We start from the raw sequence: 41545 nt of genomic DNA, 5'->3' as shown, positions 1-41545 counted from the left end.
CATTGAAAAAGGATTGATGCAGGGAATTATGAGGAATTCATTTTCTTCCGAAAGCATGCCGTCGGCTTCCAGTTCCCGAAATCTTTTGATGAGCAACGCCGCAATGTACATCTGCTGAATTTCATTTCCACGAAGACCTGCGACAAAACATGCCGTCTTTTTGCCATGTCCGAATCTATAGCCCTTTACGGCAATCTCCTGCCTGTATGGTGTCTTGAATTTGAATATTGTTTCTTCACGCATTTTGTTTTCCTTTTTTAGTCGCCAAGAATTCTTGCAATGAGGGAGCCTTCATAGACAACCGGATATTCCCTGATCGTAAAAAGAAGTCCATCGACGGAACTTACAACTTCCTCAAGAATGTCACCCGTCAAAGGATTTATGATCTTTCCGATTTCATCACCCTTCCTAATTTTTTCGCTGTGCTTTGCAACCGGAAGGAATACTCCGCTTTCGTTGGCATTGAGGAATGAAACCCTGTCATCCTTGCTTATGATAGGCTCGCGAACTGACGGAGCATCTCCTTTCCATATTCCCATTTCGTGCATCAAGTTCAATATTCCGTCCGTAAGCTGCTGGCCATAGCTTTCCGTAATCCTCATGCCGACTCCCATTTCAACTACGAGGCAGGGAGTTCCTGTTGTATTGAGTGAGTAGGCAAGGGTTCCTTCAAGGACCGTCGCGTTGGAATGAACCCAGATGAAATCAGCATTCACATGTTTTGCAAGAGGCACAAGCATGTCCTGCGAAATTTCATTTATCCTCACCTGTGGAATTTCACGAAGAAAAATGTTTGATGCGTGGATGTCGATCACAACATCAGCGCCAGAAATGTCATCGATGATTTTTGCGGCCGTGTATTCGGCAAAGGTCCCGTTTTCATTGCCCGGGAAAATTCTGTTCATGTCCAGATCAAACTGGGGAATTCCGCGTGTCATGGAATTTACGCCCAGAGGATTCAATGCAGGATACACTTCAAGAATTCCATCAAGCATATCCATGTTTTCCTTTACGCGGCGAATGAGTTCCCAGCAGACATACTGGCCCTCAAGCTCGTCGCCGTGGGTTCCGGAAACTATGCAGATCCTTTTTTTGTTCCTGCCGTTTTTTATCACCTGTTTTTGAATCATGAATTTTTCATTGACAGGCATCTGTGCCGAAGTAACTGTCTTTATCATTTTGACCCCTTTATTTTCTATCACATCTGCTGCTGCTGATTGTTCAGCTTAAGCATCTTTATCTGCTCTTCTAGATTCTCGCTGTTTAAAAGCGTTTTTCTTTTTTCAGTTCCGTCCTGATTTTTTCTGATTTCTTTTTCATTGGTTTTTACAAAAACCGTCATCCTCTGATCTGTCATGCCACGGAAAATTCCGCCGTCTACCTTGCAGTCAAGATAATCCCTGCCGCATGCAAGTGAAACATAGGAATCATCAACTTTCCTGTTCCTCGTACAGTCGATTCCAAACCAGCGCCCTTCCATTGCAGCACCGTCATTGCTCACATATTCTTCATCCGGAACAAAATATTCCGCCCACGCGTGGGTTGATCCTTCGCCCCTGCTTGTACCCGCAACATAGCGTGCAGGAATTCCGGCTTCACGGCACAGGGAACAGAATATGTGCGAGTAATCCTGACACACGCCTCTGCCTGCCCCAAAAGCTTCTGCTGCGGTAGTAGTCACGCAAGTCGAACCCGGAACATATTCCACCCGTTCATGAATGGCACTCATCAAAAGTTCTGCCACAAGCGGCATGTTGCAATTGCGAACCATTTTGTTTTTTACGGATACTTCAAGGATGTTGTCCCTGAAAACTGAATGCAGAAACTTCTTCATCAACTCGCTGCAACGTGTAAGTGGCGTATTATACTTGTACAAGGGCAGACATGATTCCCTGCATCCTTTTTCACGGTCGACTATTACCGTTGCCGTTGAATGAAATGAAAATGAAGCATGGGGAAAATCTATGCGCCCCTGATAGGACGTGTTTCCAAAAATGTCCTTTGAAGTCACAAGCTGGGTTTCTGGCGCAACGACAAGATTTCTGGAGACGACTGTCTGACCGTCCCTTGAAACAGGAACACAACGCAAAAGAAAATAGTGGTCCGTAACAGGACTGTCAAATTCAAGAGTAGTCGTGTAGTCAATTTCCAGAATAATCATCGGGTCATCCTATGCAGCATCATTTTAAGCAGCCATGTCGATTTTCATGAAAAGTCCATCTATCAGCTGAAGCAAGATCATTTTATCCGCATTGTCCATGAAATCGCTTTTCTCGCAAAGTTCTCCGCATACCTTCTGCAGGGCAAGCCTGTCGCAGTTTATGTCTGTGCGTTCAATGGAATGAGTAAGCCTTCTGCATTCAAATGCGATTTTGTCTTCATTCATGTTCAGGCGGAGATACATATCAAGTCTTTCCAATGTAAGCCCCGCAAGAAGAATGTGCCTTACATTGTGGTCTGCGATTGAATCAAAAACCTGACCCTTGAATGCCATGATGTTGTCGATCACCTTCTGAAAAACCAGAGCCGGAGTCTGGCTGTACTGGGCGTCTTCCATCCTGCGAAGGGCCAGCTCGATGTAGCTCAGGGAATCACTTCCGATGGTCTCGCGCAGCATGATGGCATTGTCATAGGAACGGTTCATGCTTGAGATGATGGAGCTTGCATAAGTTCTGTCAAAGGCATAGCGCTGGCAGAAATCCGAAAGAGATGAAAAACCATTGTAGATGTCCAGATCGCTGCAATACTTTGCATAGTCAAAATGTGAATCAAGCTGCGAATCGTAGACGTCCATGAAAACCTTCAATGTCGTCAGTACTCGTTCTGTGTAACGTCCCAGCCAGTAAATGGAATCCACCTGCTTAAGTGTAAGTGGAACCTCCCCTTTTCTTGTTGCTTTTACTTCTCTAAAATCCATGTATCTTTAAATCCTCCGCCTTGAGATGAATTGACTACAAAACTTGCAGGGTTTCTTGAAAAACGGGTAAGACCGCTTGGCCACACCTGGCATGTCTTTCCGTCAAGGACAAAAGCCCTCAGGTCTGCCTTGCGTTCAACTTTCTTTCCTTCATCTATTATTTCAAGATCCTTGAAATCGATTACTTCCTGAGCAATCCAGCGACGAGGCTGTTCCTTTATGAGTGTTTCCATCTCGGCAAGTTTTTCTGCACTAAGATCCCTTCCAAAAACAACACCATAACCTCCCGCTTCCGCGACATCCTTGATTACAAGAGTCTTAAGGTTTGCAAGAACATATTTCCTGTCTTCCTCATAGAAAGGAAGATAAGTCGGCGCATTGTTGAGAACAGGTTCTTCATTAAGGTAGTATTTGACCATCTTTGGAACGAAGTAATAGATTCCCTTGTCGTCGGCAACACCATTGCCTGGAGCATTGAGAAGGGCAACGTTTCCTGCACGGTATGCACTCATGACTCCAGGAATTCCGATGAGGGATCCCGGTTCAAAAGTGAGGGGATCAAGATACTCATCGGAAATTCTCCGGTAGATGGCACCGACCCTTTCTTTTCCGTTGAGGGTCTTGCAATAGACCACATTGTTTTCCACAAAAAGATCTTCAGGCTGGCAAAGAACGCTGCCCGTCTGTTCCGCAAGATATGCATGTTCAAAATATGCTGCATTGTAACGGCCTGGTGTAAAGACAACATTTATTCCACCGCAGTTCATGTCATCCATTACATCCTTCAGAAGGGTTCCGTAGTTTCTGTTGTCAACGACATGGTTGTTCACAAAAGTCTGAGGGGAACATTTTCTTTCAAGACCTCGGGCAATCAAAGGATATGACGCGCCGCTTGGAATTCTTAGGTTGTCTTCAAGAATGAACCAGCTGTCATCCTTTGCCTGAACAAGGTCGATGCCTGAAATGTGGGAATAGATTCCATGTGGAGGCATGATTCCTTCAACCTGGGCAAGATAGCCGGAAGAAGAAAAAACAAAATCCTCGGGAACGACACCGTCGGCAATGATCTGCTTTTTTGAATAGATGTCGGCAAGGAAAAGATTCAATGCAGTCACGCGCTGAACAAGACCATAGCTCAATTTTTTCCAGTCGTCCGCCTCTATTACACGGGGAATAGGATCATATGGGAAAAGACGCTCGTTGAATGTACCGTTCTTGTAGATTCCGAATTTGACGCCGTAACGCGCCAGCTGCTCATTTATCAAATCAGAATTTGAAATCAGGTTATCCATAATGCCTCCTGTAAGATTCCCAAAAAACAAAAAAGCGCAGAAAGACAAAAATCCTTCTGCGCCTTTGCAAAGAGAAAAAAAATAGACGCACTGTTTTCCAACAATGCGTCTTTGCAATCTATGTTTATACCATAATATTTTTTTTAATAAATTACAATAGAAATGGAAATAAATTTTACAACATTCTACCTTCAATTGTTTTATCCTTCCATAAATTGTATACTGTGTAAAAGTTTTATTCAGGAAGTAAAAAATGACACCACAGGAAACTTTCAACAGCGCACGCAAAATCGTCATCAAGATCGGCAGCAATACCCTTGCAAAGAAAGACGGAACAATAAATGTAGAATTCATGGAAAGCTTTGCAATGGAATGTGCAGCCCTTGCAAAACAGGGCAAGCAGCTGATACTCGTTTCATCAGGTGCACAGGTTGCAGGACTTTCTACAATCGAAGGATGGGCACACAAAGGTGACATCCACTATCGTCAGGCTCTTGCTGCCATCGGTCAGGTTGAACTCATGCACAAGTGGCGCGATGCATTTAAGAAGGCCCAGATTCATGTTGCACAGCTCCTCCTTACAAAGGACGACTTTGAGGACAAGCACAGAACCCTTAACATCCGCAACACAATGTTCACACTTGTAGATGAAAACGTAATTCCTATCATCAACGAAAACGACAGCATTGCGACGGACGAATTCTTCATCGGCGATAACGACAACCTTAGTGCCCTTACAGCAAACCTCTGGAGCGCAGACCTTCTGATCCTCTTTAGCGACATTGACGGAATCTATACCGACAACCCAAAAACAAATCCTAACGCAAAGCTTGTTGAAGTTGTAGACAACATTGACGAACTTAAGAAATCAATCAAGATCGGTTCGACAAATGCATTCGGCACAGGCGGAATCGCAACAAAGATCGAGGCTGCAGAAAAAACAACAAAGTGCGGCATTCCAATGATTCTTGCCAACGGCGGAAAGGAAAATGCCCTCACCCACCTTGCAGACGGAACACAGAAGGCAACGGTTTTCACCGCCGACGACAAGGCCCTGTTCCACGCAATCATGGGCGCATAAACAATTCATAAAAAAAAGCGGAAACACATGCACAATGTATTTCCGCTTTTTTTATTGTCTTTCCATGCAGCTAGAATGATTTGACTTTCCAGCTGCCGCTTTTTTCCTTGATCACGCACATTGGTTTTGCAACGCCTGCATCCGCACCGTTAACGCGGATCTGGTACATGAAGAATTTTTCATTTGCACTTCCTCGGCTTTCGTCAGCACGAACAAAGTAGTATTCACGGTCTGCCTTGCTAAGGTTACGCCACCAGCTTTCTCCCTTTGCAAGCAATGTTCCATCTGCCTTTACGGCGTCTTCTTCCGAAGAACAAAGCTGCTTCCAGACGGCCTGATCTTTTTTTACTGATCCGTAATACAGGAACCATTTTGCAACATCTTCCGCATTCAAATTTGCAGGAACCTTTGTTGCATTTTCAGGAATTCCCTTTGTCCATGATGAGGCCTGCTTTCCCATGGCAGCATCAAGCAGCTTTTCACCAACCAGAACTGGCTTATTGTTTTCAATCTTGATTGTTGCCCTGCCCTTAACGCGAACAGCAACAACTTCCATCTCAACTACATCGCCCCACCAGCTGTATGCATCCGTAATGCGGCCAAGCACTTCGTATGAACCCTTATAATTTCCAAGGGCATTGTTCAGCTTGTAAAGGTAATCCTGAATTCCATCATTGTACTTGATTACAAAAATGTTCCAGTTGCTTTTTTCTCCGCACCAGTAATATTTCTTGCCGTACTTGTCGGTAACAAAATCTGAAAAATCAATGGCAGGAAATGGCATGATTTTTTTGTAGTAACCCCTGAAGTCATCCACAACAACGCTGGCACTCACCACATCCTTCCATTCACCGGAAGCCTTATACGACGACACCATTTTATCCCATTCAGCGTCACCAGCTTTTGCAATGTCCTTTGCTACATCGGCAAAAACAGCATTCATGGCAATAAAAGCACCCATTACCAAGGCAATAATTTTTTTCATAGAAATCTCCTTATTAAATCATATACTTTTAATATTCCCTTTTATTTCCTATAAGGTCAAGCTATATACTTTACAGCTTGTTTTCCTGAATTTTGGTGTTATATTTTAATTATCTATTTAGAGGAGTTTCAATTTATGAAGAAAATTATTGCAGTTTTTGCTGGTGTCCTGATTGCAGTTGCTGCATCTGCAAAGACATGGGAAAATTTCGTAAATGTAGGTGTAAGATTTCCATGCAACCCCCTTAACCTGGAAGCAGAAAATGACGGAGGTAAGGTAAAGATCAGTCCTATAGCCGGTATTGACATGGGATATACCGGAGTACATGAAAATGGATTTTCGGTTAGGGCTATTCTTGATTATGGTTATGCTGGTTCTGACATCAAGTTTGGCAGCGATTACTTTGACGGAATGAATCTTGAATTTCTTGCAGGTTGTGGTTATGCCCCGATCCATGATAAAAACATGTTCCTTGGTGTTTACGGAATCTTTGGAATCAACTATTCCATGTTTGAAGGATCTACTGAAATCTTAATTGGAAACAGAACAAAGAATGAATACAAGTATACTTTCCTGCTTCCTGTCATGGGCGTTAACGGAACTTTTATCTACACATTCTCAAAGAGTTTTTCTGTCTACGGAACAATGACGGCAGAAATTGTCCTTCCAGGAAAAATAGAGCGCAAAGTAAATTCATCTTCCACCAAAGCAGATTTGAAGAGTTCATTCCTTGTTGTTCCTGCCATCGGTGTTTCATGGAAATTCTAATAGACAACGTACTGCACCAAATATAGACTCAGAAAAAAAAGGCTGTCCTTTGTGAAGTTTTGAACAACTTCTAGGGCAGCCACTTTGTTTTACCTAGGGTCAGTCATAGATTTTTTTAAGGTAACCGTCAAAAACCCATCCTGAGGTTCCTGGTTCAAGCAGTTTACCATCCTTATCAAAAGCATCTTTGTAAGCTGCAACCTTGATCCAGTGTCCATTGATTCCGTCTATTTCTATTTCTTCATCCTTTCCTTCAATCTGATACAGAATGCTTCCGTTGTTGACTACGCATTCGATTTCAGAATCCAGATCCGAAGATTTTCTCATCCTGATGTTTTCATTTACAGAATAAACAGCACGCTTTTCTCCACCGATTTTGGAAAACCTATGCCAGTTGTAGTAATTGAGGCCCCTTCCATATTTGTCACCCCATGAATCAGGTCTGCCATAAAAGACACTGTCATTTTCACATCTAGTTGACATTGATACAATGCTATCCGGAATAAAAACATTCTTTTCCGGCATATCCAGGTCTATACTCTTTACACCATCAGGAACAATCAGGAATTCCTTTGCTTCCGTGGATTCATCTATGGCGCAAACACTCATACTGTTTTTGTTTATGATAAATCCATCTTCATACATGAAATTCCTGCTTCTTGGCGAAATTTCAAAACTAAGAACATCGTCATAATAAGTTTCGGAAACCTTTTCCAGAGTATCAGGCAGAATAACTTTTTTTAGTTTAACATGTTTGTATTTCTTCTTGTCCTTCAAGTCATAGTACAAAGTTGTAATATGCCAATTAATTTTTTTTACATTTTCTGAAACATTCAGCACTCCATCTTCCGGCGCCTCAAGAAGATATTCAATTTCTCCGTTTTTCTTTTCATAGATATATCCGTTTTCATATCCCAGCTTATTTGAAATCACCACGCCATTTACGACAAAACTGTCAGGGATTGGATTGAAGCCTGGATCTGGAAGAACTGCATACCCTCTTGCCTTGTAGTCATCGACAAAGTCAGGATCTTTTGGTTCTTCTGAATTTTCTTCATCCTGGCTTCTGATTTTTCTGTACTCAGGAAAGAATTCAGCGTTCTTCCCTCCTTCAATTTTAAATCCTTCACAACTGTCGTCAAAATAATTGAATTCAACTTTTCTGACACTTTCAGGAAGAATCAATGTGCTCACTGTACAAGGGTCAATGCTGTGCCTTCCAATGATTCTTGTTCCTTTTTTTACATAATAATATTTATCTGAAGAACATTTATCGTGTATCGAACATTCTGGAACCAATCCAACAAGTTTTTTCTGGGTCTTGTCATATATTCCATAGTAATGCCAGCTTTCTGATGAAGGATCTTCCGGATCAACCCGCTGTTTATCAATTTCATAAACAGGATTTTCAGGATCGATTTCTATTGAATCAATATAATCTGCGTCTTCACTAGTCCAGATAAAAAGTCCTTCTTGAATTAAAGTAACGGTTTTAGGTATATAAAATTTTTCTATGTGATGGGTAGGATGTATGGGCGCCCAAGAAAACCCCTTGCGTGAAATATAGGTGACGGGAAGATCCTCTATGTATTCAGGAAAGACAACAGTGTCTACCGATTCATGATATCTGTTTTCCTTTGGGATGTAATCTGCAATGCAGATGTGGTCAGATGCCTTTACGTAAACAAATTCTCCGAATCTTCTATGGAGTGTATAGTCCTTGCAAAGTTCTTCGTCTTCCGTATCAAAATCATTATTGTTTTCATCGGAATCATCTGAACTTTCGTAGGGCTTGTATTGAACGGTGGAAAAATCATAGTCTCCAAAAAGTTTCCTGTAGGAACTTTTTCCACCATTGCATCCAGAAAAACACATACAGACTGTCCAAAGGCAAGTCATAACAAAAATACTTTTTTCTCTAATTTTCATCATGGCTTGATTATATCACAGATGCAGCGGTCAAGGAATTACATGGCAGTGCAACTATTGTTCTTGCAGTTATGGCAGTACTCTCCTACCTACACGATAGAAAAGAGTAAAAAAAATGACCGCCCAGACACACTGAAGCGGTCTTGCATCCTTATAGGATTCAAAAGCTAAACGTGGAGATGACCAAATGTTTGGGCATTTCCTTTCCTTTAATATACCACAACAGCTTTTTTCCATCAAACAATCAATCTATTTCTCTGACTTTTCCCTAAGGTTATCAATTGCCGCTGGAGTTTCAGTAAAATCTCCTATTTTTGCTTCAAAAATCATTTTACTTCATTTCGATCATATCTCCAGATTCTTTTTGAATTTTTCAATCAATTTTTTTCTTGTCAGGAAATAAGGAATATAACACATCAATGTAAATACTGTTCCCAAAACAATAACATATATGCGAAAAAAATCTGAATCAAATTCACGGTGTTTGATGATCTCATAAGTTGGAATTCCTATTAGGACCAGCACGTGCAGAAAAACGTCATAAAATCGAGGACGGACATGAATATGTATATCAGTTCCTCCTGAAGAAGATTCATTCATTTTACCGATTATGACAGGCTCAAACGGAAGTCTTCTGGTCAACAATGCAAAATCAGTTTTATTTGCTGCCAATCCAATTTTGAACTCCTTCTCTGTCACCCATCCTTCATATATTGGATCAAAAAAAGTCTTTGATATGTTCTGCGTTCTTGACGCAAGCCTTAAATATATTTCATTGCTCGAAAGTGAACTGTGATATGTCTTCATGATTCCAAGATACAACAATAATTCAATGACATAAAGGGAATATTCCATAATTCCATAATAGCTAAAAACTACTATCCTTGAATGAAGATTAGTTATAAACTGATTCCATTATGACTAACATCGGATTTATCGGAATGGGCAACATGGCCCAGGCAATTGCAAAAGGATTTATATCAACAGGAAAGGTGAAGGCAGAAAATGTTTTTGCCTTTGCTCCTAACCAGGAAAAACTCAAAAAGAATGCGGAAGCAATCGGATTTACTCCATGCGCTTCCCTTGCAGAACTTGCATCAAAGTGCGACACATTGATTGCAGCCTGCAAACCATACCAGCTTCAGTCGGTAATTTCTGAACTTGGAACAGCCCTCAAGGAAAAGGTTTTGCTTTCCGTTGCTGCAGGTTGGGTATTCGATACCTTCAACAATATGCTGAACCCTGCCATCGATCCTTACAACACAAGAATCCAGTGCATCATGCCAAACACTCCTGCAATGGTCGGAGAAGGCGTTATGCTTTTTGAAAAGAAAAATTCCCTTAAGCCAGAAGAACTTGAACAGGCTGTGGAACTTTTCAAGAGCCTTGGCGTTGTGGAATTCCTTGATACATCTTTGATGGGAATCGGCGGTGCAATCAGTGGCTGCGGTCCGGCCTTCATGGACATGATTATGGAAGCCTATGCAGATGCCGCAGTCAAATACGGAATCAGTCGCGACACAGCATACCGCCTTGTAAGCCAGACAATGGTAGGCAGCGCTGTCCTCCAGCAGAAAACTGGAAACCATCCTGGAGTACTTAAGGATGCAGTCTGTTCTCCAAACGGAACGACAATCTGCGGCGTAGATGCTCTTGAGAAAGCAGGTCTTCGCGGTGCACTCATTTCAAGCATCGATGCCATCATGAACAAAAAGAAGAACTAGAATAAACACAGCTTATATCCATAAAAAATAAGACCTCCACCAGACTATGGTCCAGTGGGGGTCTTATTTTTTATAGAGTCTCTAAAAATTGCAATTTTTGGAGATGCCCTATAATCAACTATTACTGCAAGCTTTCATATGTCAAAGTCACATTCTCTGTAATTCCGCATTCTGAAAGTTTTGAAGTATCAGGATTTTGCATATTAATTGTCATTAACGCAGCACCATCCTTATTAAGTTTAAAACCGCTCATCATCTTCGTAAGAGCATTCATATCGGTCTGAGGAACGGAGCCCATAATCATGTATGTGAAAGCCTGAACCGTTGTAGATTTTGTCGCATCAACTACCAAAATTCCAGATGTAAGCCCAGTAATTGAAACGCTGATCCTGTCTGTCTTGAATTCCGCAGGAAGTTTAAAAGCTCCCATTGGAATAGGCTTTACAGTAATCGTATTTGCACCTTCAGCCAGTCCAAGCTCACCCAGTTTTGTATTTCCTGTAATGCCGCAGTCCCATACGTCTGGTTTTGAACAGTAAATTACCTTATTGTCATATACCCAGTAGTAGTCCTGTCCTGCCCCAACCATATAAAGAAGGCTTTCGCTAGGATCATTGCCTCCAATTGTGTTTATGCTTGTTCTGTTTACATTTATAGGAGATGTTGAGCCATTGAAGGTCAATCCTGAAGGAACAAACTTAATTGAATAATCAACTATATCTACAGTTGGAACGATGTTGATTGTACAGTCACCTGAAATGGAAAGTTCAGTGAATGTCTTGTCCTTAAATACTTCATTCTCGCCATTCATGAATTTGTATTCAATGTCTTGGTATGTGTAATCCTTTTTTGAAATATAATAGGTATTAGACATTTTATCAGAAGGCAATACAAGAATCCTGTTTTCAGTTCCTTCAGTATTGATCGTGTTGTCAAAACCACTAATTGTGTAAAGCTTGTATGTCTTTGCAAGCCTTGAACCCAGCTTATAGGTAACATAGAATGCAGAAGAAACAGGTTTTACATCAATAAAGAGGCTTGTGTTCGAAGCAACTGTACTGCTTCCGTCGATTTCACTTCCTGATTCAGAACCAGATCTTATTTTCAGCTCATAACCGTGTGGAATTTTACCGACCTTAGGATAATCTCCTGATGTAAGGCCATTGATTGCAGTTGTTTTTAAAAGCTTTACCTTGAGAGCATTGTTTTCCTCTGCAGTATCATAGTTGAGGAATGACTGTTTAATGCTTTCGTAGTTTTCTTTCTTGTTTGTCCTGAAGGTTACTTCCACATAATTTGAATCTTCATAGCCTGCGCGTTTGCTGTATGAGAGAGTCTTTACATTTCCGTCACCATCGGTAATCTCAATAGATCTTCCCTTATCCGTAAGGAGGAATGATTTCTTTGAAGCGGTATCAATCAGCAGGCATTTCTGATTATACAGCTCTCCAAATTCCGTAAATGTATAAGTTGTACCACCAAACTTTGCATCATACTTTGAAGCACCTGAATACTTTAAATATTCCTCGCTATTGTCTTCAGCAACCCATTCTGCATTCTGCTCACACCATCGAACTAATGCTGTGCTATCTACATATTCCTTTTTATGCTGATACATATTTTCATTAATTAGATATGAATCAACATAATCTGAAAATTTACCTGCGACTGGCTTATAGCCTGCCGTTGTGTTTTCAGCATTTTTGTAAAGAACGCCGTCACTTCCAAGATAGAAAAGCTTGTAAGTCCAGTTTGTACCTGATCCTTCCGAGAAGATGATTGCATCCTTATCCTGGGCATTCTTTAAGTGAGACCAATACTTCTGTGTGGCACTCGATGAAGATGGAATATAGAAGTAATCCATACCCTTGTAAGTTGCGGACTCGCTTTTGTAATTCTTTTCGTCAACAAAACTGATGTAGTCATATGAACTGTTGAAAACAGGTCCAGACTCTCCATTGATAAAGAAAAGGTCCTTTCCCCTGAGCTTTGGCAATACTGAAGCAGGGTCATGTCTAGGTCCCTTTAGGCTTTCATCGTAAAGAAGCTTTTCCCACTTGGTAAAATAGGTAGTGGAAATAAGCTTAAGGCATTTTTCATCATTTATGGAGTTTTGATAGTTCTGGCACTCGACCCAACTTGTGTAGTAATCAATCCTAAGTTCAGAAGCCGAAATCTTTGCGACATTGTCATAACTGCTGTTATTTGATGACTGTAAGAGTTTACAGACCTTAATAGCATCGTCCCCAGTTGTTGTCAGACCATAAGCAAAGAAATTTACATCTGAAAGTCCTGCATAGCCATATGGGAATTCAAAATTCAATTTACCATTTCTAATGATGGTGCGGCCCTTTGCAAGTGGACTAAAGACATAGTTGCTCTTTGTCGTTTCATACCTGATGTTTTTTTTGGTATATCGAGGCTCTCCCATTTCAGTTTCATGGGAAGCGATATGCTGGGAACAGACATACTTGCCAACTTGCCTTTCATAATCGTAATACATTGTACCTGTTTCAAAAAAAGAAACCTTTCCGAAATATGCTATATTGTTGGAATCAACATGCAGATAATATCCAGTCCTAGGTTCATTGACAGGATCCTGTTTTTTCTCCTCTGTCGTAACTATCTTAGGAGTATCCGTACAGCTTGAACCAGGTCCTGAAGGAGTAGTAGGATCATCAACAGGTTTTCCAGTTCCATGTGGTCCAGAACAAACCGAAGTTTCCGAACCTGATGTAACAAAGAGCCATGTTGTATTTGTCAAAGTTTCCGTAGTACCGCTTGGACTACCGCCGCTGCCTCCAGCAGAACCATCGCCGCTTCCGCTACCTCCTCCACCACCGCCTCCACATGCGGTTATCGATAAGGCAATAAGTGAACTTAAGAAAATAGATACCACAGCAGCTCTATGGCTTTTTGTAAAAAACATTTTCATATGATACTCCCTGATATAATTTTCTATTATTCTAGAACATCAATATTTTTTGTCTTGAGCAATATTTCCCATTGTTTTCGGGAAATTTTTCCCTAAAATTTTGTTATATTTGTGATACAATGAAATAATGCCTAAAAAAGTTCTTTTATCAAAGTTTTTTAGAATAGAATTCATTCTCATCTATATTTCCACACTTTCTCTTGCTTCCACCCTGTTCTTCAAATACAAGGAATCTGAGAATTTTGAAAATCTGTTGATCAGGGCTGAACGATGCATTCAAATCCGTAATTCTGATTCTTTCCTATTGAATGACGAAATCAATGACTTAAAAAAATCATTTACGACATTTACCTATTACAATGAAGGAATCGGCATCACCTTAGACAGACTGGTCAGTTTGATCATTGACAAGGACGACAGCCATTTCAATGAAGAAATCAACACCACTCTCATGGCTCTTCAAAAGGAAATGTACCTCAACCAAAAGGATCTGGAGTTTGGATATGGATTCCTATTGTTCATTTCGTTTTTCATAATTCTTGTTTCCATTTGCGTGATAATCCATAATTCCTTAATTCAAAAAAATGAACTGAATCTTACCAAAGCATTGACTGAAAGCCAGTTGAAATTCTCAAGAGAAATCCATGATGGAGTTGCTCAGGATCTTGCTGCCCTTAAAATGTGCCTTGAAAACGACAACAGCACCAAGGCAAAATATTTTGCTGAACAGGCATTCAACGAAGTCCGCTTTATAATTGAAACTACCCATCAGAATCTTTCAGAAAATTTTGAATCAATTCTCAATGAATCCGCAAAAGCCTTCGAAACTAACTTCAACATAGAGACTGAATTATTGGTGGCTTCCTCAAATATACATCTGATTTCAGATACCAAGAAACTGAATCTGCTCAGGATCTTAAACGAAGCCCTGAGCAATACGGCACGCCATTCCAAAGCAACTTATGTCACAATAAAAATTACAGATTTTAAGAATGGATTCAGATTCATAATCAGCGATAACGGAATAGGATTTTCAGAAAACAAAATGCCCGAAAAAGTTCGAAAGCATTATGGAATTGAAAACATAAAGACCAGGGTTTCAGATCTTGGAGGAACAGTAGATTTTATTTTTGAAGGAGGGACAACCATTGCTATCACAATTGAAGATATTATTCCTTGACGATCATGCTGGATTACGAGACAGCCTAGGCTCTTTTTTAAGCAACAGGAATTCCTCTTTCAATTTTCTTTATGCTGGAACATCAGAAGAAGCAAAGTACATACTTGAAAATAATCCTGACATAGGAATTGCCATTGTTGACATAAATTTAGATGGAATAAACGGACTTGATAAAATAGATTCATTCAGACAGATCATTTATGAGCTAAGAATAATCGTCTACTCCATGTTCAATGACGTTCTGCATATTGAACAAGCCTTGCAAAAACACATCCAGGGATTCATTACAAAAGAAGCATCTATCGAAGAAATAGAAAAAGCGATTCTTCTAGTATCTCAGGGCTATGTGTATTACAACAAAAGTGTTCAACAGGTGCTCCCTGTTCTGTTGAATTCTAAAAATACAAATTCCGAGAAGGAAGAAAAATCTTCATCAAAAATATTTGAAAACTACAAGATGCTCACAAAAAAAGAAAAAGAAGTATTTGAACTGCTGGCCCAGCAGATGGATTCTCAGGAAGTTGCTAAAATTCTTGGAAAATCAGAAAAAACCATAAATAACCAGACTTCCATAATTTACCAGAAGATTGGGATCCACAACAGAATGGAACTTTTAAAAGTTGCTAAATTTTTGGGCGTAATACTTTAAGTCAGGAAATGAACATGAATACAACAAGAACAATCATAAATAAAACAATATCATTCATAATTTTGACAAGTGGCATACTCTTAAATTTTTTCTGTTCTACTCTTTCCGATACAATTGTATTGCCTTTATACCTCGATTCCCTATTTACCATTGGCATTGTAGCTTTGCTCGGATGTATTCCCGGGATATTCTGTGCATTGTGTACAAACTTGCTCATGTCCATCTTCATGCATTCACCATTTCTTTTCTGCCTTTGTCATATATGTACTGTATTTTTTTCCATGCTTGTCTTTCAGAAATTCAAAAAAAACAATGCTGGGGTAAGCTATTCCATAGAGTGTTTTTTATGGGCTGGATTATGGTCCGCCATTTCCAATGGAATTCTAGGAAATATGATTGCCTCTGCTGTCTATGCTTCAAATACAGGTCGTTCTTCCGCAACCATAGTAGTTCAAGGTATTTTCTGTGCAATTCCAAATCTGGAATTCGCAAACAACTTTGGGGGCATCATTGAAAACATTGCGGACAAAACGCTTAGTTCGACCGTGAGTTTTATTTTCTATAAAATAGTAAGCAGAATTAAATTTTTCATTGAAAAATAGTATACAAAAACCGTTGTCATCTAACGTTTAAAAACAGAGGGGACAGACCCCTTTGAACACAAGCATCGATGCCATCATGAACAAAAAGAAGAACTAAATTAAGGCAAAAAAATGGGATGTCCAATAAGTATGATTTATGGTGGTTGAGCCTGTCGAAACCACCACTAATAACGTAGCAGTCATTTCGACAAGCTCAATGAGCGCTACGCACAATACTTTTGGGACATCCCCTTTTTATTTTGTTCTCTGCTGAATGTAGTTGTAAACCAACTCTGTTGTTCCTTCAATTCCAAGCTTTGAAGAATTTACGCAAAGATCGTAAGCACTTCTGTCACCCCACTTTCCGCTCTTCTTGCAGAAGTAGTCGTGGTAGGCCGCACGCTTCTTGTTGTGCTGTTCAATCTTCTTGATGGCACCCTTTCTGTCCAAGCCTTCGTGGCGTTCAATTACACGCTTGATTTTTGCTTCCATGTCAGCATAGATGAAGATGGAAATGAAGTTTTCCATTCCGTGGAAAATGTCATCTGCACATCTACCTACGATTACAAAGGAATCTCCGTCTGCAGCCTTTGACTTCAAAAGTGCAAACTGAAGTTCAGCAATGTTTTCTTCAGGAGAACTTGAATGTCCGCGAACAGTCCTTGAAAACAACTTGAGCTTTGGCTTTTCGTCGTATTTCTTAAGGTTGTTTGTATCTACATTCTTGATGCCTGCAACTTCGTCAAGAAGGTTTCTATCGAAAACTTCAATGCCCAGCTTATCTGCAAGCTGCTTTGCTACAATATGACCTGCACTTCCGTATTCACGGCCAATAGAAATGATAATCTGCTTTTCCATAAGAATAACCCCCGATTTTCTACAGTTATCCGACACCTTACAGGTATCTCACGAAGATAACCAAGGTAGAAATGATCATTACGATTACAGTTGCAGGAACTGCAGTCTTACAGTAGGTACCCCAGCTTACAGGATGTCCTGCCTTAGCTGCTACGGATGTTCCGACAACGTTTGCACTTGCACCGATTGGAGTTGCACTACCACCAATGTCCGTTCCCATAGAAAGGGCCCAAGTCATTGTTGTAAGGGCTACACCCTGCGATGCTGCAAGACTCTGGATGACAGGAATCATTGTTGCGGCAAACGGAATGTTGTCTACGAATGCCGAGGCAATTGCTGAAACCCAGATGATGATTGCTATCATTAAGTATACATTGCCTCCGGAAATTTTACCAATAAATCCTGCAACAATTTCAAGAATGCCTGTCTGTTCAAGTCCACCTACAACCATGAAAAGTCCAAGGAAGAAAAGAACTGTCTTGTAGTCAACCTTGCTCATGATTTCTGGAATGTACTTAGGTGCCGTAACAAGAGTGATGATTGCAATTCCAAGACCGATTGTTGCAACGCTCAAATGTGTCTGTGCGTGAGTTACAAGAAGAACAACTGCAAGACCGAAAATTCCGCAGCTGATTCCGAATCCTTTCTTATCAAGGATTGCGCTTTCAGGTGTAGGGAAAGTTGATGTGTCTACAGATTCAACATTTTTGAATTCCTTCTTATATACAAAGAAGAAATAGATTACTGTAAATACAAGCGAGATTGCAGCGATCAAACCTGTGTTCATTACGAAGTCAGCAAATGAATAGCCGAAAGATGTACCGATGATGATGTTTGGAGGATCACCGCACATTGTTGCACTACCGCCTAAGTTGGCACAGAAAACCTCAGAAAGAATCATAGGAACCGGATTGAACTTGAGGAGCTGGCTCAATTCAACAGTAACTGCTGCAAGGAACAGAATGACTGTAATTGAATCGATGAACATTGCAAGGATTGACGACATGAGCATGAAGGTCACGAAAATAGGAACGACCTTGTACTTAACTGCCTTTGCAAGGAGCATGCAGAGCCATCTGAAAAAGCCTACGCGGGCCATACCTTCAACCATGATCATCATGCCGGCGATAAAGATGATTGTCGCCCAGTTGATTCCGCTTGAAGATTCTTCAGCTTCCTTTGCATACCAGAAGCCGACCGTGAAAATGTTTTTTACATTGAGGGTTTCCATTACGGCTTCCCACGAATGCATTCCCAAACCAAATACCAAAAGCAGTGTCAAAGCACCACAGACCAAAGTAATCCACTGGCGTTCGAAAATTTCCAGGATGATCATTACGAACATCACGCAGAAAATCGAAACGGCTAAAATTTGAGCTAACATGGGAATATCTTAACGTTTTGTTGAATATTCCGCAATTAGTTGCAGATTTTTACAGAAGCAAAGTAATACGAAGAAGCACTAAGAAACAGGTCTGTCCCCGTTTTAGCGTTTTAGTAGCCACCACTTTGATTCGAATAGTTGCTATAAGTATTGCTTTTTTGTAAAATCATGAAATCTTATAAATGAGAGGAAAATAAAAGTATTATGAAAAAGATTGAGCTTTCAATTATTTTTGCCGTGGCTTTAATTTCAGCAAATGTATTTGCTGAGAAACCAAACAAATCTGCTTATGATGAAGTAAGTGGAGGGCTTTATTCAAGAAACGTTTCTGAAGGAATGATTGAAAATCCTACTCCAGAAAATTCTGTACTCGTTTACGGTGCTACTGGTGAAGATGGATCAAAATTGTGGTTTGCTGACAAGAACAGCAACTGGCAGACAACTGTTGAAACAACATTCATGACTTTAATTTTACCACCAGTTCCAAAAGGAGCAGATGTAAAACTTAAACAGGGTGGCTTCTTCAAGCATGAAACAACAGGTGGTATGGTCGGTATCGTTCCAGGAAAGCTTGTGTACAATACAACTGATACATGGTATGAAATCACAAACACAGAATGGAATTTTAAGGTTCCAAAGGATAAGTCACTTTACTTTATCGGTTACCACTCAATTTTACTCCCAGGTTCAAATACTTACGAAGGAATGAAAGCTGCTTGGGAAAAATATACAAGTGAAAACAATGTAATCGGTGGAATTCCAAATTCACAGGAAAAGTATGACAAGTATATGCTTAAAATGGAAATCAAGGTTCTCAAGAAACTTCAGAAACAGTACAAGGGAACTGATTGGGAACCATTGATCAAAGACCGTATTGCTGAAGCATCAGCTGAATTGAAGAAATAAGAATCGATCTTCCGATAGATTTTAAATGCACCCCTAAAGTTAGACAGATAAAATTCAATTTTAGGAGGTGCTTTTTTTATAATTTCCAAAGTGCAACACTTTTTCCGATTCTTTCTATATAATCATATTATGTTTAATTATATCTGGCCCGTAGCCATAATTGTATTTTCAAACATCCTCTACCAGATCTGCGCAAAAGGCATCCCTGAACAGATGAACACATATGCCTCAATGGCAGTAACTTACGCTGTTGCAACAATCTTCTCTGCAACCATGTATTTTGTCACAAATAAAGGCGGAAATATTTTTCAGGAATTCAAGCTGTCAAACTGGGCAACCATCATCCTTGGAATTGTCATCACTGGTCTTGAAGTTGGGTTCATTTATGCATACAAAGCAGGATGGAAAGTCAGCACCCTTGCAACAGTAACAAATGCCTTCCTTGCCATCGCCCTGATCTTTCTTGGATTTTTCCTTTACAGTGAATCCATTACATGGAGCAAGGTTCTTGGAGTTGCAATCTGCCTGGCAGGACTTTGGTTCATTAAAAAATAGATTTCTTATGTGGTATTTATTCAAACCTTAATTTTGCATTTCAACAGTTACTATGGTCATCATATTTTTTCCTTTGCCTATAGTAAAATGATTCTAAAGCCTAAATGTTTTCCACATATTCATGAAACATCCTCCTTATGCTAAACTACCATTATGAATGTCCTTATCATCACTCCTCCATTGGTTCAGCTGAATGCGCCATATCCAAGCGGAGCTTACCTTTCATCTTTTTTCAAATCTCTTGGACACAAGGCAACCTGGCTTGATCTAAGCATTGAACTGGTTCACGAAATCTTTTCTCGCAGAGGCCTTGAACATCTTTTTGCGCTCACAGAAAAGAAAGCCATGGAAAAAGCTAAGGCTGCCGAAAGTCAGGGTGATGAGGAAACTGCACGCAATCTCCGCCGCTATGTCCTTCAAAGTGAACTTTGGATCAATTGGATCGATGACATGATGAACATCCTTACAGATGGAAACGGAACAAGCTCCCGAGAAATCTGCCACAAGTTTATGTTCAGCCCTAATGTTCCCCGCGGTGCAAGAATGGAAAACTACATCGAAAACCTTGACCGCGAGCCTAATGCCGACGACTGCCGCAACCTTGCGACCATGGCACTTGCCGATCTTGCAGACTACATCACCGTTGTGTTCGACAGTGAATTCAGCCTGGTGCGCTATGCAGAATCAATAACTGTAAACGAAACGAGTTTTTCCGAAATTGAAAAAAGCATCGATTCCCCTGTGCTTAAGGAATTCTACAGCCGTGTTCTTGAACGCACCGTTGGTTCATTGAACATCGAGGAGAACACCCTTGTCTGCATTTCTGTTCCTTTTGCCGGAACCTTTACTTCCGCACTTTTTACGGGAAGATGGCTTAAGGAAAAATTCGGGAACCGTTTTTTCATTTCCTTTGGCGGCGGTTTCATCAACACTGAACTTCGCGAAATCAAGGACAAAGCCTTTGGAAAGTATGCGGATGCCATAAGCTATGACAGGGGATACGGAAGCTACAAAAACCTTCTGGACCTTGGGGTTTTTGACGGCAATTTTTCCAATCCACTTTATAAGATGACTTTGCTCAACCCGGAAATCAAATGTGCCGAGCACAAAAATTCCGTTTACGAAAAATTTGAAAACCAGATGACGGAATCAATTGTTCCTGATTATTCCAATATAGATTTTTCAAAGTATCCCCGCGTTGCAGATGACATAAATCCAATGCAGCGGTTGTGGTCTGACGGCGCCTGGATGAAGGCTTACCTTGCCCACGGCTGCTACTGGCACCGCTGTGCTTTCTGCGACACCACTTTGGATTACGTTTCATCCTACAAAATGACCTCCATTGAAAACCTTTATAAAGGTCTTTCTTCCCAGCTTGATGAACATAAGGTCCGTGGAATCCATTTTGTTGACGAAGCCATGCCTCCAAAGGCAATGGTAAAATATGCAGACCTTGCATTGTCTGAAAAGAAAAACTATTCCTGGTGGGGCAACATCCGTTTTGAAAAAGTCTACACCCGCGACATGGCGGACTTTATGGCTGCCGGCGGTCTCATTGGCGTTTCAGGCGGAATCGAAATTGCGACGGGATCTGGCCTTGACAGCATCAGCAAGGGAACAGACATAAACTCAATCGTAAAGGCCTGCTGTGCATTCAAGGAAGCTGGCATTCTTGTCCACGCCTACATGATCTACGGTTATTTTGGCGAGACGGAACAGGACACCATCAACTCTATGGAAACCTTAAGGCAGCTTTATGAGGCAGGCTTACTCGACAGCTGCTTCTGGCACAAGTTTGTTCTTACACGACACTCAAGGATTTATTCTGAATGGAAGGAAGGCAAATATCCAGACTTAAAACCTGTTGAGCCAAAGAACGCCGGTATCTTTGCAAAGAACGGACTTCACTTTGAAGGCGAAAACCGCCTTGCAAAATTTGGTGACGGTCTCAATGCCTCGCTTCAGGCATGGATGCACGGAGAAAAACTTTCCATGAGCGTAAACAAGTGGTTTGATTTCAAGACACCGGCTCCTACAATTCCAAAGGACTTCATTGAAAATGCCATCGCCCTTTATGAGGCAGAAAGAAATTCCGCCTGGGGAAAATTTCCTTCAGTTGAAAAATGCCGCTGGCTTGGCGGAAAAATAATGCAGGACGGCCGCCACATTTTGTGGAGCTACATGCAGGAAGAATACCGTTCAAAGCTTCCGGAAGGAAAGGATGGCATCCAGAAAGAATTCCTTGATGCCCTTGACTGCCTTAAGTGCGAAAACTTCAACCCGGAACCCATGAAAAATTTTCTTGCAAAAAATCCGGAGTACGAAAAAATCTTCCGTAAACTTCGCGGTTCAGGTCTTGTTGAAATTTAATTTCAGAGAAGGAAATGATTTTTAAATTGATTTTACTGGAAGCCAAATTGCACTGTCCTGATCTTTCCCATACCATTCGACATTGATGTTCCCGTCAAGTTCGTATTCGGAGTTTCCAGGCAGCCATTCCTTCCAGATTTTTTCATCGAGGGACTGTATTGCCTCTGGATTTTCCCCGTGGCATTCAAAGACAGCCCAATCCTGTTCAGGCAGAACATAAATTTCCATTCCTTCGGGAATTTTTTCGTCATCGATTTTTTTTCCAATGAGGTAATGGAATTTTTCTTTTCCCATGTCGTCAATGCAGAGAGCATATTCTCCAGCAGAATTATCCTTTGCAAGAACTTCATCCCAGAAGCCAGGAATTTTTTCACGGGCATCCTCAGAAGCAAATTCCCTTACATAACCTGCAATCTTGATTTGTTCCATGTGCCTTACGGTGCACTTCAACTGGTCGCCGCCATAAACTGAAAGATTTATTTTCAGCGGAAGAAAGACATGCAGGTCCGCACCCTGCCTTACCTGTGTTGGATTGGAACCATGGAACCGTGTGAATGCCTTTGTAAAGCTTTCGGCTGTTTCAAAGCCATAGTCCAGGGCAATATCCAGTATCTTTCTGTCCGTCTCTTTTATTTCCTTTCCTGCAAGATACAGCCTTCTGTTTCTGACATAGGTTGAAGGAGAATATCCTGTAAGAATCTGAAAGCCCTTGTTGAAAAGCATGGGCGACATGTAGATTTCTCGCAGGGCTTTTTCTGCACAGTTTTCCTCAAGGAGATTTTCTTCAATATATTTTATGGTCTTATGTATGCAGCTTATCCATTCCATGATTTTATTTTATCTCCTATTTGCTTTTAAATCAGTTGAATCCACCTGCAAGGTCGCGGAACTTTGGAACTGTGTCCCATATCTTTTTAAGTTCATGAAAATTCTTTTCAGGCTCAAGCATCAGTTCCGCAAGATCATCAAGTTCTTTGTACTGCTGTTCCGAAAGATCATAATTGCATTCTTCAAGATAACGGGGTTTATGCCAGAAGAAAATTTCATCATTCATCAGGGAATGAAAGTCAAAGAACATTCCCCAGAGAGCTGCCTTGATTCCGTAGGTAGGAGGGTTTGAGGCATGGCGGATCTGTTCGGTTTTAAAATTTCCTTTCCTGAGCCCAAGGTAGGCCTGTGCACCAAAGATGAATCTATCACGGGAAAAATCAAATGGATCAAAGTCAATTTTTTCCTCGCAGCAATCGGCATCAGTCAAAATCCAGCGTCCTGATTTTTCATCAAACCATTCTGTAATCCAGTGGTCAAAGGCTGTCGTTCCGTCGGAAATGTATGGGGCAAATCCACTTCTTGCACGGGCAGGAATTCCCTTTACCTTTAATATCGAAGCAAGAAGGATTGCCTGTTCACGGCAGCAGAGGTGCAGCTTGTCTTTTGTTTTTCTTTCAAGGCTGTAGTTTTTATCGCGGCGAAGAAGCTCATGCATGATTGATCCTGCCGTATGAAACCTTTCGTTTTCAAAAAGCAATGCATCGAATGGAATCTCCGAAAGTTCAACCTCATCTGCACGGATTCCCTTCCTTGCATTTATTATTGCCACGGGATGAATTATCTGCCTGCGCTGAAGCAAGGCAAGCTCCTTTACATCGTCGGTCAGATTTTTTGCAAAATTTTCATAAGGCCCAAGATAGGTAAAGGCACTTGTCTGTCTGTAAAAATAAAGAACGTCACTCATATGTTTCTCCTGCAGCTGGAATTTGATCTCATTCTAGTGCTTGAGAAAACATTCTTCCTGTCATTTTTAAACTTGTTTTGTCAGGTTGATTTTATGAGGGTAGTATATTGAAATACCGCTTCTGATTTGTTACTCACAACCGTGGCGAATTGACGTGCTTTCCCTGGTAGTACATTCAAAACTTTTTATTCATTTTCGATAGTTGAGCAGCATTTTATAAAGCTAGGCCAGGCATCTCATGCTGTTGAGGATGATGCTTGCGGCAACGGTTGCTGCGGTCTCAGTGCGCATGACACGGCTGCCCATTCCAAGCAAGGTAAATCCGTTTTCCTTCATCAGCTGACGTTCCTTTGCAGTCCATCCACGCTCACTTCCGATGGCGGCACAGGCACCTTCCCCACTGTTGAATTCAAGGGAACCAAGAGTTGCTGTCGGTTCAATGTTATCGAGGGCGCAAAGCTTGATGCCAGGATTGGAATTTTCCTTTATGTAGTCAAGGCATTCCTTTAATGATTTGTGTATGAAAAGTTCTGGCACATGAGTGCTTGCAGCCTGAACAGTTCCGTCCAAGAGCATTTTTGTTCCTGCATCTGTAGTTGCAAGATCGCTGTTAAGGTAAGATTTTTCTGTAAGCTCGGTTTTTGTAAGGTGAACTTCCGAAACGCCCAGGGCAGCCATGTCGCGCAGAAGGCGCTTAAGCTGAATGGGGCGTGGAAATCCGATTATCATTTTTAAAGGGAAAAGATTTTTTCCATCTGTCTCTTCTGCAAAAGAAAAGAAAATTTTTCCATCTTCGATTTTTTCAATCGTTGCTTTCCCAGCCTTGCCTCCGATTACGCCAGCAGAAAAAGATTCCCCTTCTTTTTTATGGAGAACCTTTACAAGATGCTGACCGCGTTCATCGGCAGTGCTCAGTGGATTATTTATTTCTTCACTTGTAAAAAGACAGATGTTCATTTCTATTCCTGCAAGATTAAATGTACTTTCTAAGTTCCTGGTGGTGAACGGTCTTTGTCTTTACTGCAACGATGTAGGAACCGAAAATTGCCGTAAGGGCATCGATACCTGCTGCAAAGGCACAGATTACAGGCGCCGCATTTTTCAAAAGAAGATATCCTGATTCAAAGTTGCGTCCATAAATCAAACACATTGCCGTTACTGCAATGAAAGGTCCACCACATGGAATTCCTGCAAGTGCAAAAGAAAGAAGGAAAGAAATTCCGCCGATCCAGAAAACATCTGTTACAGGAATGCCAAGACTTGAGTAAGAGCGTAAAATCAAAACAAAGCTGATTGTCTGAACAAGGGCTGCTCCACCGCGACCAAAAATCGAGAACAGTGGGAAAGCAAAGGCATTTACCCTTCTCTTGATTCCCAGAGATTCCTTACCGTGACGAAGATGAAGGGTAAGTGCAAGGTTTGTGTCTCCGCTGAAGAAAGCCGTGATAAAAGGACAGACTCCTGCATAAAGCACCTTGAATGGATGAAGTTCATGGCAGAAGAATCTTAAAATCAACGGATAGATAACAAAAGCAACCAAAAGCAAAAGCACAAAAAGCATCAGGATAAGGCTATTGAAAACGCCAGTCTTCATGGTTGCAATGAATTCAAGTGTCCAGCGGAACATTACAGCGATCATTCCAATTGCAAGTATTTCCGTAAAGAATGACATCACGATATAGAATACCTTGCTCAAAGAATCAAAAAGACCAACTGCAGATTTAGATGCGTTCAAGTCGCTTGCCGAACCTGCCCCTGCAAGGAATGCAAATACAAAACAAGGGAAAAGATATACACCATCAATCAATGCCTCAAATCCTGAATGAGGGAAAATCTTTGTAACAAGGGTACGCCATGTAAATGGAACAACTTCGCTGATTTTTTCAGTTGTAATTGGAATTCTTGGAAGCTTGATAATAAGTGCCGAAATAAGACCGATAATCATAAGTCCCAGTGAAGAAGCAACTATTACTCCCAAAGTCCATCCTGCCGTCCTGTAAAGCTGTTTTTCATCACGAAGCTTGAAAGCAGAAACTGCAACGGAAAAGAAAAGGACAGGAACGAGAGTGTAACGTCCTACGCGAATTACAAGGTCTACGATAAAATCAAGAGTAGCCTGAGACTGAACGCTTGATGGAGGAAGAATCAAAGCAAGAACAAGACCTACCCCAATTCCGATAAGATACTTTAACCACAATTTCATGTTTTTGATTATCTTATTTTTAGGACTTTTCCGCAACAATGATGACAATCGAAGGTCTATTTTAGGGGCACCCATTACAGTTTTTTTCATTTCAACTATATGTTACAATGGCTCCCATGGGTAGCATTTTAATCAAAGACACAACTAAAGAAGAAAGAGCAAAGATTGTTGCCGAAGCACTTGGCGATGATTACGAACTGGGCTGCGGTTTTGAGTCCACAGGAATCGACTATCAGCTTTACATCGACGGAAAGAAAGAACTCCGTGAACTGAACATGGAAGCCAACTGCGGTTTTGAAGTTGCCTTTCCTGATGATGTTTCACGCCCAGGCTGCGGGATGTAATTATTTTTCTCGGAGAAAATCATGAAAAAAATTTTTACCACAATACTATCATTCATCTGCTGTCTTGGTGCATTTGCAGAAAAAAGTGTTCCACACGTAGAAGTTACCATGCCCTTTCACAAAGGTGTAAACCTTTCCAATTGGCTTGAACCATGGTATGGACTTTCCGTAAGCAGCAATTTTTTTGGAAGACAGGATTTTGAAGACATGAAGAGCATAGGCGTTGAAATCGTCCGCGTGCCTATTCATTTCGAAGCCTTTTCTTCAAAGGATCCCGATTTTATTATCGATGAAAAATTATGGAAGATAATTGACGAGACAGTCGCCTGGTGTACAGAACTTAAACTCTACATGATCATCGACATGCACAACGACTGCAACGGAAATACAAAAACCCGACCTGATGTTGAAAAGATGCTCAATAAAATCTGGCCTCAGATTGCAGAGCGCTACAAGAATTCATCAGAATATGTTCTTTATGAAGTACACAATGAACCCCATTTTAAAAGCGGCAATTTGAATGCAGACATCGACAAGTGGGGAAAAATTCAGGGCAGGATTTTAAATCTCATCAGAACCATCGATACAAAGCATACAGTTATCGTAGGTGCGGAAAACTGGAATAATATTGAAGCCCTCCTTAAACTTCCTGATTACAAGGATGACAACATCATCTACAACTTCCATGATTACTCTCCATTCTTCTTTACCCATCAGGGAGCAGCTTGGACCGATTTGAAAAACATCAAGAATATTCCTTTCCCTTATGACAAGGACAAGATGCCTCCATTCCCAAACAATGAATCACCATCAGTAAAGCAGTCCTATAAAAATTATGAACATGATTCAAGCGAAGAAGTTCTCTGCAAGCCTTTGAATGATGCCGTAAATTTTGCAAACAAAAGAAAGGTAGCCCTCATGTGCAATGAATTCGGCGTAGACATGACACATCCTGACAATCAGGAAAGAATCAACTGGTACAGGCTTAAGAACAAGTGGATGGATGAAAGAAACATCATCCGCATCAGCTGGGATTACAAGGCTTCTTTTGGAATTTTCAACACAGGAAGTTTGTCACAGCAGTTTCCTCAGGATGTAAATGTTGATCTGATTGAAGCAATGGGCTACAAAATGCCAAAGAATATTCAGCCTAGAACTGCAGGCTGGCTTAACAATTCCTTTGAAAACGGCGAATACAAAATATTCAGAAATACTCTTGCAAAGAACATCCTGCCGATTTCATATCTCAACGGCGGAAAATCAACAGCAGCCTTTGATGCAGTTTCTGAAAACAATGAACTGTGCATTTCCATTCCGGAAGCAAAACCTTATGAAGCTCTCAGACTAGATTTCCTTGGAGCGGAAGACTTTACTTCCCTTGTAAACAGCGGTCTTTCCCTTGAATTTGAAATTAAGACAGCACAAAAAGATTTCAAGCTTGACGTTTACTTTATGGATAAGGAAGATTCTTCAAAAGGTAAGGACGGGCTTGAATGGAGATGCAAAATTTCCCTTGGACCAAAAGACAAGGTAAACGACGGCAAATGGCACAAGATAAAAGTTCCATTAAAGGATTTTGAAGACTGTGGCGCATGGAGCAATTCCATGAACAGATGGTTCCCTGGCGAAGGTCTTTTCAAATGGAACAAAGTCTGCCAGCTTGTCATTGATTTTTCCGACAACGGACAGAACAAGGAAGTCTGCTTCAAGAACATTGTAATAAAGTAATTTTTTTAATCTTTTAAAGAATCATAAATGCAGTTTCCCAAAGGAAGCTGCATTTTTTTTCAAATAAAAAACCTCCAGAACCCGTCCTCCTTAACGGATCCTGAAGGCCAACCCTCCGATTATATTTTCATATGCAATTTTTTAGTTTGCTGCTGCCGCAATTGTCAATCCGATAATGCCTCCAATGATTGCACCTGCTGCAAGGGATGCTCCGTCAATTTCTGCATGAACAGGTTTTACCTCAACTTCCTTTACTACAGTAACAGTTGCAGGCCTTGTTGTGGTCTTAACGACTGTTGCGGGCTTGCAGGATGTCTGTCCAGGATGCTTGATCACCTCCACCTTCTTTACAACTGGAGCAGGTGCTGGTTTGCAGGCTGTCTTTGGAGCCTTTGGAGCTTCGTGCTTTGTCACATGGCGTCTTTTGTTTTCATTTTCTCTCTTATGACCGATTTCCTTCTTTGGTGCAGGTTTTGCGTGATTCTTTGAAGCTACCTTTTTAGGTTCTTCCTTAACAGTCTTTGTTGTAGTAGTTGTTGTTACTGTTTTAGTTGTCACAGTCTTGCTCTGTGTTGTCTTGTTACTATTTGCAGGCTTTGCAAATGCCGATGCTGTTCCAAGTGTAATGATAGAAATAATAGCGAATGTCTTTACTGTTGTTTTCATAATTAAACTCCTTGAAGGGCAGGCCGTTGGGATTTGTTTTGTTTTCCCTGCTCTTCATCTTATGGTTTAACTATACATCAACAACCTTCTGGCGTATTTAGAAGGCACTTAGAATAAAATTAAAGGTTTTTAAGAATTGAAAATACTTTTTATAGTCCAAGAGCGCGAATTTTTTCATCGGGCAATTCAAAATGCTGATAGTCCTTGCATGAATCCCAGTCACCACCCCATTCAAATCCGTGCTCTGCAAAAAGTCTGCAGCATAAATCATCTTCCGTAAGCTTGTGTGGAAATTCCTTTTCACGGTTTACATATTCAGTTGCAGTAGCAGGTTCAACATTCATCCTGCCGTTCACTTCCTTGATGTAGGGATTGTAAAGAGGATTGATGTCCACAGCCACTCCAAGCCCATGCTTTGAGACCTTTGTAGTAAAAGATATGAACCTGAAGTTGAAGCTTGAAGAATTGTTGTCCCTCATGGAACTTTCATCGTCAGCATCGTATTCATCTATGAGACGCATTTTTTCAATCTGATACTTATTGCTGTAGAGGACTCGGAAAATTTCAAGGAGGTCTTCTGCTATAACTTTGTTGCAGACCAGTTCCCCTTCATGAACCTTGCCGTCAAATCCAACATGAAGAACGTGAAGGTAACGAAGGTCTTCCCTTTCAATGGTGCAATCTGCCTTGTAGGATTTTCCCTGCATGAATTCAAAAATGTCATCGGGAATTTCCATTGAGTAAAAGGAATCTTTGAATTCCATTCGTTCACCTCTTGTATTAAAGCCATAACAAAAAACAAAGGTTGCGCAGAATGCCATTAAGACAGCCGCCACAACCTTATGTTTGTTTTTTAAAATTTTTCTGCAGTCCAATTATATCGTGCTCTTCTTGAGAACTGGTTCGCAGGTAACGTCAACGCCAAGCTTCTTGAAAATCTTTCTGTCGATTTCACTGAGCATTACAGTTGTATGCACCTGGCATCCCTTGAACTTTGGAAGGACTTCAATTGCTTTCCTGCAGTTTTCATCGCTCTTTGAAAGCATTGCAAGGGCAACAAGAACTTCATCGGTATGAAGCCTTGGATTTTTTCCGCGGAGGTATTCCACCTTCATGTTCTGGATAGGTTCAATCATTTCTGCAGGGATGAGCTTTACGCTGTGGTCGATTCCTGCAAGATGCTTTGTTGCATTGAGGATAAGGGCTGCGCTTGTTCCAAGGAGACTTGAAGTTTCTGAAGTAATGATTGTTCCGTCTGCAAGTTCAATTGCAGCACAAGGAGTATCATTTCCAGTCTTTGCCGAACGTTCCTTTGCTGCAACAGTAACTTTTCTTTCGTCTGTGGTTACATTTGCCTGCTGCATCAAAAGTTCAAGCTTATCCACTTCTGTTTCCGAAGCCTTTCCTTCTGCAAGCTGATTAAGTCCTGTGTAATAGCGGCGGATGATTTCCTGTTTTGAAGCTTCGCAGCATGCATCGTCATCAAAGATACAGTTGCCTGCCATGTTTACACCCATGTCTGTTGGACTCTTGTATGGATTGCTTCCGTAGATTCCCTTGAAGATTGCATCGAGAACTGGATAGATTTCAATGTCACGGTTGTAGTTTACGGTTGTAACTCCATAAGCTTCAAGGTGCCATGGGTCGATCATGTTAACATCGTTCAAGTCTGCAGTAGCAGCTTCGTAGGCAATGTTTACAGGATGCTTCAATGGAATGTTCCAGATAGGGAATGTCTCAAACTTTGCGTAGCCTGCCTTAACGCCGCGCTTGTTTTCCTGATAGAGCTGGCTCAAGCAGGTTGCCATTTTTCCAGATCCTGGTCCTGGTGCCGTAATGACAACAAGTGGACGGGAAGTTTCAATGTATTCGTTCTTGCCGTAGCCTTCGTCGCTGCAGATGAGGTTTACATTTGAAGGATATCCAGGGATTACATAGTGAACATAAGTTTTGATGTTCATCTTTTCAAGCTTAGCACGGAAAATATCTGCCGCTGTCTGTCCAGAATAATGAGTGATGCAGACACTGCCGACCATAAGACCGCGGTTCTGGAATTCATTTCTAAGGCGGATTACATCCATGTCATAAGTAATTCCAAGGTCGCCGCGGATCTTGTTCTTTTCAATATCAACTGCGCTGATTACGATTACGATTTCAGCAACGTCAGAAAGCTGCATGAGCATCTTGAGTTTGCTGTCTGGCTGGAATCCCGGAAGAACGCGGGATGCATGGAAGTCATCGAAAAGCTTGCCACCGAATTCAAGGTAAAGCTTGTCGCCAAATTTAGAAATTCTTTCCTTAATGTGTTCTGACTGAATCTTCAGATACTTGTCGTTGTCAAATCCGTTTTTCATACGGGATTAAATATTATCACCATGAGGTTTTTTTTTCAATTTGTCGATACATTGAAAAGAAAAAAAGCCAGCACATTCCTGCACTGGCCTTTCTCAGTAATGGTCTATCTGAAATTAGAATACTGTCACAACTTCACCGTTGGCATATTTTCCAGAAACATAGTCCTTAATCTTCTGGCTCTGAAGTGCCTTTACGAGTGCCTTGATTGCAGCATCGTTCTGGCGTCCATCCTTTACTGCAACGATGTTTACATAAGGTGATTCAGCACCTTCAACAAAAAGTCCGTCCTTTGTTGCAGAAAGACCTGCTGGGATTGCATAGTTTCCGTTGATTACTGCTGCATCAACATCTGCAAGAACACGTGGAAGAGAAGCTGCTTCAATTTCCTTGAACTTAAGCTTCTTTGGGTTCTTCTTGATGTCAAGAACTGTTGCTGTGATTCCAGCTGACTTATCAAGTTCGATGAGTCCTGCAGCCTGAAGAAGAAGAAGTGCACGACCTTCGTTTGTTGGATCGTTAGGAATTGCAACTGTTGCCTTCTTCTTGAGGTCATTAAGCGACTTTACCTTCTTTGAGTAAACTGCGATTGGTTCAACATGGATGCCGCCTGCATTTACAAGGTGGAATCCTCTTTCCTTGTTGAATGAATCAAGATATGGAAGGTGCTGGAAGAAGTTTGCGTCGATTTCCCCAGATTCAAGTGCTTCGTTTGGAATTACATAGTCTGTAAAATCTACAACAACAAGATCTACTCCTTCTGCCTTAAGGTCTTCCTTGATGAGGTTAAGGAATGCTGCGTGTGGCTCTGGAGTTGCTCCTACCTTGAGTTTTGTCTGTGCAAAAAGCGATGTTGCAGCGATAAGGGCTGCTGCCAAAGTAATAATTTTCTTCATTGTTTTTTCCTCTCTGTTACAAAAGATGTCTAGATATTAGCGAATTTCAAAACCTTTGTAAAATATTATATTGATATGCTTTGTTATAGATTTTATCTATATCTATTCTTGCTGGAACTAATCGAATCATCAGGTGCAACTCAAAATTGTGTGATATAATAACCTTAGGTGTAATATCATGATTAATTATTCAACTGATGAAATTTTTAAAGTACTCATTGACAATGTTGATTCGATATTGATTGTAAGTTCCAAAGACGACCGCTATCGTGCAATAAAAAGAACGGAAGGCTTTGCCAGATTCATTGATGCAGAAGGCTCCTACAAAGACCTGATTGAAAAGCTGCTGTTCCATCTGAGCGACAGCAACGACAGAATCACCGACACCTATCAGGTTTTCCTTCCAAAGATGGGAGAATTCAAAAGAAAGTTTTCCAGACAAATTCCTATCGAAATCAATAATGTCAAACATGTCATTCAGATGCTGGTATATCCAATCAAGAATAATGAAGGTGATTACATCATCCTTCTTTTTGAAATGGGAAGATCAGAAGTTGATCGCGACAACAAAAAGAATAGCAAAGTAAAGACTATTGAAGAAACCTATCTTTTTTCCATGTTCGTCGACCTGAATAAAGATGCTGTCGCCAGCATGAACGTAAAGGAAATCTCCAATGATGACCTTCACTATGATGTAAAATATTCCGAATGGCGAATGATGATCGTCAATGCAATCTGGCCTGAAGATCAGGAAATATTCCTTACCATGACAGATCCAGGATACATAAGGACACACCTTAAGCCTTCAAAAACAATGTCCTTCGACTGCCAGATGAAAAATCTTGAAGGTAATTACATCTGGGTAAAACTTATTTTTGGACGAACGGATACAATCCATGAAAATGATTTCCGCTTTGTTTTCATGGTTCAGAACATCCATGAAGATTCCCTTAAGCTGTTCAACGAATTGAAGAGATTCGAAAACCTTGCTTCACATGATGCCCTCACTGGTGTATTCAATCATGGACGAATTGAAACAGAATTAGGCAACGCAATCGAAATCCTTAATAAAGAAAACACTCCTGTTTCCCTCATGATGTTTGACATCGATTACTTTAAGAAAATAAATGATACATATGGACATGCGGTTGGAGATGAGGTCCTGAAAACTTTCGTAGGCAGGATCAGAGAAAAGCTTGAAAACTGCAACATAAAAATAGGCAGATGGGGCGGAGAGGAATTCGTCTGCGTCTGCTATGACTATGACCTTGAAACTCTAAGGCCCCTTGCAGAAGAAATAAGGCAGCACATAGCAGACAATCCATTCATCACCATAGGTTCCATGACATGCAGCGTAGGACTTGCCTCAGTAAACAAGAATGATACCGTCAAGGACGCCTTCATCCGTCTGGACAAGGCCCTCTACAATGCCAAGAACAGCGGAAGAAACTGCGTAAGCTTTTAATTGCAAACCCACCGTCACCCTGAACTAGTTTCAGGGTCTTTTTTTGCATGCCGGCAAACAGATTTTCGTTGTTGAACTTAATTCCCTTTTAAAAGATGAATTTACAATCTAAGTGCAACAAATGAAAAGACCCATAAAATCAACTATAATGGTGTTTGTTCAAGACATTATTACAGGAGATAAAATGGGTCACTACAAACATCTTAGCACAATAGAGCGAGAAATCATACTGTGTGGAATCACAAAAGGACTTTCTGTCAGTAAAATTTCAAAGGAACTTGGAAGAAACAAATCGACAATTAGTCGTGAGCTGAAACGGAACACATGTACGGGGTCATACAGTCCCAGCAAAGCACAAAAACTCTATTCAAACAGAAGACGGATCTGCTGTCCTCGAAAAAAACTTTCCAACCAGGTTATATACAATCTTGTGAAAGATAAATTTCTGCAGCAGCAATGGTCTCCTCAGCAGATTTCAGAAAGAATTAGGGTTGAAAAGCCAGAATATTTTGTAAGTTTTAACACAATCTATCGTGGAATATATTCAGGAATGTTTGATTACAAGCCTCTTTCACACGGGGAGAAAGGGGCAAAAAGACATTTAAGGCACAAGGGCAAGCCCAGACGCTGGAAAGGCAATGATGAAAAAAGGGGAAAGATTCCGATAACCAACAATATTGCAGACAGACCAAAAGAAGCCAATGAACGTACAAGGATTGGAGATTGGGAAGCAGATACTGTATTAGGCAAGCATGGGAAAGCCTGCCTCGTAACCCTGGATGACAGGAAAAGCCGCTTTCTTATCTGTAAAAAGGCAGCCGGGAAAAAAGCACCGATTATAAAGGATGTTATGATCCATGCATTGGAGAATGAACGTGTCGAGACAATAACCCCTGACAGAGGCAAGGAGTTCGCAGAGCATGGAGCCGTCACCAAACATCTTGGCGGAAAGCAGTTTTACTTTCCTCTTCCGCATCATCCATGGCAAAGAGGAACAAATGAAAATACAAACGGGCTATTGAGAGAGTATTTTCCAAAACGAAAAGATATTACGAACTACAGTGATGAGTATATAGCAGCCGTCACTGATAAAATAAACAAAAGACCAAGAAAATGTCTTGGTTACAAAACACCTTTCGAGGTCTATTATTCAAAAACGTTGCATTTAATTTGACAATTCAAGAATAAAAAAATCTGCGTAGCCAGAGTTCCTGACAAACTGCGACTTGAAATCGAAGATTTCACCGGAGCAGGCTTGGCAGGGTTTCTGGCGGAAGCATATTTTTTATATTTCTATACGAGCTTTAAGTTTACTAACCGAGATTTCTATCTGTTTGCCAGCATTCTGTTGGCGATTCTTGTTCCTACAAACTGAATCAATTCAACCATGACGATGATTACGACAACAGAAGCTGCCATGACATCAGGACGGAACCTCTGGTATCCATAGCGGATTGCAAGGTCTCCAAGTCCACCGCCACCGATTGTTCCAGCCATTGCAGAATATCCGATGAGGTTGATGATTGTAAGTGTAATTCCAGAAACAAGGGAAGGCATGCTTTCTGGAATCAAAACCTTGTAAATGATCTGCCAGTTTGTCGATCCCATGGCACGGGCCGCCTGAATCATTCCTGGATCAACTTCAAGAAGAGCTGTTTCAACAAGGCGGGCAACGAATGGTGCTGCGGCAATTGAAAGAGGAATGATTGTTGCCGTTGTTCCGATTGATGTACCAAGAATAAGTCGTGACAATGGGAAGAGCAAAATCATGAGGATGATGAACGGGAACGAACGCAAAACGTTTACGATGCGGCTGAGCACCTGGTTAAGCACTGGACGTGGTGTTATTCCCATTGAATTAGTTGAGTAAAGAAGAACTCCCAAAGGAAACCCAATCACCATGGAGAACAGTGTTGAAAATAAAACCATCTCCAGTGTCTGCAAAGTTGAAATACCGACTAATGTAAGAATCTGGTTCATTTTTCTTCCTCCACTCTGACTCCGTTATCCTCAAGATAGGCAACGGCTTTTTCTATCTCTTCTTTTGAACCGATAAGGTCCACAAGCATTTTTCCAACTTCTCCTTCCGCAAGATGAGTGATTCCACCAGCACGGATGTTGAAATCAATGTCGAATTTTTTAGCAAGGCCGCTCAATACAGGTTCGCCAGTTTTCTTTCCTTCAAAGTAAAGGGCATATTTTCCACCTTCCTTTGACCAGCGTGCAAATTCTGCATCATCCTTTGAGGATGCTTCAGGTGCAAGGTGTGAAAGGAAATCCTTTGTAACCGCACTCTTTGGTGCAGAGAAAATTTCTGAAACCTTTCCCTGCTCCACGACTTTTCCAGCATCAACAACTGCAACCTGATCGCAGGCATCGCGGACAACTTCCATCTGATGTGTGATCATCACAACCGTAAGGTTCATCTTTTTCTGGATTTCACGGATAAGGTTAAGGATTGATCTTGTTGTCTGAGGATCAAGGGCACTTGTTGCTTCATCACAGAAAAGAATATCTGGTCTTGTTGAAAGGGCACGGGCAATGGCAATGCGCTGCTTCTGTCCGCCGCTCAAAGTACTTACTGGTGCATCAGCTCTGTCTTTAAGTCCAACAAGGTCAAGCATTTCCTTTACGCGGCTTTCGATTTCACCCTTTTCAAATCCACATATTTCCATTGGGTATGCAATGTTCTTTGCGGCTGTTCTTGAAGTAAAAAGATTGAAGTTCTGAAAGATCATTCCAATCCTGCGTCGGCGCATGATCATTTCCTTCTTCGAAAGGTTGTCAACGCGCTCGTCGTTGTAATAAACAGCACCTTCATCTGGATTTTCCAGAAGGCTTATGAGACGGACAAGGGATGATTTTCCCGCACCGCTTTTTCCGATGATTCCAAAAATCTGATTTTCAGGAATATCAAGTGAGATGTCATTTACAGCAGTTACAGAACCACCTGCTCCTGCATATGTTTTTTTAAGTTTTTCAAGTCTGATTCTCATAGTAAAATAATGGTGATTTACTCCCTAAAAGTCTATAGTTTTATTTATTCTATTGTTTGTGGTGGTTGAGCCAGTCGAAACTACCACATAATTAGTAGATATTGCTTGATTTCGACTGGGCTCAATCGGCGCAGCATGTAATTGCGAGTCTAAATCGACACTGCGTCATTGCGAGGAGTTCACGACGAAGCAATCCATTGATCACTACAGCAATTTATTATCTTCCGTTCATTTTTCCTCTGCTGATAAAGTCCATCTTGCGGGCGGCTTTTCTTGCCCCTCGGCTCTGGTTTATGGTCTTCTGCTCTGGAAGTTTTACTTCCTTTCTAAAGTTCCTTGAATTCCTTACTTCCTTGAACCACACTGGCAGATCAGGATGCCTATCTCCCTTTTCCACATAGGCCTTCCATTCCTCAGGCTCCGGCTGCTCAAACTTCATCTTCTGCCCCGTAACTGGATGTATGAATTCTAAAGTCCTTGCATGAAGGCAAAGCCTGTGGAAAGGATCTGTCTTTGCACGGTAATTTTCATCTCCCGCAAGAGGATAGTGGCGGTTTGCAAGATGGGCGCGGATCTGGTTTTTCTTTCCAGTATCAAGCTCAAGCTCAAAAAGACTATGGGTTGGACCTCTCAAAAGGATCTTGAAATTTGTCCTTGCCTCAACAGTCTTTGCATTGTCATCTGCCCTGTTCTTTACATATCCAACATGATGGGCATTCTGAGCAAGGGGATCATCAATAAGACCACTGTCTGGCAAAGGTTCATGACGGCTTCCAGGATTTTCTGCAACTGCGTGATAGATGCGGCCTGTGACCATCTTCTGCCATGAACCCATGATTTTTTTCTGGATGTATTCGTTTAAGGCAAACATCATAACACCGCTTGTGTCCCTATCCAGACGGTGAACCACAAAAGGTCTGTGGGTTGCAGTATATGTACCCTTTTTCCTCATGATCTTTTCAAGAACATCCAATGCGGTGCGGGATTTGCTTCCTGGATATGGAACAGAAAGAAGTCCTGTAGGTTTTTCAATGACTACAATGTCCTTATCCTCATAAAGAATTTCAATGCGTTCCTTGCCATAATCAGGCTTGTTTTCTCTTTTATATTGCGTGCTTGCTTTTACATGATAGATGGTTTCTTTCATACATACCATTATAAAAAAAAACATGCCCTCGGCAAGACATAAAATCTTACGGAGAGCATGTTGATTACCAGTAATGACAAGAGTTTACTATATTAGTAATTAACTCTGAGTGTTGTACCCATTGAGCTCTTATCCTTCTTGTCGTAGTTGTAGTAAACCTTTACAGTAGCTTTCTTTCCAGCTGTAAACTTGATTGATGGTGTTACGCTGAATGTCATGCTCTGATCTTCCTTGTCATAATTCTTGTGCTTCTCACCATTTGTATACTTGATGATTCCAACTTCGAATTCTGGGGAAATAACGCTGTTGATGGCATAAGACATATGTGGGTAGAATTCATATGATGTATCGTCCTTTACGATGACCTGATGACAGTAGACACCAACCTCAAGAGGTGTTCCCAATCCCTTGAAATTGTAGTTAATAAGTTCCCAGGCTTCCGTCATTGCTGTCTTTTCTCCATCATCGTTTGTTTTTCCAGAGATTTCCTTATCAAGGTACTTTGCTTCAATGTTGAACTTAAGGTTCTGGATTGATTTGAGTGCAAAGAATCCATATGACTCACCTGCAAAGTTATGGCCTCCGGCAATTGCAAAATCCTTGTTCTTGTATTTTGCACTCAATGTAACAAGCTTCTTGTTTAGCTTGATGTCTCCAGCTTTTGCCTTTCCATCCTTTACAGAATCATCATCAGCAGTAAACTTTTCTGCCCTGTATGTAGAACCTGCTGCAGAAAGATAAAGACCTTCTATTGGAATGAAGACAGCGCGAGCACCGTATCCACCAATTGCCTGATATTCATATCTTGCTTCTGAATTTGTATAGAAGTCCATAAGCTTTCCGGCTTCTGCAATAATCTTTCCGTCGTAGAACTTTGCATAGCCCATCATGTACTTAAGGTTGTCCTGTGTAAACCAGGTTTCCTTTGTTGATTTTGTTTCAATGTAGTTTCCTGTATCATCTCCGGCTGCATCAAGAACCTTTGACTTTGTGGTAACAGTATCAGCATTGTTCAACCCAAAACCATCACACTGATAGCGGAACTTAAATCCATAGTCTTCCTGAGTAAAGTTGATGTTCAACCTAGCGCGTGATTTTCCGTTTCCGTAGTACTGACCGTCCTTGTAGACCTTTGTCTCAGCATCCTTTGCATCCAGGTTTCCTTCAACACCTGTGCGGAAATAACCGTTTACATCCCATGCGCTTGCAGCTTCTCCTTCTGCAAATGCAAATCCCATGGCAGCACATGCAATAGCTGTAAAAATAATCTTCTTCATAAACATTGTCTCCTGAAAAATCGTTTATTTACTTAAATTGTATTTCAAATATCTGGAATTTCTATTTTTCGCATAAATTTAACCTTATTTTATTAAGTCCTGTTATTTTTCTTGCCTTATTAGACAACTGAAAAATTCAATGTTATACTTGTTGTAGCATAAATTTTTTGAGGTAATTAATGGATCTGCTTTTAAATGACGTTGAAATTCCAGAAGGAACAATTGAAATCACAGAAGAAACATTCCACAATCACCGCCTTGTTTCTTCCGTAAAGATTCCAGAAAGTGTTCTTGTAATCCGTGAGCGCGCCTTTGCAGACTGCGTAAACCTTAAGAGCATAGAGCTCCCTGCAGGCCTTATGGCAATTGCAAAATCCGCCTTCTACAACTGCGCCAATCTTGAATCGGTAAACATTCCTGAAGGAATCTCTACAATAGAAGAAGGTGTGTTCGAAGACTGTGCAGGTCTTGAATCCATCGTCCTTCCTGAAAATGTTACTGCAATTAAAGACAGGGCTTTTGCAAGGTGTACTGGCATCAAGAATCTTGTTCTTCCTGACAACCTTATTTCCTGTTCCAAGACAGCTTTCCCAAACAGCCGCAAGTATCTTCCAATCAATAAGAACTATAAATATGAAAATGGAATGATGATAAACACGGCAAACAATATGCTTTTATTCTATGATGGCGAAAACAAGGAAGTTCGTACTCCAGAGGGAATAAAGGGAATCGCTTTCCGTGCATTCACAGATTCAAACGTAACAAAAGTTCGCGTTTCTGAAGGCGTTACTAGCATCAGTGACGAAGCTTTCGTAAACTGCGGGGAAAACACTATCGTTCTTCTTCCTGAATCCGTAGACTACATCGACAACAGCGCTTTTGACACAAGGACAAAAGTATATTGCCACAAGGGCTCCTATGCAGAAGGTTGGTGCCGCAACAATCCAGACTTCAACCAGCTGGCTGACGAAACAGTGTAGGTCCGCTGAAAATTTCATCTAATTGAAAATTTATCTTCAATAATCTAAAATTATGGGACTTTTGCAGAACAGCAGAAGTCCCTATTTTTTTCTCTGGAGTCACTATGCTTTTTTCACCGGTTGAAATCGAAGAAACAGTAAATATGTTCATGCGCCACAAGCTTGACGTGCGCTGCGTAACAATGGGTATTTCCCTTCTTGACTGTGCGGACAGCGACATGAAGCGTGCCTGCGACAAGATCTATGACAAAATCATGCACAAGGCTGCAAACCTTGTAAAAGTCGGCCAGGACATTGAAAAGGAATACGGTGTTCCTATCATCAACAAGCGCATTTCCGTAACACCTATCGCCCTTGTTGCTGGTGCAAGCGGTGCAAAATCTTATGTTGACTACTGCAAGACTCTGGACAAATGTGCAAAGGAACTTGGCGTAAACTTCCTCGGCGGATTCTCTGCCCTCGTTCCAAAAGGAATTACTCCTGCTGACAGGATCCTTATGGAATCAATTCCTGAAGCCCTTGCTTCTACAAATTACGTATGCTCCAGCGTTAACGTCGGTTCTACAAAAAGCGGAATCAACATGGACGCCGTAAAGATCATGGGTGAAGTAATCAAGCAGACAGCAGAAGTTTCAAAGGACTGCGAATGCAACGGCTGTGCAAAGCTTGTAATCTTCTGCAACGCACCTGAAGACAATCCGTTCATGGCAGGTGCCTTCCACGGACCAGGAGAAGCAGACAGCGTAATCAACGTCGGTGTTTCAGGACCTGGAGTTATCCTTGCCGCAGCACGCGAATTCAAGGGACGCCCTCTCAATGAACTTGCAGACGGAATCAAGAAGATGGCATTCAAGATCACACGCATGGGTCAGATGGTAGGTTCGGAAGCAGCACGCCGCCTTGGCGTCAACTTCGGTATCCTTGACCTTTCCCTTGCTCCAACTCCTGCTGTAGGTGATTCTGTCGCACGCATCATCGAGGAAATGGGTATCGAAGGTTGTGGTGGACCAGGAACAACAGCTGCCCTCGCAATGCTTACAGACATGGTCAAAAAAGGCGGCGTAATGGCATCTACAAATGTCGGTGGACTTTCTGGTGCATTCATTCCTGTTTCAGAAGACGAAGGAATGATCAACGCAGTAAAGACAGGTTCAATCTGCCTTGAAAAGCTTGAAGCAATGACTACAGTTTGTTCAGTTGGTCTTGATATGATTGCAATCCCAGGCGACACTCCTGCAACAACAATTTCCGGAATCATGGCTGATGAATTTGCCATCGGTATGGTAAACAGCAAGACAACAGCCGTACGCATCATCCCGGCTCCTGGAAAGAAGGAAGGTGAATGGGTAGAATTCGGCGGACTTCTCGGCGGAATGCCATGCATGAAGGTAAGTCCATTCGGATGTGCAGACTTTATAAACAGAGGTGGAAGAATACCTGCTCCAATCCACAGTTTTAGGAACTAGATTTTGACTATATAAAAGGGGATGTCCAATAAGTATTTTTGAAGTGCACCCCAATTATTGGACACTTTAACTAGGCTGATTTTAAGGACTGATTCCTAAATTGTAAAGGAGTCAGTCCTTTTAATTTAACCTTGATTCTCTTTTCATTGTACCATTCGAGGTATTCAACCAATTCT

At 41.2% G+C, this 41545-nt stretch carries 40 protein-coding genes; 15 read left to right on the top strand and 25 right to left on the bottom strand.

The window, feature by feature from the left end:
• The 5 genes from ACKI39_RS01850 to ACKI39_RS01830 all read right to left on the bottom strand — a co-directional run.
• Positions 1-243: M14 family metallopeptidase (locus ACKI39_RS01850; RefSeq protein WP_407397090.1), on the bottom strand; the 243-nt coding region annotated here is incomplete at its 3' end.
• A 14-nt stretch (positions 244-257) separates the two neighbouring features.
• Positions 258-1178, bottom strand: a complete 921-nt coding sequence (locus tag ACKI39_RS01845; protein ID WP_407397088.1) for a M14 family metallopeptidase — start codon at positions 1176-1178, stop codon at positions 258-260.
• Between the two features lie 20 nt (positions 1179-1198).
• Positions 1199-2161 (bottom strand): transglutaminase family protein, encoded by a 963-nt coding sequence (locus ACKI39_RS01840; protein ID WP_407397086.1) that lies wholly within the window; start codon positions 2159-2161, stop codon positions 1199-1201.
• A 24-nt stretch (positions 2162-2185) separates the two neighbouring features.
• The gene (locus ACKI39_RS01835; protein WP_407397084.1) at positions 2186-2917 is read right to left on the bottom strand and encodes an alpha-E domain-containing protein; all 732 of its coding nucleotides are present in this window, start codon (positions 2915-2917) and stop codon (positions 2186-2188) included.
• Positions 2899-4209, bottom strand: a complete 1311-nt coding sequence (locus ACKI39_RS01830; RefSeq protein WP_407397082.1) for a circularly permuted type 2 ATP-grasp protein — start codon at positions 4207-4209, stop codon at positions 2899-2901. Before ACKI39_RS01830 ends, ACKI39_RS01835 begins: the two co-directional genes overlap by 19 nt.
• A gap of 253 nt (positions 4210-4462) precedes the next feature.
• On the opposite strand from ACKI39_RS01830, the gene proB reads away from it, so the two are divergent.
• A complete protein-coding gene (gene proB, locus ACKI39_RS01825; protein WP_407397080.1) occupies positions 4463-5290 on the top strand; it encodes a glutamate 5-kinase in 828 nt (275 codons plus the stop codon).
• Between the two features lie 70 nt (positions 5291-5360).
• On the opposite strand, the gene ACKI39_RS01820 is transcribed toward proB, so the two are convergent.
• Positions 5361-6275, bottom strand: a complete 915-nt coding sequence (locus ACKI39_RS01820) for a hypothetical protein (RefSeq protein ID WP_407397078.1) — start codon at positions 6273-6275, stop codon at positions 5361-5363.
• A 135-nt stretch (positions 6276-6410) separates the two neighbouring features.
• On the opposite strand from ACKI39_RS01820, the gene ACKI39_RS01815 reads away from it, so the two are divergent.
• On the top strand, positions 6411-7043 hold the full coding sequence (locus ACKI39_RS01815) for a hypothetical protein (RefSeq protein ID WP_407397076.1): 633 nt from the start codon (positions 6411-6413) through the stop codon (positions 7041-7043).
• Between the two features lie 99 nt (positions 7044-7142).
• Here ACKI39_RS01815 and ACKI39_RS01810 read toward each other — a convergent pair whose 3' ends face one another.
• Together ACKI39_RS01810 and ACKI39_RS01805 are read right to left on the bottom strand one after the other, a co-directional pair.
• A complete protein-coding gene (locus ACKI39_RS01810; protein WP_407397074.1) occupies positions 7143-8975 on the bottom strand; it encodes a hypothetical protein in 1833 nt (610 codons plus the stop codon).
• Between the two features lie 342 nt (positions 8976-9317).
• Positions 9318-9827, bottom strand: a complete 510-nt coding sequence (locus ACKI39_RS01805) for a hypothetical protein (RefSeq protein ID WP_407397072.1) — start codon at positions 9825-9827, stop codon at positions 9318-9320.
• A gap of 62 nt (positions 9828-9889) precedes the next feature.
• Here ACKI39_RS01805 and proC point away from each other — a divergent pair, with 62 nt between their 5' ends.
• On the top strand, positions 9890-10696 hold the full coding sequence (gene proC, locus ACKI39_RS01800; protein ID WP_407397070.1) for a pyrroline-5-carboxylate reductase: 807 nt from the start codon (positions 9890-9892) through the stop codon (positions 10694-10696).
• Positions 10697-10817: 121 nt separating this feature from the next.
• On the opposite strand, the gene ACKI39_RS01795 is transcribed toward proC, so the two are convergent.
• Positions 10818-13631 (bottom strand): hypothetical protein, encoded by a 2814-nt coding sequence (locus ACKI39_RS01795; protein ID WP_407397068.1) that lies wholly within the window; start codon positions 13629-13631, stop codon positions 10818-10820.
• Between the two features lie 127 nt (positions 13632-13758).
• Here ACKI39_RS01795 and ACKI39_RS01790 point away from each other — a divergent pair, with 127 nt between their 5' ends.
• Entirely contained in the window at positions 13759-14811 is a 1053-nt protein-coding gene (locus tag ACKI39_RS01790; protein ID WP_407397066.1) for a sensor histidine kinase, read from the top strand.
• Positions 14780-15460 (top strand): response regulator, encoded by a 681-nt coding sequence (locus tag ACKI39_RS01785; protein WP_407397064.1) that lies wholly within the window; start codon positions 14780-14782, stop codon positions 15458-15460. Before ACKI39_RS01790 ends, ACKI39_RS01785 begins: the two co-directional genes overlap by 32 nt.
• 1 nt (position 15461) lies before the next feature.
• On the opposite strand, the gene ACKI39_RS01780 is transcribed toward ACKI39_RS01785, so the two are convergent.
• Positions 15462-15689 (bottom strand): hypothetical protein, encoded by a 228-nt coding sequence (locus ACKI39_RS01780; protein WP_407397062.1) that lies wholly within the window; start codon positions 15687-15689, stop codon positions 15462-15464.
• Positions 15690-15741: 52 nt separating this feature from the next.
• Between ACKI39_RS01780 and ACKI39_RS01775 the strand changes: the two genes are divergently transcribed.
• Positions 15742-16062, top strand: a complete 321-nt coding sequence (locus ACKI39_RS01775) for a hypothetical protein (RefSeq protein ID WP_407397060.1) — start codon at positions 15742-15744, stop codon at positions 16060-16062.
• 234 nt (positions 16063-16296) lie between these two features.
• Here ACKI39_RS01775 and ACKI39_RS01770 read toward each other — a convergent pair whose 3' ends face one another.
• Entirely contained in the window at positions 16297-16899 is a 603-nt protein-coding gene (locus tag ACKI39_RS01770) for a cytidylate kinase-like family protein (RefSeq protein WP_407397058.1), read from the bottom strand.
• 37 nt (positions 16900-16936) lie between these two features.
• Positions 16937-18283 carry an ArsB/NhaD family transporter gene (locus tag ACKI39_RS01765; protein ID WP_407397056.1) on the bottom strand — a complete coding sequence of 449 codons (1347 nt, stop codon included), beginning with the start codon at positions 18281-18283 and terminating at the stop codon, positions 16937-16939.
• A 204-nt stretch (positions 18284-18487) separates the two neighbouring features.
• Between ACKI39_RS01765 and ACKI39_RS01760 the strand changes: the two genes are divergently transcribed.
• From ACKI39_RS01760 to ACKI39_RS01750, 3 genes are all read left to right on the top strand, one after another.
• Positions 18488-19189: a hypothetical protein gene (locus ACKI39_RS01760; RefSeq protein WP_407397054.1), complete on the top strand. Its 702-nt coding sequence runs from the start codon at positions 18488-18490 to the stop codon at positions 19187-19189.
• A gap of 129 nt (positions 19190-19318) precedes the next feature.
• On the top strand, positions 19319-19744 hold the full coding sequence (locus ACKI39_RS01755; protein WP_407397052.1) for an EamA family transporter: 426 nt from the start codon (positions 19319-19321) through the stop codon (positions 19742-19744).
• 153 nt (positions 19745-19897) lie between these two features.
• Positions 19898-22114 (top strand): radical SAM protein, encoded by a 2217-nt coding sequence (locus ACKI39_RS01750; protein WP_407397050.1) that lies wholly within the window; start codon positions 19898-19900, stop codon positions 22112-22114.
• A gap of 21 nt (positions 22115-22135) precedes the next feature.
• Here ACKI39_RS01750 and ACKI39_RS01745 read toward each other — a convergent pair whose 3' ends face one another.
• The 4 genes from ACKI39_RS01745 to ACKI39_RS01730 all read right to left on the bottom strand — a co-directional run bounded on the left by ACKI39_RS01745 (position 22136) and on the right by ACKI39_RS01730 (position 26052).
• On the bottom strand, positions 22136-22942 hold the full coding sequence (locus ACKI39_RS01745) for an AraC family transcriptional regulator (RefSeq protein ID WP_407397048.1): 807 nt from the start codon (positions 22940-22942) through the stop codon (positions 22136-22138).
• A gap of 31 nt (positions 22943-22973) precedes the next feature.
• Positions 22974-23849, bottom strand: a complete 876-nt coding sequence (locus ACKI39_RS01740) for a transglutaminase-like domain-containing protein (RefSeq protein WP_407397046.1) — start codon at positions 23847-23849, stop codon at positions 22974-22976.
• Positions 23850-24071: 222 nt separating this feature from the next.
• A complete protein-coding gene (locus ACKI39_RS01735) occupies positions 24072-24806 on the bottom strand; it encodes a 16S rRNA (uracil(1498)-N(3))-methyltransferase (protein ID WP_407397044.1) in 735 nt (244 codons plus the stop codon).
• Between the two features lie 16 nt (positions 24807-24822).
• A complete protein-coding gene (locus tag ACKI39_RS01730) occupies positions 24823-26052 on the bottom strand; it encodes a dicarboxylate/amino acid:cation symporter (protein ID WP_407397042.1) in 1230 nt (409 codons plus the stop codon).
• A gap of 116 nt (positions 26053-26168) precedes the next feature.
• On the opposite strand from ACKI39_RS01730, the gene ACKI39_RS01725 reads away from it, so the two are divergent.
• Both ACKI39_RS01725 and ACKI39_RS01720 read left to right on the top strand, forming a co-directional pair.
• Positions 26169-26396, top strand: a complete 228-nt coding sequence (locus tag ACKI39_RS01725) for a purine biosynthesis protein PurH (RefSeq protein WP_407397040.1) — start codon at positions 26169-26171, stop codon at positions 26394-26396.
• Between the two features lie 21 nt (positions 26397-26417).
• Positions 26418-28124 carry a glycoside hydrolase family 5 protein gene (locus ACKI39_RS01720; RefSeq protein ID WP_407397038.1) on the top strand — a complete coding sequence of 569 codons (1707 nt, stop codon included), beginning with the start codon at positions 26418-26420 and terminating at the stop codon, positions 28122-28124.
• A 141-nt stretch (positions 28125-28265) separates the two neighbouring features.
• On the opposite strand, the gene ACKI39_RS01715 is transcribed toward ACKI39_RS01720, so the two are convergent.
• The 4 genes from ACKI39_RS01715 to ACKI39_RS01700 form a co-directional block, all read right to left on the bottom strand.
• Positions 28266-28790: a hypothetical protein gene (locus tag ACKI39_RS01715; protein WP_407397036.1), complete on the bottom strand. Its 525-nt coding sequence runs from the start codon at positions 28788-28790 to the stop codon at positions 28266-28268.
• Positions 28791-28939: 149 nt separating this feature from the next.
• On the bottom strand, positions 28940-29554 hold the full coding sequence (locus tag ACKI39_RS01710) for a M15 family metallopeptidase (protein WP_407397034.1): 615 nt from the start codon (positions 29552-29554) through the stop codon (positions 28940-28942).
• A 111-nt stretch (positions 29555-29665) separates the two neighbouring features.
• Entirely contained in the window at positions 29666-31144 is a 1479-nt protein-coding gene (locus ACKI39_RS01705) for a DUF1846 domain-containing protein (RefSeq protein ID WP_318691766.1), read from the bottom strand.
• A 114-nt stretch (positions 31145-31258) separates the two neighbouring features.
• Entirely contained in the window at positions 31259-32038 is a 780-nt protein-coding gene (locus ACKI39_RS01700; RefSeq protein ID WP_318691767.1) for a MetQ/NlpA family ABC transporter substrate-binding protein, read from the bottom strand.
• Positions 32039-32216: 178 nt separating this feature from the next.
• Here ACKI39_RS01700 and ACKI39_RS01695 point away from each other — a divergent pair, with 178 nt between their 5' ends.
• Complete coding sequence (locus ACKI39_RS01695) at positions 32217-33503, top strand: GGDEF domain-containing protein (protein ID WP_407397031.1); 1287 nt, start codon at positions 32217-32219, stop codon at positions 33501-33503.
• 184 nt (positions 33504-33687) lie between these two features.
• The gene (locus tag ACKI39_RS01690) at positions 33688-34677 is read left to right on the top strand and encodes an IS30 family transposase (protein WP_407397029.1); all 990 of its coding nucleotides are present in this window, start codon (positions 33688-33690) and stop codon (positions 34675-34677) included.
• Positions 34678-34829: 152 nt separating this feature from the next.
• On the opposite strand, the gene ACKI39_RS01685 is transcribed toward ACKI39_RS01690, so the two are convergent.
• From ACKI39_RS01685 to ACKI39_RS01670, 4 genes are all read right to left on the bottom strand, one after another.
• A complete protein-coding gene (locus tag ACKI39_RS01685) occupies positions 34830-35483 on the bottom strand; it encodes a methionine ABC transporter permease (RefSeq protein WP_407397027.1) in 654 nt (217 codons plus the stop codon).
• Positions 35480-36499 carry a methionine ABC transporter ATP-binding protein gene (locus ACKI39_RS01680; RefSeq protein ID WP_318691770.1) on the bottom strand — a complete coding sequence of 340 codons (1020 nt, stop codon included), beginning with the start codon at positions 36497-36499 and terminating at the stop codon, positions 35480-35482. The genes ACKI39_RS01685 and ACKI39_RS01680 overlap by 4 nt, the downstream gene beginning before the upstream one ends.
• 217 nt (positions 36500-36716) lie before the next feature.
• Complete coding sequence (locus ACKI39_RS01675) at positions 36717-37646, bottom strand: RluA family pseudouridine synthase (protein WP_407397025.1); 930 nt, start codon at positions 37644-37646, stop codon at positions 36717-36719.
• Positions 37647-37738: 92 nt separating this feature from the next.
• The gene (locus tag ACKI39_RS01670; RefSeq protein ID WP_407397023.1) at positions 37739-38923 is read right to left on the bottom strand and encodes a hypothetical protein; all 1185 of its coding nucleotides are present in this window, start codon (positions 38921-38923) and stop codon (positions 37739-37741) included.
• A 179-nt stretch (positions 38924-39102) separates the two neighbouring features.
• Between ACKI39_RS01670 and ACKI39_RS01665 the strand changes: the two genes are divergently transcribed.
• Both ACKI39_RS01665 and ACKI39_RS01660 read left to right on the top strand, forming a co-directional pair.
• Complete coding sequence (locus ACKI39_RS01665) at positions 39103-39903, top strand: leucine-rich repeat domain-containing protein (RefSeq protein ID WP_407397021.1); 801 nt, start codon at positions 39103-39105, stop codon at positions 39901-39903.
• Positions 39904-40007: 104 nt separating this feature from the next.
• Positions 40008-41369 (top strand): PFL family protein, encoded by a 1362-nt coding sequence (locus tag ACKI39_RS01660; RefSeq protein WP_407397019.1) that lies wholly within the window; start codon positions 40008-40010, stop codon positions 41367-41369.
• A gap of 70 nt (positions 41370-41439) precedes the next feature.
• Here the strand turns inward: ACKI39_RS01660 and ACKI39_RS01655 are convergent.
• Positions 41440-41545: IS3 family transposase (locus tag ACKI39_RS01655; protein WP_407397092.1), on the bottom strand; the 106-nt coding region annotated here is incomplete at its 5' end.

This window comes from Treponema sp., from assembly GCF_045641405.1.
Lineage (GTDB): Bacteria > Spirochaetota > Spirochaetia > Treponematales > Treponemataceae > Treponema_D.
The sequence above is the reverse complement of the archived record's forward strand: the minus strand, read 5'-3'. Positions and strand labels throughout refer to the sequence as shown.

Coding starts and splice junctions, on each gene's coding strand:
- ACKI39_RS01730 (WP_407397042.1), bottom strand. CDS start 26,052: ATGAAATTGTGGTTAAAGTATCTTATCGGAATTGGGGTAGGTCTTGTT.
- ACKI39_RS01745 (WP_407397048.1), bottom strand. CDS start 22,942: ATGGAATGGATAAGCTGCATACATAAGACCATAAAATATATTGAAGAA.
- ACKI39_RS01780 (WP_407397062.1), bottom strand. CDS start 15,689: ATGAAGATGGACATGAGCAAGTTTGTACACAATGCACAGAATATCCCG.
- ACKI39_RS01760 (WP_407397054.1), top strand. CDS start 18,488: ATGAAAAAGATTGAGCTTTCAATTATTTTTGCCGTGGCTTTAATTTCA.
- ACKI39_RS01815 (WP_407397076.1), top strand. CDS start 6,411: ATGAAGAAAATTATTGCAGTTTTTGCTGGTGTCCTGATTGCAGTTGCT.
- proB (WP_407397080.1), top strand. CDS start 4,463: ATGACACCACAGGAAACTTTCAACAGCGCACGCAAAATCGTCATCAAG.
- proC (WP_407397070.1), top strand. CDS start 9,890: ATGACTAACATCGGATTTATCGGAATGGGCAACATGGCCCAGGCAATT.
- ACKI39_RS01830 (WP_407397082.1), bottom strand. CDS start 4,209: ATGGATAACCTGATTTCAAATTCTGATTTGATAAATGAGCAGCTGGCG.
- ACKI39_RS01705 (WP_318691766.1), bottom strand. CDS start 31,144: ATGAAAAACGGATTTGACAACGACAAGTATCTGAAGATTCAGTCAGAA.
- ACKI39_RS01735 (WP_407397044.1), bottom strand. CDS start 24,806: ATGAACATCTGTCTTTTTACAAGTGAAGAAATAAATAATCCACTGAGC.
- ACKI39_RS01790 (WP_407397066.1), top strand. CDS start 13,759: ATGCCTAAAAAAGTTCTTTTATCAAAGTTTTTTAGAATAGAATTCATT.
- ACKI39_RS01840 (WP_407397086.1), bottom strand. CDS start 2,161: ATGATTATTCTGGAAATTGACTACACGACTACTCTTGAATTTGACAGT.
- ACKI39_RS01765 (WP_407397056.1), bottom strand. CDS start 18,283: ATGTTAGCTCAAATTTTAGCCGTTTCGATTTTCTGCGTGATGTTCGTA.
- ACKI39_RS01845 (WP_407397088.1), bottom strand. CDS start 1,178: ATGATAAAGACAGTTACTTCGGCACAGATGCCTGTCAATGAAAAATTC.
- ACKI39_RS01750 (WP_407397050.1), top strand. CDS start 19,898: ATGAATGTCCTTATCATCACTCCTCCATTGGTTCAGCTGAATGCGCCA.
- ACKI39_RS01755 (WP_407397052.1), top strand. CDS start 19,319: ATGTTTAATTATATCTGGCCCGTAGCCATAATTGTATTTTCAAACATC.
- ACKI39_RS01710 (WP_407397034.1), bottom strand. CDS start 29,554: ATGGAATTCAAAGATTCCTTTTACTCAATGGAAATTCCCGATGACATT.
- ACKI39_RS01680 (WP_318691770.1), bottom strand. CDS start 36,499: ATGAGAATCAGACTTGAAAAACTTAAAAAAACATATGCAGGAGCAGGT.
- ACKI39_RS01820 (WP_407397078.1), bottom strand. CDS start 6,275: ATGAAAAAAATTATTGCCTTGGTAATGGGTGCTTTTATTGCCATGAAT.
- ACKI39_RS01770 (WP_407397058.1), bottom strand. CDS start 16,899: ATGGAAAAGCAGATTATCATTTCTATTGGCCGTGAATACGGAAGTGCA.
- ACKI39_RS01740 (WP_407397046.1), bottom strand. CDS start 23,849: ATGAGTGACGTTCTTTATTTTTACAGACAGACAAGTGCCTTTACCTAT.
- ACKI39_RS01660 (WP_407397019.1), top strand. CDS start 40,008: ATGCTTTTTTCACCGGTTGAAATCGAAGAAACAGTAAATATGTTCATG.
- ACKI39_RS01695 (WP_407397031.1), top strand. CDS start 32,217: ATGATTAATTATTCAACTGATGAAATTTTTAAAGTACTCATTGACAAT.
- ACKI39_RS01810 (WP_407397074.1), bottom strand. CDS start 8,975: ATGATGAAAATTAGAGAAAAAAGTATTTTTGTTATGACTTGCCTTTGG.
- ACKI39_RS01805 (WP_407397072.1), bottom strand. CDS start 9,827: ATGGAATATTCCCTTTATGTCATTGAATTATTGTTGTATCTTGGAATC.
- ACKI39_RS01720 (WP_407397038.1), top strand. CDS start 26,418: ATGAAAAAAATTTTTACCACAATACTATCATTCATCTGCTGTCTTGGT.
- ACKI39_RS01725 (WP_407397040.1), top strand. CDS start 26,169: ATGGGTAGCATTTTAATCAAAGACACAACTAAAGAAGAAAGAGCAAAG.
- ACKI39_RS01665 (WP_407397021.1), top strand. CDS start 39,103: ATGGATCTGCTTTTAAATGACGTTGAAATTCCAGAAGGAACAATTGAA.
- ACKI39_RS01690 (WP_407397029.1), top strand. CDS start 33,688: ATGGGTCACTACAAACATCTTAGCACAATAGAGCGAGAAATCATACTG.
- ACKI39_RS01685 (WP_407397027.1), bottom strand. CDS start 35,483: ATGAACCAGATTCTTACATTAGTCGGTATTTCAACTTTGCAGACACTG.
- ACKI39_RS01675 (WP_407397025.1), bottom strand. CDS start 37,646: ATGAAAGAAACCATCTATCATGTAAAAGCAAGCACGCAATATAAAAGA.
- ACKI39_RS01775 (WP_407397060.1), top strand. CDS start 15,742: ATGCTTGTCTTTCAGAAATTCAAAAAAAACAATGCTGGGGTAAGCTAT.
- ACKI39_RS01670 (WP_407397023.1), bottom strand. CDS start 38,923: ATGAAGAAGATTATTTTTACAGCTATTGCATGTGCTGCCATGGGATTT.
- ACKI39_RS01715 (WP_407397036.1), bottom strand. CDS start 28,790: ATGAAAACAACAGTAAAGACATTCGCTATTATTTCTATCATTACACTT.
- ACKI39_RS01795 (WP_407397068.1), bottom strand. CDS start 13,631: ATGAAAATGTTTTTTACAAAAAGCCATAGAGCTGCTGTGGTATCTATT.
- ACKI39_RS01700 (WP_318691767.1), bottom strand. CDS start 32,038: ATGAAGAAAATTATTACTTTGGCAGCAGCCCTTATCGCTGCAACATCG.
- ACKI39_RS01835 (WP_407397084.1), bottom strand. CDS start 2,917: ATGGATTTTAGAGAAGTAAAAGCAACAAGAAAAGGGGAGGTTCCACTT.